This is a genomic window from Alloscardovia theropitheci, assembly GCF_004332295.1.
GTDB lineage: Bacteria > Actinomycetota > Actinomycetes > Actinomycetales > Bifidobacteriaceae > Alloscardovia > Alloscardovia theropitheci.
Map to the genome: position 1 here is coordinate 1 of NZ_RXLP01000019.1, position 57,671 is coordinate 57,671.

The 57,671-nt window shown below is 43.7% G+C and carries 44 protein-coding genes and 3 tRNA genes (1 of these 47 running past the window's edge); 12 read left to right on the forward strand and 35 right to left on the reverse strand.

Annotation, left to right across the window (positions count from 1 at the left end):
* From EJ419_RS03545 to EJ419_RS03575, 7 genes are all read right to left on the reverse strand, one after another.
* Positions 1–236 (reverse strand): hypothetical protein (locus tag EJ419_RS03545; RefSeq protein WP_131283689.1); only part of this gene is annotated, 236 nt, incomplete at its 3' end.
* Positions 237–268: 32 nt separating this feature from the next.
* Positions 269–547 (reverse strand): hypothetical protein, encoded by a 279-nt coding sequence (locus tag EJ419_RS03550; RefSeq protein ID WP_131283691.1) that lies wholly within the window; start codon positions 545–547, stop codon positions 269–271.
* 195 nt (positions 548–742) lie between these two features.
* Positions 743–2,152, reverse strand: coding sequence for a metallophosphoesterase (locus tag EJ419_RS03555; protein WP_131284187.1), 1,410 nt, complete (start codon positions 2,150–2,152; stop codon positions 743–745).
* A gap of 582 nt (positions 2,153–2,734) precedes the next feature.
* Positions 2,735–2,806: transfer RNA gene (locus EJ419_RS03560), tRNA-Gln, on the reverse strand.
* A gap of 52 nt (positions 2,807–2,858) precedes the next feature.
* Positions 2,859–2,931 (reverse strand) — tRNA-Glu (locus tag EJ419_RS03565).
* Between the two features lie 62 nt (positions 2,932–2,993).
* Positions 2,994–4,553: a glutamate--tRNA ligase gene (gene gltX / locus EJ419_RS03570; protein ID WP_131283693.1), complete on the reverse strand. Its 1,560-nt coding sequence runs from the start codon at positions 4,551–4,553 to the stop codon at positions 2,994–2,996.
* Positions 4,554–4,680: 127 nt separating this feature from the next.
* Entirely contained in the window at positions 4,681–4,905 is a 225-nt protein-coding gene (locus EJ419_RS03575) for a hypothetical protein (RefSeq protein WP_131283695.1), read from the reverse strand.
* 52 nt (positions 4,906–4,957) lie between these two features.
* Between EJ419_RS03575 and EJ419_RS03580 the strand changes: the two genes are divergently transcribed.
* The 3 genes from EJ419_RS03580 to EJ419_RS03590 all read left to right on the forward strand — a co-directional run bounded on the left by EJ419_RS03580 (position 4,958) and on the right by EJ419_RS03590 (position 8,052).
* Positions 4,958–5,662, forward strand: a complete 705-nt coding sequence (locus EJ419_RS03580; RefSeq protein WP_240680325.1) for an ABC transporter permease — start codon at positions 4,958–4,960, stop codon at positions 5,660–5,662.
* A 417-nt stretch (positions 5,663–6,079) separates the two neighbouring features.
* Positions 6,080–6,757 carry a DUF805 domain-containing protein gene (locus EJ419_RS03585; protein WP_165496220.1) on the forward strand — a complete coding sequence of 226 codons (678 nt, stop codon included), beginning with the start codon at positions 6,080–6,082 and terminating at the stop codon, positions 6,755–6,757.
* A gap of 530 nt (positions 6,758–7,287) precedes the next feature.
* The gene (locus EJ419_RS03590; RefSeq protein WP_131283701.1) at positions 7,288–8,052 is read left to right on the forward strand and encodes a DUF805 domain-containing protein; all 765 of its coding nucleotides are present in this window, start codon (positions 7,288–7,290) and stop codon (positions 8,050–8,052) included.
* 189 nt (positions 8,053–8,241) lie between these two features.
* Here EJ419_RS03590 and EJ419_RS03595 read toward each other — a convergent pair whose 3' ends face one another.
* The 4 genes from EJ419_RS03595 to EJ419_RS03610 all read right to left on the reverse strand — a co-directional run bounded on the left by EJ419_RS03595 (position 8,242) and on the right by EJ419_RS03610 (position 11,283).
* A complete protein-coding gene (locus tag EJ419_RS03595) occupies positions 8,242–9,111 on the reverse strand; it encodes a hypothetical protein (protein WP_131283703.1) in 870 nt (289 codons plus the stop codon).
* 318 nt (positions 9,112–9,429) lie between these two features.
* Positions 9,430–10,218, reverse strand: a complete 789-nt coding sequence (locus tag EJ419_RS03600; RefSeq protein WP_240680326.1) for a histidine phosphatase family protein — start codon at positions 10,216–10,218, stop codon at positions 9,430–9,432.
* A gap of 104 nt (positions 10,219–10,322) precedes the next feature.
* Positions 10,323–10,673: a tautomerase family protein gene (locus EJ419_RS03605; RefSeq protein ID WP_131283705.1), complete on the reverse strand. Its 351-nt coding sequence runs from the start codon at positions 10,671–10,673 to the stop codon at positions 10,323–10,325.
* 118 nt (positions 10,674–10,791) lie between these two features.
* Complete coding sequence (locus tag EJ419_RS03610) at positions 10,792–11,283, reverse strand: GtrA family protein (protein WP_131283707.1); 492 nt, start codon at positions 11,281–11,283, stop codon at positions 10,792–10,794.
* A gap of 828 nt (positions 11,284–12,111) precedes the next feature.
* Between EJ419_RS03610 and EJ419_RS03615 the strand changes: the two genes are divergently transcribed.
* Positions 12,112–12,786, forward strand: a complete 675-nt coding sequence (locus EJ419_RS03615) for a hypothetical protein (RefSeq protein WP_165496221.1) — start codon at positions 12,112–12,114, stop codon at positions 12,784–12,786.
* 624 nt (positions 12,787–13,410) lie between these two features.
* Here the strand turns inward: EJ419_RS03615 and rplI are convergent.
* From rplI to rfbB, 7 genes are all read right to left on the reverse strand, one after another.
* The gene (gene rplI, locus EJ419_RS03620) at positions 13,411–13,863 is read right to left on the reverse strand and encodes a 50S ribosomal protein L9 (RefSeq protein WP_131283711.1); all 453 of its coding nucleotides are present in this window, start codon (positions 13,861–13,863) and stop codon (positions 13,411–13,413) included.
* An 18-nt stretch (positions 13,864–13,881) separates the two neighbouring features.
* The gene (gene rpsR / locus EJ419_RS03625) at positions 13,882–14,130 is read right to left on the reverse strand and encodes a 30S ribosomal protein S18 (protein WP_018142554.1); all 249 of its coding nucleotides are present in this window, start codon (positions 14,128–14,130) and stop codon (positions 13,882–13,884) included.
* 158 nt (positions 14,131–14,288) lie between these two features.
* On the reverse strand, positions 14,289–14,900 hold the full coding sequence (locus EJ419_RS03630; RefSeq protein WP_131283713.1) for a single-stranded DNA-binding protein: 612 nt from the start codon (positions 14,898–14,900) through the stop codon (positions 14,289–14,291).
* A 136-nt stretch (positions 14,901–15,036) separates the two neighbouring features.
* The gene (gene rpsF / locus EJ419_RS03635; protein ID WP_086106368.1) at positions 15,037–15,333 is read right to left on the reverse strand and encodes a 30S ribosomal protein S6; all 297 of its coding nucleotides are present in this window, start codon (positions 15,331–15,333) and stop codon (positions 15,037–15,039) included.
* A gap of 553 nt (positions 15,334–15,886) precedes the next feature.
* Entirely contained in the window at positions 15,887–16,849 is a 963-nt protein-coding gene (locus tag EJ419_RS03640) for a hemagglutinin (RefSeq protein ID WP_240680327.1), read from the reverse strand.
* Between the two features lie 124 nt (positions 16,850–16,973).
* Entirely contained in the window at positions 16,974–18,065 is a 1,092-nt protein-coding gene (locus EJ419_RS03645) for a glycosyltransferase family 2 protein (protein ID WP_131283715.1), read from the reverse strand.
* A gap of 318 nt (positions 18,066–18,383) precedes the next feature.
* Positions 18,384–19,415, reverse strand: coding sequence for a dTDP-glucose 4,6-dehydratase (rfbB, locus tag EJ419_RS03650; protein WP_131283717.1), 1,032 nt, complete (start codon positions 19,413–19,415; stop codon positions 18,384–18,386).
* A 243-nt stretch (positions 19,416–19,658) separates the two neighbouring features.
* On the opposite strand from rfbB, the gene glf reads away from it, so the two are divergent.
* Positions 19,659–20,870, forward strand: coding sequence for a UDP-galactopyranose mutase (glf, locus tag EJ419_RS03655; protein WP_165496223.1), 1,212 nt, complete (start codon positions 19,659–19,661; stop codon positions 20,868–20,870).
* Between the two features lie 130 nt (positions 20,871–21,000).
* Positions 21,001–22,740 carry a hypothetical protein gene (locus tag EJ419_RS03660; protein ID WP_131283719.1) on the forward strand — a complete coding sequence of 580 codons (1,740 nt, stop codon included), beginning with the start codon at positions 21,001–21,003 and terminating at the stop codon, positions 22,738–22,740.
* A gap of 155 nt (positions 22,741–22,895) precedes the next feature.
* Here the strand turns inward: EJ419_RS03660 and EJ419_RS03665 are convergent, their stop codons facing one another.
* The 6 genes from EJ419_RS03665 to EJ419_RS03690 all read right to left on the reverse strand — a co-directional run bounded on the left by EJ419_RS03665 (position 22,896) and on the right by EJ419_RS03690 (position 33,603).
* Positions 22,896–23,777 (reverse strand): NUDIX hydrolase, encoded by an 882-nt coding sequence (locus tag EJ419_RS03665; RefSeq protein ID WP_131283721.1) that lies wholly within the window; start codon positions 23,775–23,777, stop codon positions 22,896–22,898.
* A 114-nt stretch (positions 23,778–23,891) separates the two neighbouring features.
* The gene (locus EJ419_RS03670; RefSeq protein WP_131283723.1) at positions 23,892–25,955 is read right to left on the reverse strand and encodes a DUF6541 family protein; all 2,064 of its coding nucleotides are present in this window, start codon (positions 25,953–25,955) and stop codon (positions 23,892–23,894) included.
* 126 nt (positions 25,956–26,081) lie between these two features.
* Positions 26,082–27,029, reverse strand: coding sequence for a glycosyltransferase family 2 protein (locus tag EJ419_RS03675; protein WP_131283725.1), 948 nt, complete (start codon positions 27,027–27,029; stop codon positions 26,082–26,084).
* Positions 27,022–28,716, reverse strand: coding sequence for a glycosyltransferase (locus EJ419_RS03680; protein ID WP_131283727.1), 1,695 nt, complete (start codon positions 28,714–28,716; stop codon positions 27,022–27,024). The genes EJ419_RS03675 and EJ419_RS03680 overlap by 8 nt, the downstream gene beginning before the upstream one ends.
* 201 nt (positions 28,717–28,917) lie before the next feature.
* Positions 28,918–29,859, reverse strand: a complete 942-nt coding sequence (locus tag EJ419_RS03685) for a glycosyltransferase family 2 protein (RefSeq protein ID WP_131283729.1) — start codon at positions 29,857–29,859, stop codon at positions 28,918–28,920.
* Positions 29,860–29,874: 15 nt separating this feature from the next.
* The gene (locus EJ419_RS03690; protein ID WP_165496224.1) at positions 29,875–33,603 is read right to left on the reverse strand and encodes an RICIN domain-containing protein; all 3,729 of its coding nucleotides are present in this window, start codon (positions 33,601–33,603) and stop codon (positions 29,875–29,877) included.
* A 232-nt stretch (positions 33,604–33,835) separates the two neighbouring features.
* On the opposite strand from EJ419_RS03690, the gene EJ419_RS03695 reads away from it, so the two are divergent.
* The 3 genes from EJ419_RS03695 (at position 33,836) to EJ419_RS03705 (ending at position 37,527) form a co-directional block, all read left to right on the forward strand.
* Positions 33,836–34,969 carry an acyltransferase family protein gene (locus tag EJ419_RS03695; RefSeq protein WP_131283733.1) on the forward strand — a complete coding sequence of 378 codons (1,134 nt, stop codon included), beginning with the start codon at positions 33,836–33,838 and terminating at the stop codon, positions 34,967–34,969.
* Between the two features lie 100 nt (positions 34,970–35,069).
* Entirely contained in the window at positions 35,070–36,581 is a 1,512-nt protein-coding gene (locus EJ419_RS03700) for a DUF2142 domain-containing protein (RefSeq protein WP_165496225.1), read from the forward strand.
* 85 nt (positions 36,582–36,666) lie between these two features.
* The gene (locus tag EJ419_RS03705) at positions 36,667–37,527 is read left to right on the forward strand and encodes a glycosyltransferase (RefSeq protein WP_131283737.1); all 861 of its coding nucleotides are present in this window, start codon (positions 36,667–36,669) and stop codon (positions 37,525–37,527) included.
* Between the two features lie 58 nt (positions 37,528–37,585).
* Here EJ419_RS03705 and EJ419_RS03710 read toward each other — a convergent pair whose 3' ends face one another.
* From EJ419_RS03710 to EJ419_RS03725, 4 genes are all read right to left on the reverse strand, one after another.
* Positions 37,586–38,602 (reverse strand): glycosyltransferase, encoded by a 1,017-nt coding sequence (locus tag EJ419_RS03710; protein ID WP_131283739.1) that lies wholly within the window; start codon positions 38,600–38,602, stop codon positions 37,586–37,588.
* Positions 38,603–38,607: 5 nt separating this feature from the next.
* The gene (locus tag EJ419_RS03715; RefSeq protein ID WP_131283741.1) at positions 38,608–39,702 is read right to left on the reverse strand and encodes an NAD-dependent epimerase/dehydratase family protein; all 1,095 of its coding nucleotides are present in this window, start codon (positions 39,700–39,702) and stop codon (positions 38,608–38,610) included.
* Between the two features lie 108 nt (positions 39,703–39,810).
* Complete coding sequence (locus tag EJ419_RS03720; protein WP_131283743.1) at positions 39,811–40,530, reverse strand: IspD/TarI family cytidylyltransferase; 720 nt, start codon at positions 40,528–40,530, stop codon at positions 39,811–39,813.
* 39 nt (positions 40,531–40,569) lie between these two features.
* On the reverse strand, positions 40,570–41,739 hold the full coding sequence (locus tag EJ419_RS03725) for a LicD family protein (protein WP_131283745.1): 1,170 nt from the start codon (positions 41,737–41,739) through the stop codon (positions 40,570–40,572).
* A 227-nt stretch (positions 41,740–41,966) separates the two neighbouring features.
* Here EJ419_RS03725 and EJ419_RS03730 point away from each other — a divergent pair, with 227 nt between their 5' ends.
* The 3 genes from EJ419_RS03730 to EJ419_RS03740 all read left to right on the forward strand — a co-directional run bounded on the left by EJ419_RS03730 (position 41,967) and on the right by EJ419_RS03740 (position 45,495).
* Positions 41,967–43,391, forward strand: a complete 1,425-nt coding sequence (locus EJ419_RS03730) for a UTP--glucose-1-phosphate uridylyltransferase (protein ID WP_131283747.1) — start codon at positions 41,967–41,969, stop codon at positions 43,389–43,391.
* A 113-nt stretch (positions 43,392–43,504) separates the two neighbouring features.
* Positions 43,505–43,589 (forward strand) — tRNA-Ser (locus EJ419_RS03735).
* Positions 43,590–43,734: 145 nt separating this feature from the next.
* On the forward strand, positions 43,735–45,495 hold the full coding sequence (locus tag EJ419_RS03740; protein WP_240680328.1) for a DUF6020 family protein: 1,761 nt from the start codon (positions 43,735–43,737) through the stop codon (positions 45,493–45,495).
* A gap of 11 nt (positions 45,496–45,506) precedes the next feature.
* Here the strand turns inward: EJ419_RS03740 and EJ419_RS03745 are convergent, their stop codons facing one another.
* From EJ419_RS03745 to EJ419_RS03775, 7 genes are all read right to left on the reverse strand, one after another.
* Positions 45,507–46,685: an HAD family hydrolase gene (locus tag EJ419_RS03745; protein WP_131283751.1), complete on the reverse strand. Its 1,179-nt coding sequence runs from the start codon at positions 46,683–46,685 to the stop codon at positions 45,507–45,509.
* Positions 46,686–46,799: 114 nt separating this feature from the next.
* Positions 46,800–48,422 (reverse strand): amino acid permease, encoded by a 1,623-nt coding sequence (locus EJ419_RS03750; RefSeq protein ID WP_420836910.1) that lies wholly within the window; start codon positions 48,420–48,422, stop codon positions 46,800–46,802.
* A gap of 989 nt (positions 48,423–49,411) precedes the next feature.
* Positions 49,412–51,658: an exo-alpha-(1->6)-L-arabinopyranosidase gene (locus EJ419_RS03755; protein ID WP_131283753.1), complete on the reverse strand. Its 2,247-nt coding sequence runs from the start codon at positions 51,656–51,658 to the stop codon at positions 49,412–49,414.
* Between the two features lie 113 nt (positions 51,659–51,771).
* Complete coding sequence (locus tag EJ419_RS03760; RefSeq protein WP_131283756.1) at positions 51,772–53,883, reverse strand: beta-galactosidase; 2,112 nt, start codon at positions 53,881–53,883, stop codon at positions 51,772–51,774.
* 360 nt (positions 53,884–54,243) lie between these two features.
* Positions 54,244–55,587 carry a glycoside hydrolase family 30 protein gene (locus tag EJ419_RS03765; protein ID WP_131283758.1) on the reverse strand — a complete coding sequence of 448 codons (1,344 nt, stop codon included), beginning with the start codon at positions 55,585–55,587 and terminating at the stop codon, positions 54,244–54,246.
* A gap of 78 nt (positions 55,588–55,665) precedes the next feature.
* On the reverse strand, positions 55,666–56,832 hold the full coding sequence (locus EJ419_RS03770; protein WP_205668818.1) for an MFS transporter: 1,167 nt from the start codon (positions 56,830–56,832) through the stop codon (positions 55,666–55,668).
* Between the two features lie 706 nt (positions 56,833–57,538).
* Positions 57,539–57,671: the 3' end of an ABC transporter family substrate-binding protein gene (locus tag EJ419_RS03775; RefSeq protein WP_131283760.1), read on the reverse strand. The gene runs 1,589 nt beyond the window's last position; 133 of the gene's 1,722 nt are visible here — the last part of the coding sequence; its start codon lies off the right edge, out of view — the gene reads right to left on this strand; it ends in the stop codon at positions 57,539–57,541.

Genomic DNA, 57,671 nt, shown 5'->3' on the forward strand with positions numbered 1-57,671 from the left:
CTCTCAGCAAGACGAGAAACCTCACCCTTCTTAGCACTAAAAGCCTGATAAAACTGACCATTCAACTTCACATACGTACCCGACGTCGAACGCAAAGCCTGAACCGTAGTGAGTAAAGTCGACGACGCGCGCGAAAACTCAGCTGCAAGCTGTGCAATTTCCTCCGGTTTACCAGGAGTAGGGTCATTTGCAACCCCTAAAATTGACCAGTCATCATTCGCGCTATACGAAGCCATAACAAAAACCTAACCTATCTCTAACCTATTTTCTATTTTTCCGAACCAGCAGAACGCCCCAACACATCATCTAAATTCGTCGTCTCCACACCCGCAGCATCAATCAACTTCACACACGCCTCAATACCCAGGGCAAGCTTCTTTTGAGCCTCAACCATACCCGTATCAATACTTTCCATACACGATTTTGTAAGCTTGCCACCCACACAACCAGTCGCCTGATGAGTATACGGCTGCGCACTCCCACTAGCCGTAGTTAAAGAACTCTTCAACTCACCCAACGATTGCTCACAAACAACAAAATCACCCATAACCACGACACTAACCCCGCTGACAGACAACACAAACAAAAAAGCATGCCAAAAATGCGTTATCCCACAATCATCAGAACACTAATATCACTCATCCCCATCACCGAATACATACAGATGCTCCCTCACTATCAGAAAGCAGAAAATAAAACCATGTAGTCTTACTTTCCGCTTTCATCCTGCACGTAGATACGATTATTTCTTTCTTTTCCCGAAAGTAATAATCGACACGATTCCTGCCACCACCGCAGCCACACTAGCAATTACGCGCGGCTTACGCAAAAGATTAATAGCTTCACCCGTATTATTTGGCAAATACGTACTCGCGAGCGCGTATGCCTTGCTTCCCGATGGTTTGCCAACGATTTCTCCAAATTCCAGAAGTTGCGTACGCGGCTCATATGGATGACGTATATCAAACTCGAATAATCGCGCAGCTCTACGTTCTGGGTTTGGACCATACGTACTAAAACCAGCAGTTGGAGCAGTCGATAACAAAATTCCATCCACTACGCCTGCGATTGCATTTCGATGATCGTGTCCTGCCGTCACAGCGAAATAGTTATTCTCTTGTAAAAGACGGAATTCTCCGCTGTCCTTATCTGGGCAGCTAATTCCCTCGCCGAGATAACTACCTGCAAAAGTTTTCGTTTCATCAAGGACATAACTGTACGCTTCAAAAGCACGGTAGCCCTGAATAGCGTTTGCCGTAGCCATAGGAACTGCGGTGAGCAAATCATAGTACTTTTGAAGTGGCATATGCTGGAAGACCATAGAACGAGTATCCATTTCGCGAGCGCTTGCGCGCAGGAATCGCATTGCGGTTGCGCTCGGCTGAGCATAGCCGCCTTCTTGTGCGTAATCGCCCGAATTCATAATTGTCAAGCCAATAACATTCTTCTCGCCGTATTGATCCTTGACGGAAAGTGCAAACGTACCAGGTTCAGACGAATCATAAATTTTTTGCAATGCGAGCAAATTTTGCGTACTTTCATGAGTAGCATTATCTGAACCGTCCTCAAAGCTTGAGACCGAGCCTGAATTTCTCGGATTTACACACCCTGGAAATTCGCGATAAATCTCTGTCAGCTCGTCAAGATCTAGCCCACACTGAAAATCATGATTGCCGAACGTCACAGCAAACGGGATTTGTCTATTGACCAACGGCGCTAAGAACTGCGCCAAAGTCTGACGTACCAACTGCTTCGTTCGCTCTTTTTCTTCGAGCGTAGGCTGCACTCGTCGATCTAACCACGACCTTTTAATAAAAGTTTGCTCATACGCACTGTCATATCCAGCAATTTGATTCCCCGTAAAAATAACAATATCCGGACGCGAGGCATCACATGCAGCTTCAATGAGACGAACTGTATCTTTGGAAACTTTTGGCGCTTCCTGAATATCACTTATTTGCAGTACTCGGAATTTCCCAGAAGCATGGAATTGTAGTCTTCCTAAACGAGCAGAGACAGAAACGGAAGCGCGCTCATGAGTGTTCTCTTCCGCAAGTGGAGTATTACTGCTTTTCAGATTTTCGTTACGCTTGGATTCATAATGCGTTAGCTCTGTATCGTTTTTCACAGCGACTTCTGTAACATCCGTCATCTCACCCACATTATTCTCATTAATCTCGTTCTTCTCGCGACCCGAATTAGTTGAGTGTAAACGAACTTGCATCTCAGTCTTGCCTTGCTTCATGATACGCGCTACATCTTTCTTCGTAGCTTCAAACTTTCCCTGAGCATCCAGCTTAGACTCGTACATCTGCTTATTTTGCTCTGTTATTGAGTCACGATCATTGTTCATAATCTAAGCATACGGCAGTTGTTGTGCGATGGAAATAAGAATCGCTTAGAACTTTACAGGATTTTGTAATTAACCATAGTCAGTGGCAAATAGACGACGAGCTATCAGGTTAGTCAGTCTATCTGTATTTTTTGCAAGTTGGTTCATACACGTCGTAAATTCTTCAACGAATAAGCCCTAAAATAGTCAGAGTTGCAAAAAATAGTTTCTAAATTAAAAATAAAGCTGTAAACAACGGTCTAACTTTTGACGTATTGGCAGGAACGTGTCGTAAGTCGACGTGGAAGATACGCCAAACGGTCGTAAATGAGCCATGGCATGTTAACTCTGGTACTATCACAAAACAAAAAACCTCCTGAGTTTCCTCAAGAGGTAAAATCGCTGGGATACCTGGACTCGAACCAAGAACGGCTGAACCAGAATCAGCTGTGTTGCCAATTACACCATATCCCAATATGGCGTGGCTCGCGATGCTCGGCAAATTCCAAGCACTGAAGTCACTTCGTACCCCCAATGGGATTTGAACCCATGTTGCCGCCGTGAGAGGGCGATGTCCTAGACCGCTAGACGATGGGGGCATTTAATTATTCATCACATTAAACTCGAATTCGAGCCTAACGCAACGAATAACTAACATACACTAGTCAAGATGCTTTCGCAACTCGGCGAGTCGCGCAATACTCAAATCTTTTCCAAGAATTTCCATGGATTCGAAGAGTGGCGGTGAAACACGTCGACCAGAAACAGCAACTCGCACTGGGCCAAATGCCAGACGTGGCTTGATTCCAGCCTTTTCCACGAGTTCAGCAGTAAGGACCTCATGAACATGCTCAGCCTTAAATTCTTCAGCAGGAATTTCCGCCATCGTTGCAACTGCCATATCCAGCACTTCAGCAGCAGAATCTTTAAGCTGCTTGCGAGCATCAGCTTCAGGCTCAATATACTCTTCTTCAGAGAGCAAGCTTGCGACCATGCCCGAAACTTCACCGAGCAAACGCACACGTGGTTGTACTAATCCTACAGAATCAGTCAAAATCTGACGTTCGCGATCCGTTAATTCATCCCAATTCTCAGCGCTTACTGCACCATCTTTAAACAAGTATGGAATCGAACGGCGTAAGAAATCATCAGGTTCAAGCATACGAATATGCTCAGCATTGATTGCGATTGCCTTATCCAAATCGAAGTGCGCTGGATTAGCCTTAACGTCACGCACGTCAAAGTTTTCAATCATTTCTTCCATTGTGAATACATCGCGGTCAGCCGAAATAGACCAGCCAAGACCTGCGAGATAATTCAACAAACCTTCGCGAATGAAACCGTTCTCACGATGAAGGAAAAGATTTGATTCTGGATCGCGCTTCGAAAGCTTCTTCTTTCCTTCTCCCATAACATATGGCATATGTCCAAAGAGAGGAACCTGCTTCGCAATGCCCAATTCCATCAGATAACGGTACAAAACGATTTGACGTGGAGTAGAGCTGAGCAAATCTTCTCCGCGCAGCACAACGTTAATATCCATCATGGCGTCATCAACTGGATTAGTCAGAGTATAGAGAGGATCGCCATTTGGGCGAACAATAACATAATCTGGGACACTTCCCGCTTTGAATTCAATTTCGCCACGAATTAAATCATTAAAACTGATATTTTCATCTGGCATCTTGATACGAATTGCAGGTTTGCGGCCCTCAGCACGGAACGCTTCCTTTTGTTCCTCGCTCAAGTTGCGATCGAAACCGTCATAACCAAAAGCCTTTGGACGACCTGCTGCCGCGTTTCGCGCTTCAATTTCTTCAGGTGTCGAGAAGGATTCATATGCAAATCCAGCGTCAAGAAGTTTAGCAGCGACATCCTTATAAATCTCTGTACGCTCACTCTGGCGATATGGACCATGAGGACCACCTACATCGATACCCTCATCCCAGGTCAACCCCAGCCAGCGAAGTGCTTCAAGAATCTGATCATACGATTCTTGAGAATCACGCTGAGCATCGGTATCTTCAATTCTAAATACGAACGTTCCCTTAGTATGACGAGCCTCAGCCCAGTTAAAAAGCGCGGTACGTACCATTCCAACGTGAGGCGTACCTGTAGGCGATGGGCAGAAACGAACGCGAACGTTCTCAGGCAATTCTGGCTTTACATCTGCCTTTGATGAAACTTCAGAATCTAATTCTTGTGTGGTGTCTTGTGTCATACGGACTATTGTAGATAGGAGGCTGTATGAACGAGACACAGCGCTAGAGTTAGAACTAGATTCGCACTAAGATAACACTAAGCAAACACTAAGCTTAAGAACATGCCAGAGGAAAATCGTAGGGAATTTATAGAAAATAGGTAAGAGCGATGAGCAATTTTTCACAATCACCAGCACAAGCATCAGCACCATCAGCACCATCGTTAGACGAACCTACGATGTCGAGGTTTTCAGAATCAAAATCTTCAAAATCTATATCACCAAAATTGAAATCTTCAAAATCTATATCACCAAAATTGAGATCTTCAAAATCCGCGCAATCACGAACGGGGCTGCGCGGCTCAATGTCCAAGCTCTTTTTTCACACTCTCCCAACACTCACCGTCATACTGATAGTCGCAGCCGTGTGGGAAATTTCCGCAAATTCAAATCCAGAGACTGCACGCATTTGGGCATCCCCTAGCAGGATTTGGACAGCAACACAACTAAACTGGCCTTCTTTATATTCAAATCTTGTCGTCACAACTTCTGAAGCTTTATGGGGCTTTGCCTTAGCCATCGTCATCGGCATAGCACTAGGCGCAATTCTCTATCTTTCCTCGCTAGCAAATGCGGCGCTCATGCCAATCCTTACAGCGGCTCAAACGCTTCCACTTATTTCTGTAACACCGTTTTTCCTCTGGTGGTTCGGCTTCGATGATTCTGGAAAAATAGCCTTAGTTACTCTATTCTCAATATTTCCAATTGCCATTCAAACCTCACGCGGGTTACGAGCTGTTCCTCGATATTTTGCAGATGTGGCACTCACCTGCGGCGCCTCACGCACATGGACGTTGTGGCATGTGCAAATGCGTGTTGCTGCGCGTCAGATATTTAGCGGAATTCGTATTGCTGGAACGTATATTTTTGCAACTGCGGCTACCGCCGAATACATGGGTAGTCGCCACGGAATTGGACTATTCCTTCAGTCGGCATATAACGCAACTCAAGCTCCGCTCGTTTGGGCAGCGACAATCTCAATCGTCATACTCACAGGTATAGTTATGCTCGCCGTTATTTGCGTTGAACGCTTATTACTGGGTAACCCTGCCGATGACAATATAAATTAATGTGACAGTTATTCTCGCTCGCACTCTCTTACGGTCGACCCTCCACACCCGCGGACGCTTGCACCATCCTGCTCACTCTCACAGCCTCTTAATTATCCTGCTTACGAGCTAATCAAAGATTACCGCAAGAAGCGCAAACGCAACAGATTTAATGCCGTATTAATGAAACGGGTGAATTTATCTATATCAGGCGCAATTCTCCTTCGCATTCCCATCTTACTCAGATACTTCATAGAAGTAAGCTCACCAGCTTCGCACATATAGTGACGCATATTTACGTATAGTTACACATATTCTATGAATATTTTTTGCATATCAGTATGCCGCAGATAAAATATAGATTGTATAGCGAATGAGTTAATAGTCCACACCGCCCGTTCCCGTAACTATACTTGCGATAACGTAAAGGAGCTTATCGTGGATATTGAAACACCTCATCAAGAGGATTCTGTTCCGTCGAACATTCCCCATAAAGCATATTTCCCCGTGCCTCTTCTGCCAAAAATTAGAAACGAATCAAAGAGGAACCTCAATATTCCATTTTCTTTACCTCTCTACAATGCAAATCCAATCCAAGCCATCACACGATTTTTTAAAAAATATTTCGTTTTCTCAGGTAGAGCATCCCGCAGTGAATTCTGGTGGCCAATTTCCTTGCTCTTCCTTGTGCAAAACGTTGTTTCATTTTTTTCGTACATTTTTGAACAGTATGTATCCGAACAGTATGTATCCAAACAGTTTCAGACACTCACCTCGATCATTTCTATTGTCGTTTTAGTCCTTTATATAGCGGTATTTATCCCCGCAATTTCTTGCGCATGCCGGCGCTTTCATGATTGTAATAAATCTGGAAAATGGCTTTGTGTCCTATTACCATGCAGTTTTATTATTCTGCCACTTTCCGCAATCTACGGCTTTATTCTTTTCCTGCGCTTTGTTAAGATGTCGCATAGCCTGCCTATCTATTTCTATTATCATGTCGTTGCCGCTGCCGCTTCTCTGTGCATAGGGGTATCCGCCTTAATCGTTCTTATTGTTTTGCTCGTGCATGAGAGTGATCCCAGAGGGAGTCGTTTTGACGCACAACTTCTTTGATCTTGATTCACGTCCGAAGGTTTCTTAGCTTTTATACCCCTACGAGCTTACTCGAACGAACCATTAGTTAAAGTAGGCTCCGCGTTAGTCTTTCAAAGTTTAGTGAATAATGCGGCGACCGCTAACGCACTTTTCGTTTATTCTTTTCCTTGCTACCCGATATCTACATTGCGCCGATATTTTTTGCAAGTTTGGCTGCGCAAATTTTATCTATTCATACATGGCCTTTCTAGCGCTCTCATTGTCTTGCATCACAATGCATTTTCCCTGAATTTCCAACGGTTTAAAACTACTCTTCTTGCAAAATTCTCCTAGGAATATTCCTAAAAACATTCCTCGTCTACGCAGTGAATAAACTTTAGTTCAACTTGCAAAAAATTCCGAAAAATTAGAGTCCTTATAAGAAAGATTCTCGAATTTATCTAGCAGCTCCCGCATCCGCACACACATGCCCATACTCACACGCATACGCCACAGATATCTTGTCAGAGATATTATTGCGCCCTCGCTGTATAATATCATTCATTCGCATGCCCGCAATTTTTATTAGTACTCTTAAGAATCCACTAAAGATTGCGCTGTACAAGGGAGACATCATGGTAACCATCACGTATACGAAAACTATGGGCACCCCACCGATTGATCAACCATTTTATGGCGCAAATCCGATACAAGCAATTGCTCGTTTCTTCCGTAAATACGCGGTCTTTTCTGGACGCGCATCTCGTAGTGAATTTTGGTGGGCGTATCTGATTACATCGATTGTCAATTTTTTGCTGATTGGTCTAGAGTATCTTGTTCCACATCCAGCTTTGCAAATAGCATCAGGCATTTTCTCGTATGCCGTTCTGGTACCTACTCTTTCCGTAGCCTGTCGCAGATTACATGACGTCAATAAGAGCGGAAAATGGCTTTACATATTATGCGGAGGTTCTTTCTTCTGCGTATTCTTGGCACTCGTACTGTTTATTGCAGCTAACCAAGGAACCCAAACTCAGCAAAACGAAAGCATAGGGAAATTATCCATTTCCGTTTTTATGTTTGGCGTCGCCGTATTAGGAACTATTCTGTTCTCATTAATAGTTACACTAATCGCCTTACTTACACGCGAAAGTGATCCAGCAGGTATCAGATTCGATAAAATCGTTCGGATGACCGGTCCTTCTTATGGAAATCAATTCGTGACAAGCCCCGGCACAGTTACGAATAACACGAGTTATTTCAATCTTCCACCTGAACGCACTAACGCAGCCTCTCCAGTCATTCCTCCGTTAACGACTTCTTACACAAAATAGTGGGTACGGCAATTCTCTCGGATAATTACTAAATAATACAGCGATGCGCCAATCGCTACTAAGAGTAACTGGCGCATAAGATACCCCGTGCATCTGATTACAGTTCTTGTTTACATTTTCTGTTTACATTTTCTGTTTACATTTTCTGGAACGGGTTACAAGTACTGCTCACACAGAGGATAAGGCTATTTATAGTTCAACTTCAGGCTTATTTGGGTCGTCTTGAACGCGCGCAAATTTCGCAGCCAAGGCAGCTTTACTTTTTGCCTCATCTTCTTCTTTTGCCTTGCGTTTAGCTTCGTTCTTATCCCACAAAATTTCATCATGATGATAGTCCCATTGCTTAGCTGAAGATTCAAGGATGCGTTCCACGCTGCTATCAATACCATCACTATAAATCTTTAGCAGTTCAGAAGCGTTCATAAAGGTACGCGGAGAACCGACGAAATCAAGATAGCCATTCGCGACAAGAATCATCAACGCTGCTGCGGCAAATGCTCCCTCAGATTGTTTCTCAATCAATGCGGCAATTTCACGTGCAATTGCAAACGCGCATACGACGTTTTCTACATCGCCACTCCCCGAATCATCCTCCGAGGTAGCCGCCGAATCAATGCCTGCATTATTGCCAAGTCGATTAATAATTTCCTCAATATCCTTTAAATCTGCAGATACGGATTCACCTCCAGCAACGCATGCCGCAACTTGCAAAATCTGCAACGCGTCAAAATCGTCAGCGAGCTCATACGCTTGCTCATATGCATCATTGGCAATTAATAACGCATCCACCAATGCCTGATTTCTTCCAGGGATATCTTCAGCACCTTCAAACACATACTCCGCATCTGCAATTGTTAAGTCATGAGCTTGTTGAGTTTCGGTTCCAAGCAAAATTTTTGCAATTTGGAATGTTTGACGTACTTGAAGGTTGTCACCATAATGGACGTCATTATCGAGCTGCTTTGCATCAGTGAGTGGCCATAATGCCTCTAATCGTTCAGCAGCTTTACGAGCGCGACTTACTACTTCTTGTGGTACATTATGCAAAAAAGTATTCATACTGCTCCCCAATGAGATTGAGAATTCTTATCTTTCCTTATTATCCCACACTTTTTTGCATATTGTTCCTTAAATGCTTTCGGGGTTATGTGGCATCAGTCACATAACCCCGAAAGTCAGAAAATAAGTATAAAAGCATGAAACCCTCAGATGCTTTATGCACTTTATGCACTTTATGTCTTGCACAATTAGACCGCCGGATTGTCCTTAACCTGATAAAGACTTGTGCTGCTTCTCCTGCTCGGAAAGCCCGATGTATATGTCTCGTTATGCAAAAATATTGCGTGTCTGCCCTGCTACCTTCTAAAAAATATTAAATTATTCCACATTCGCCGCAGGATCCGCATATTCGATACTTACCAACTTATGAGTTCCTACTTCAAACGTAAAAGATGTAACCGACGCAAGCGCGGTTTTGCGTAAAAGCATGTTATGCTCAGGATGTCCGGTTTCGAGCATATGCCTAAATGACCAAATTGGTGATTCATGACTTACAACAATTATCGATTTTCCGGCGAATTCATCAACCTTCTCAAATACAAAGTCTTGAACTCTCGCTGCGATTTCTTTATAAGATTCACCCCAGCTTGGACGCCATAAATTCAGAACTAATCTCCAATTACCGTTCTTCCAGAGAGCGCCTTCGCCATGACCAATGCGCTTGCCACGAAATTCATTTCGCGCTTCGATGATACGTTCATCTGTCTTGATTGCTAGATTCGTCGAGTCATGCTCAGTAGAGGTATCCGAGTTAGATTTTCTAGTGATTTCCTCGATAATCGCGGTTGCGGTATCAATCGTGCGATCAAGTGGCGAAGAGAAAACTGCTGCTGGATTCTTCATGGATTTATTTCGAGCCATATAACGTCCAGTTTCGTGTGCCATACGAAAGCCTCGCTCGGACAAATGAAAGCCTGGTAAACGTTCGTAAAGTACGTGATCGGGGTTAAAAACTTCTCCGTGTCGCACGAGATGTACAGTTGTATATTGCGAGTTCTGTGCTTTCTGCGTATTCTGCGTATTTTGTGCAGGTTGTTCCACAAGCCACTGTGTTTCTTCAGAATTTGTTGTGCTGTTTCGAGGCTCAGGAGATTTACTCATTTCCATAAAAGTCCAATCTACAAAAAATATGCTGAAAGCAAGCTATACATAACTTGAACTAGCCTTATTTTCTGTTTTAATAACTCGATTCGCTTGTAAGATACCGAATATTAGAAATTAGCGCCGTTCCAGCCCCAATCTTCAGTCATAGTATAACGAACGTATACGCGATTTTGTGGAATCCCTAACACAGATTCGAGAGCTGGAATAATCTGCGCGCTCAATTCCTCCCACGCTTCACGTGGTGCAGATGAATGCCCGAATGCATTGACCTCAACGTAAGCGGCAGGCTTCGAATCATCACCAGCGAAGTAAATTGGCATGTTATCCTCAAAAGGACACATTAGCCACCCCTCGGATTTTCCTGGCAAAGCTGTTATTGCTTGACCGTAAATACTCTTCAGTTCTTCACGTTGCTGCCGAGTTGTTTCGACACTAACATGGGTATGAATCACTGGCATGATGAGACCTTTCCTATTGAGAATTGACGATTTTAAGAATTTCTTTTAATTTTACGCGATTTTAATACTTTTATTTGCTTCGTATTATTTGAACGGTCATTTTGCAAAAAATACATTGCTACTTACCAAATTTTAACGACCATTCCCCAATTTTATGAGCTATAGAGTTTGGGTCAATCTGTCCATCTTCAGGAGCGTCCAAAAGCCACTTTCGTATAACAAAATTCCACACAGCAACAACCACTGTAGCTACAATCTTCCCACCATTCGTATAAATGGTATATAACGTATCGCCTGGTTGAACTCCTGCTGGCAGAAGGACATCAGTGGAAACCCACAAGATCAATACATTAATGAACAAACCTATATTTGCCGAAACGATGAATATCACAATTTCCATCCATCGTGCCATATCCGGACGATGTACAAAAACGTATTTCATGCTCGCTGCATAGTTAAAGATTAAAGATAAAATAAACGAAATCGTACCTGCAAGTGTAGCGTTCATATGAAAGAGAGCTACGAGAATATTAAGAATGCCGAAATCAAGTACTGCAGCAATAATACCCACTACGCCGAATTTTGCAATTTGAGTTATAAGATTCTTCATTCTTCCTATTTAACTCCCTCTTTTTTTGCAATGTGGTTTTCTACTCACACCTGCACAATTTTTAGACGATTTATACTTCATTGAGATGAGACCTGTTGATAGCAACGACTCAATATATTTTTTGCAGATTGTACGATTTTCACCTCGTTATTGGGAATTCTCGATGTCCTTTCACGTACAACGTGCAAAAAATCTTTCTCACTTGCATCTGTTCCAATATCCACCCGAACTTATCCGTCATATGCCGCAGTTATCCACATTCGTTCACATTGTTTTTTAAATTAGGAGTTTGATTCATATTTGATTCAGACTAATTGTATGAGTGTCTCAATCAATATTCCTCAAATTCTTATGCGGCCATCGTTACGCAATGAACGTCGTGTACTAACTAGGCGATGCCATACTAATTGCGTGTCGCAGCCATTATCCGGTTACTTTATCAATACTCAGTCATGGGAATCAATGTCAAGCGCCCACCAAATTCTGTCAAAAATCTATGCAGTTGCACGAGAGCACCCATTCTGGCCAGTCTCTGTGGTTTCTGCTGCAGCGCTTTTTGGAGTAAACCTACCGAAAAGTTTCCACAGGCATATTCATTTTGCGACAGATATGCACACTTCCACTTCACCGCGTAAGCGTATTCCCATTCGTTTCCATTACGTTAAAGAATCGTGCCCAAAACGCAAGATAACACGCGCATTTAGACGCTTATACCAAACTAAGAGATCTGATGGCATCGTTGCCCATCCATACTTTCCAATAAATGATAGGATTGGCATACTGAATGGCGTGGTGGTCACATCTCCTTTGCAAACAATTTTCGATTGCATGCGTACATTACCATTCGAATATGCTCTTATCGTTGGCGACCAGATAGCTCGAAAATTCAATGTATCGCGTCAGAAGATTTTACGTTTTGCATGCAAACGTCGTCATTGTTGGAAATTATCCGCAACCCTTTTCAAACTGGGGTTTATTGATGCTAAATCCGAAAATGGTGGTGAATCATTTTGCCGAGGACGAATCATTCGCGCGGGATTTGTCACACCTACATTACAGAAGGAGATTGAAAATCCATTATTTGCACTTCATCGGCATAGTTCACCTACGCTACAATCGACGCGCATTATCCGGCCAGATTATGTATGGACGATTAATCATCCTAAAAAATCTAGCTCAACTACTCGCACGCGACAATTTCAGCATATTGCTGCTGAGTTGGATGGAAAAGGAAAGTACTTCGACCGCTCAGTTCTCGCCAGCTCTCACACGGATACAGCTGCCGTCATAATGCGCGAGAAGGATCGGGAAACTGCATTATCTTTAAAGAATTTTAAGCTTGTTCGTTTTCAATTCAGTGAAGCGTACGAATTACAGGGAGACGCACTAATCGAAAAATTACGTCTCGCCGGAGTACCAATAGTTAACCGATGGGAAGCCCGAAGAAGAGAACGGTTGCTCGCAAGATATACTGGGCACAAAACGTTATTGAGATTGGATTGATGGGGGCTCAATCTTTTGATTCCTTTGTTTCTTATATATCAATAGGGATCAGTTGATTCGTCATTGACAAGAATCAAACACATGAGATTATCAAATCTGCCATCACAAAGTGACTAACGTCTAAGATTAAGAGGATATGCTTCCTCTTGTGCAACTGCCTATGCCGAATCATTACTTCGCGCCTTTCGTCGCCCGTCCTGATGCATTTCTTTTGGCTGATTACCATCTTAGATACGCCCCGACAAGGCGAAATAAAAAGAAAGACTAGCGAAGCTAAACAAAACAAGCGTTTTACAATAATGCTATGCTCGTCCCCTTTGAGTGCAGGCTTCTTCCTTGATTTTTTGCAGAACGTACCATGATACAGCTGATAAACAAGTATTTTATTACTATCGCAGCCGCCACATCGGGCAAAGTTGCAAAAAAATCACGGGGGTTGAGAAATGATACGGCAATAAACAGCGAAAATCTCACGCTGGTTTGTGCATATCGTAATTGCGCTTATTGCACCGTCCATCGTGCAAAAACTAGAAGGTGGCATTAGCCACATATAGCCAATGCCACCTTCGTAAAATTTACCGATTACAAGTCACAAATCACTTTGCATCAAGTAATCACAAAAGACTACTCTGCTACTACCTTAACGGTAAATTGTGCAGAGATTTCAGGATGCAACTGTACGGTTGCAGTGAAATCACCAGTAGTCTTAATGTTTTCTACAGTAACTGCCTTTGCGGAAACTGCATTGCCCTTAGCAGTAAGAGCTTCAGCTACTTCAGCTGCTGCAATAGCACCGAAGAGCTTTCCAGATTCGGAAACCTTAGCAGAAATTTCTACTACAGAGCCTTCGATATCATTCTTAGCAGCAACTGCATCTTCACGAGAAGCAAGAGCAAGTGCACGACGTGCACGCTGCATCTGCTCAATCTGAGCTGCAGCACCCTTAGTCCAAGCAAATGCGAGTCCCTGAGGAACAAGGAAGTTACGTGCATAACCAGCAGAAACTTCTACAACATCTCCAGCCTGACCAAGACCGTTTACAGAATCGCGGAGAATAACCTTAGTGTTCTTTGCCATGGTAATTTCCTTCTTCCTTTAGCGACCGTTGGTTGCGTATGGGAGCAAAGCCATTTCACGTGCATTCTTAATAGCACGTGCAATCTTGCGCTGTTCCTGTACGGTTACGCCGGTGATACGACGGGAACGAATCTTGCCGCGGTCCGAAATGAACTTGCGAAGCAGAGCAACGTCCTTGTAATCGATTTCAGTAATCTTTGCAGCCTTCAATGGATTTGGCTTCTTCTTGAAAGGCTTTACTGGTGGCTGAGGCCTTTTGCGTGACATGTCACACTCCTTAAAAATTAAACTCCAGATTTACCGAATTCATGAAATTCACGAATTTCGCATCCGTATTCGTTATCTCTTTTGTTATCTTTCTTTCGGTTCGCTCGACTTAGCATTCAATATGCAAAGTTATTCAGCTTTCTCAACTGTAAGTATAGTTAGAAAGGAATTTCTTCAGAACCGAAGTCAGCAGAGCTTCCAAAATCAGAGCTTCCGCCAAACGCAGAGCTATCATCGGATGCACTCCATGGATCTGTCGATGGCGCAGCTGCAGCATTATAATTAGCGTTTGCAGCATTTGCGCCTGCACCATTTGCATAATTTGGCGCAGCATTAGCACCTTGGAAACCACCACGATTAGAGGAATAGTTTCCATTACTACCGGAATTTCCAGACGAAATACGGTTCACGGATGCTGTTGCTCGGCTCAAAGACGGGCCAATTTCAGTAATTCGCAGCTCAACAACAGTGCGCGATTCGCCCTGTTGTGTTTGATATGAGCGCTGGACCAAGTTACCCTGAGCAATAACACGCATACCCTTTGTAAGTGACTGCGCTATATTGCTTGCCATGGTGGTGTACTGGGAATCCCAGCAAGAGCAACGCATGAAAAGCGCGTCTCCATCTTCAAACTGTCCCGTATTACGATTGTATGTACGAGGAGTTGAGGCGATAGTAAAGTTCACTACCTTGCCACCGTTGCTCGTTGTTCGTAGTTCAGGATCTGCGGTGAGGTTTCCCACAACAGTAATGACAGTTTCTCCAGCCATGACTACTCCGTTTATGAATGTAAATCTATGAGTTTTACGTTTACTATGTAATTTAATTGTGTGCTACAAATCCGTGAGTTTCGATATCCCATTTATGGATACCAAGAAAAATTCAGTGGATTTCTAGCTTTTACGACTATTCAGCGTCAGTACGAAGAATCTTTGTACGAACGATGGATTCGTTAAGGTTAAGCAAACGATCAAGTTCGTCGCTAGTTGCTGGTTCTGCAGTGTAGTTAACTACAGCGTAGTTACCTTCAGTCTTTCCAGCGATTTCATAAGCCAACTTGCGACGACCCCAGATATCGACGTTGTCAATAGTGCCCTTTTCGTTGGTGACGGTTTCCAGATAGGTGTCGACCAACTTCTTCAATGCGCGTTCGTCCATTTCTGGATCAGCGATGAGCATGAGTTCATACTTGTGAGCAGACATCACCCACCTCCTTCGGACTAATCGGCCACAGACCTTCTGTGGCAGGAGAATGTGTATACTCTGTTGCCCGATAACCAGTAACATGCCATTCTGTAAGCCATACTGGTGAAGGAGAGCCGCGAATTGACCGCATTTTTAACCCTACTTCATATCGAGCCAACTTAATAAAGAATACTCGTTCGGCTAGACGATAGCAAGCTGGTGAAGAATGCCCAAAAACGACCTACTTCTTTGTGATGTTTTCTATCAATTCGTGCAAGATTTTAGCAGATTTAACCGTTTTACAAGCAATGACTAATCGATTACATCATTACTTTCTAAATAATTCCCGGTTAGTCTCTTAGAATTCGTCTACTTTGCAACAATTTTTTGCAGTTCTGCCCGCTTTAGACATCATATTGCTTTAATGCCGCGTACATAAGCAGTCCGACTTGCAAAAAATTAGCGACGCCCGTAATAACAAGCCCAACTCATCATCGTTTCTCAGTCTAAGTCTGCTCGAACGTACCCTCCGCGTATCGACCGTCTAGCCCACCGTCCTCACGCATGACTCTTACTCATCGCGGGTTGGCGACCCGAAATACCCATTATAAATTATTGCAAAGTTTCGGTTTCCATATGAGGAGCATTCGTCGCCTTCACCAGTGCCTGCTTCTAAAGCAGCCGCATTGGGTTGATACGGCGTATAAATATATAACAATGCCGTCGCAGTGTTATAGATATACACATCGCTAGCGCCACAACTCACTGTCGGAGAGTATCTCATGGAGTTCAACGTACCCGCATGGAAGTTGTAGTCTGATTCGTGATTGAGATAGTACTTAAACCGGTGCGCAGCGCCATAAACCTGATTAAAGAAACCAGCATAACGCGTATCGCACGGCGCATCATCGGGGCACGATAATCCTACTGCTTTATCGAGTTGTTCTTTCGATACACTTGAGCGACCGACAAGATTTTGCTCTTTCTGCAAAATAGTCAGAAGAACTTTCTGGCTAATTCCACACGCCCTTGCCGAACTATCAATAATTTCCGCGGCTGTCGCATTTCCCGATTCGGGTGCAGTGTACGCGTTGCATTCGTTATCCGCATCTCGTGAATTAACATCTATCCGCAGATTTTTGAGGCAGAATTCTCCAGAACAAGCCTGGCCTTGTTGTTCAAGAAATACTTGGATTTCCGCAGCCGTCATCGAATTCGAATCAAAGAAATTATGATCAGAAATGATATATCCAGGGTCGAAATCATACGAACGAACCAATTGATTTTGAGATGACTGAGCTTCCTGAACGGCTCGCTGCCATTGCACCAACCGTGTAACCGCAGCAGTAAGAGCTACCGTAAGCACAGCAGCGAGAATCCATAACGCAATTGTTCTCACATGTTGCATGCCTGTTGCATGCTGCGACTTCGACCCCACACCTGACTTAGGAGGCTGCATCAGCGTCGGACGGCGTGAAGAGCGTAAAGGATGAGACGTCCGAGGAGGGCGTGGTGGCAGAGAGCTTTTGGACATAATAATCCATGCTAGCAGTTTTAACCGTTCTTAACCACCACAAGCACGAAGCCTCAGCCGTTAGCAAATTCGAAGCCTTCATGTGACATGTCCAACGGCCCTATACCTCTACCAAACCGGCCAGCTACATTCCAAGTCGTTCCTCGATAATGTAACGAGGTCGATGCTTCACCTCAAGATAAATTTTCCCCACGTATTCGCCAACGATCCCTAATGCCATTAAGATTGCTCCGCCTAGAAGCCACATGGATGCCATAATCGATCCCCAGCCTGAAACCGCATGTCCTCGCAAGACCGAAACGAAGATATACACAAGCATTAACATCGAGATGACAAACGCTGCCGCTCCAACAAGCATGATGAATCTGATTGGTTTCACGGAAAACGAGGTGATGCCTTCTAAAGCAAATTTAATCATCTTGCCAAGTGGATACTTTGATTCACCAGCCTGCCGTTCAGCACGTTTATAGTAAACTCGCTCAGTTTTGAAGCCTAAATCAGGCACAATTCCGCGAAGGAATAAATTTGATTCGTGATACTGGCTCAGCGCTTCTAATGCGCCACGTCCCATAAGCCGGAAATCGGCATGATTCGCAATAGTATTTGTCCCGAGCCATGTCATCGTCGCATAAAATGCACGGGCAGTTTCACGTTTAAAGACTGTGTCGGTATCGCGATTATTACGCACACCGTATACGATTTGTGCGCCTTCACAATATTTTTCTATCATTTCGTCAATTGCCTGAGGATCATCTTGTAAATCCGCATCCATCGAGACGATGCAATCGCACCCATTTTCGTACGCTTCCATCATTCCCGCATAGACAGCATTTTGATGTCCCCGATTATGCGCAAATTTTACCCCATTGATGACGTCACCGTATATGCCTCTTAAAGCGCCAACCTTTTCCCAGGTATCGTCCCTCGATCCATCATCAACATAAAGAATCGCACTGTGTTCGCTAACCTTTCGGGAAGAAATGAGCTCATGAATTTTATGAACCAGAACGTGAGTCGTACCTTCTATAACTGCGGATTCGTTATAACAAGGAACAACAATAACGAGGTACGGTACTTGCAGATGCCCGCTTGCACTAGAGAGTTGCTGCACTTCATGCGATGATTCATGTGTTGATTCATGCGATGCTTTCGACGATTCGAGCGACAATCCGAGCGACGATTCTCCTAATGCTTCCTGTAACGATTCAACAGACATACGGTTCCCTCGATTTTCTTTCAATACTGTTCAGCGCTGTTCTGCCCGATTTGTCGGGTTCTACTCTTAGCGGTTCGGTCGATTGCGCAAAATCTAATCGCAATCTAGTCGTAATGCGGATGTGATTCAGGCTCTCTCAAACTGCAGGTAAGTCACGCGCTATAAGTCACGAGCTAGAGGTACGGCGTAGGCTAGATACTCCCCCATAAGAGAGCAAGTATGTGCCCGTCGAACTAGTTCGGTCGCATTACGTTCACTCGAGCCATGCTAAGCTTCGCCATACTGAGCTTCACCATGCTAAATCCTCCAAACTAAATCTCACTGACCTAGAATTTGGTATTGCTCCTCGACTCTGCTTTTTTCTGACTTCCACCAGTCTTCATTACTCGAATACCATCGTACAACGCTTTCCAACTCACGTGAAAATTGCGTATGTTCTGGTTTCCATCCTAACTCTTGACGAATTTTTTGCGGATTGAGCGCATACCGTCTATCAGCTCCCGCTCTATCGCGAACGTATTGGATGCAAGGATCACAATCAAATTGAGTACGCATAATATCGCACAGGATATCAATTACCGTTTTATTGTTCACTACACATTGTGCGCTAACGAGATAAGTTTGCCCGATACGCCCATTGTGCAAAATTTCCCAGATAGCTCGACACTGATCCTCGACGTGAATCCAATCTCGCATTGCTAAACCGTCACCGTATAATTTAATAGGAATACCGCATAAAGCGTTGGTGATGGCACGAGGAATAAACTTTTCAATATGCTGGTATGCACCGAAATTATTGGAACAATTCGAAATTGTCGCCTTTAAACCATATGTTCGAGTCCATGCGCGAACCATATGATCCGAAGCGGCTTTCGATGCGGCATAAGGCGATGATGGTTTGTACGGTGAATCCTCGGTAAAGAGTTCTTGGGAATTGATATCGGTATCCCCATATACCTCATCAGTAGAAATATGATGAAACCGTACATCATACCGTTGGGCAGCTTTGAGCAGAGTCAAAGTCCCCATAACGTTGGTTTCGAAGAAGATATCTGGAGATACTATAGCTTTGTCGTTATGCGATTCAGCAGCAAAATGTACGACAGCATCAACTTTTTGTACGATAGAGTCAACAAGTTCTACATCATTAATTGAACCGTGAATAAATTCAACACGCTTGTCAGATGAACTATACGCAGGGCGTAACAAACTAGCTATATTAGAAAGATTTCCTGCATAAGTGAGCGCATCTAAAACCACTAACTTTGTGTCAGGATGATGATTACGAACAAAATGCACAAAATTCGAACCGATAAAACCAGCTCCGCCCGTGACAAGCAATGTTTCCATGTAAGCAAGTGTAGCGACCAGGCTAGAGTGCATTATGCGATTTAAACGTCACATTTTAACGCCATAATAGGGGGCTCATACATCGTTCGCTATACCGGATTATCTTCCAATCCCAGTCCTATTTGATTAGGAGCATACACCCTGCACGATAAAATGAGCTTCAGCATAAAATTTTTGACATATTTTGCACGAATCTGCAATTATCTGCAAGAATTTGAAAATGTTTGGGAAAGGAACGTGTCTATGGCAATTATTCGTACTGCGCAACAATTAGCTCAAAACCCAGAAACTGAGCCAGTATCCGCTGACGTCGTCATCGTCGGTGCTGGTCTATTTGGCCTGGTCACAGCGCAGCAAATTATTGAGCATACTGATAAGACTGTTCATATTATCGACATTCGAAATCATATCGGCGGAAATGCATACTCGTATTTTGACGAGGAAACAGGCGCAGAAATCCACAAGTATGGCGCTCATCTTTTCCATACATCTAACGAACGCGTATGGGAATATGTAAATCGTTTCACAGAGTTTACGAATTACGTACACCGTGTTTACACCACGCATAAGGGCGAAGTTTTCCCTATGCCTGTCAATTTGGGAACGATTAATCAATTCTTCCATGCTTCTTACACCCCGGTCGAGGCTCAGAAGTTGATTGAAGAACAAGCCGGCGAATTTGCCCACGTTGATCCTCAAAACCTTGACGAACAAGGCAAGAAGCTCATCGGCGAACCTCTTTATAATGCATTTATCCGCAATTACACTGGTAAGCAGTGGCAAACTGATCCTAGCGAATTGCCAGCAAGCATCATTCGCCGTCTTCCTGTGCGTTTCAATTATGATAATCGCTACTTCAAGGACACCTGGGAAGGTCTTCCAAAAGACGGTTATACTGCATGGTTTGAACGTATGATTGACGATTCTCGCATTACCGTAACTTTAGGTGTTGATTTCTTCGATGAGTCTCAGCCTTACAATAAGAAGGCACTCGTAGGCAAGGTTCCGGTCATCTACACTGGACCTGTTGACAAGTATTTTGGTTACGAACTTGGCGAGCTCAAGTGGCGAACCGTTGATTTCACGGAAAAGCGTTACGATGAGGCAGATCATTTCGGTGTTCCTGTGATGAACTATGCTGATTCTGACGTTCCATACACTCGTGCAATTGAATTCAAGAATTTCAATCCTGAACGTCGCGATCAGCAAAATCCTCACAAGACAGTTGTGTGGGAAGAATACTCCCGTTTTGCAAACCGTGATGACGAGCCTTATTACCCAATTAACACGGAAGAAGACAAAGCATTGTACGCACAGTACAAAGCTAAGGCTGAGGCTGAACCATCAGTAGTATTTGGCGGACGCTTGGGAACTTACGCATACTACGATATGCATCAGATTATTAATACCGCGCTCATTGCTTTTGAAAAGGAAGTTGAGCCGTTGCTGAAATAGCAATCATATTATTATGTTGCTGTCTTATATTGGAGTAGTCATGTACTACTAAATATAAGACAGCAATTTTTATTACAGTTTTATTCTCGCGCACACCTTCTCGTTGCAAGATTCTCGATATACTAAGTTTATGCTCACAAACTCAACTTCTCATGACACATGTGCAACAACTTCGTTGGGACCACAATCAACTATTAGTTCAGGAATTCGAATCAGCAATCTTGATTCAACCGAGCAACAACTTATGTGGGCTAGTATTGCTTCTGAGTACGATATAGATTTAGCAAAGTTCTGGGACAGCTCCTCCCATTCGGCTTCACAAATCTTGCACGCGTATCCTCGATTTTATCAATATCTTGCTGGAGTTCTACGCACAGCTTATCTTAAAGATACCGTTATCGTGTGCACATGGCCCGAAATAATTGACGGATTCTTCATGCTCGCCATAGGTCCAACAGATATTCTTAAAATTCTTGGAATCTCATATAAAGATCCATCCCCTCTTGTCATTCGCGGTAATGCCCCTACGTTTGTGCAAACTATTCTCAACTTTTTTGTCGCTCCCGCAAAAAATGATAAACCGCGTTATTTTAAAACTCCAAATGAACTCCAGAGAGCAGCGATTCAACCGATATTGCCTTTCCTTCTATCAAGCTCCGATAGCAAACAAACGATGAAAGATGAGATGAATCCCTCAACATATATGGAAAGCAATAGCGATGCCTCCAATTTTTCTTTACCAACCGAGGTTGATCTTCCATCCACAATCTTTCGGAAAATCCGTATACTTCATGAACAAGCATATCGTCTTCCGCAAAACTCATTAAGCCTTATTGAACAACGATGGAATGAATGGAATCAAGCTATCGAAGATGGTCTTATTCGTTATGAATTTTTCCCTCTTGACAAGCATCCGTTATCGCTTAAACAAACCTTATCTGAATACCAGCCTATATGCGAGCATCATATTGATGAATTGCTTGATTTCTTTAAGGGATCACACAGTGGCGATAACTCGAATAACCCGCTTTTTTCTGGGGATAAAGATTACCTTCGTTCGTATACTGAGAATATTTTTACCCTCAACAGAAGTGAGACCTTTACAAAAATTACGGAAAAATTTCCACCCACGCATTCGCTTATTGGTCGAGCGCTCAATGACGCGTACACTGATTTTTATCAGTTTGTCTATCAATTATCTATTGCGCAGCAGCATGGAACAGAATGGATCAGTGTCAAGCTCGAGAATAATGACGATAACACAAATTCTGGCACAGCTTCCCCAGAACATCCTCATGAATCGACTAATTCAGCAATTACAACCGATACTCAGAACTCATTCATTGAGTACATGAGTAGTCATCCGGAGCTCTCACAAAAATACCTGCGTACCGGCATGAAGAGTAACACAGCTCACGCAGACAAAAACAACATCGAAAAAGATACTACACGTATAACAACACTTCAATTCCTTGCAGGGTCTTCAAGTAAAATCCTCAGCGAAATGCCCGCAGCAAGTTTTACAGAATTTTGTTATACATCACGTGAATCCATCAAGCAATGGCGTCAGGGGACTCTTAAGCACGTTGAAGATATTGATTATGCTATTTCGCGTGCAAGCAGCACGCATACACGTTCTGACGATTTCGCCGATCTAAAGCGTGGAGGTATCTTGGCTTTTATACTAGCTGTAATAAGCTGGATAGTTGACCAAAGTAAGGACATCGTTGATGCTGGTCTGGGCATATGGATGGCTCCGTTAATTGCTCTGGTTGTCACTGTACTACCGGAAGCTATCAATTTGATTCATGAATGGCGAACTCTAAAATCTGATACCCATACTCTGGTCATTACTCCTGATGGACGTTAACATCTCAGGTTATCATCGTGCAATTTTTCCAGTTAGTTAGATAACGAATTTGACTTTCAGTTCAGCTTAGCTGGTACTGAGAACGGCTACATATAATCCAATGCGCTGCGCAAGGCGCAGTACATTTATACGTCACACGAAATATCGAACCATTACTATTTCTGATTATTGGCTTTCCAAACCGCATAAGCAGCTAAAGTCATACCATCGGCTAATTGCCCTGAACGAATCATGGAATCAAGTTCATCGCAACCGACCCAGCGTTTACCTCCACTTAATTCCCAATCACCAGAATATTGTGCAAAATGTTCGGTGGGGTAGCTACTGGAACGATTGCTAGAGTTGTCTCCTAATCCCCTTTCATTTTTTAATCCCTGCGCTTCATCAGGAATGCTGCCGATAAGTCTGCCTTGAGAACTTTGAGTAAGCTCTTGCGTTGTTTTGTTGAGAACGATTTCGACGATGGCGACTTTAATACTTTGTAGACCTGTATCTGGATAGAAGTATTGCAATACTCGAATGTCTTGTGAAACGTCCTTATCAGATTTGCTTAATACATCACTTGAATCAGACATCACAGTTTTATTCGCTATATCTGCCCGGGTAAACCCAGTTTCTTCTTCGAGCTCTCGGATAGCGGTCTGCTCAATAGTTTCACCTTCTTCTCCCATCCCGCGCGGAAATTCCCATTCAAATTGGGAAACAGATACGCGCCAATGATTTCCAAGAAGGAATTTGCCGTCCTGAGACCTAACTACACAGATAGTTCCTATCGCACCGTTTTTCACATTAACAACATTGAACTGTGCATACTCACCCGTAGCTTTCACACGAGTTCTTATTTCTGTAACAGCAAAGTCAGCTCCCCCAACTTCTCGATACACTTCGCTACGGGAAATTTCCTCAAGAGGGATGCTTCCTCTAGTATTCCTACCAATAGCAGTACTCTCAACAGTTGAGTTCTCATTTGAGTTTCCAACATCACAATTATCGTCACGAGAAATATTATTATGTGAAATATCATATGGTGAGTTCATCGATAGTTCTCGTTTCTCAAGTTGGTTTTACAGCAAATAGGAATCTCTTTGGAATTAGTTCTGTACGAGCCTATTACACATTCCACAATCCATTGTATGTAGATTTTATTGTATTTAACTACATGAATTAATCTTATACAATTTCATACCATCACGCTCAGTTACCAATGTAAATCCAGGCGTCTGATTGGTTATGGAATTAATTCCCACCCATTCTGATGAACTGTATCCCGCATAAATGGATTGCAGCCTATCTGTGTTACCTTCAACTTCCCAGTAATCTTTTTGATCGAGCTGAATTACATATTGAGCTTTAATGTTGTTTACTGCAGCACATACGTGCTCATTCGTTGCGATATCGTTCAAATGGGACATAATTTCACGACTGTCATCGGTTGGCTTGCCCATCCAATTACCTTGCCACGCCTTGTAAAACACATTAAGACCATCTTCGCCCCATGCATATGCGCTTCCATCATATGGATTGTTCAAAACGACAGCATCAGCAGGAATCTCACGTTGAATTGCCTTCACAAAATTAGATTCTGCTGCTGTATAGCTCTTTGGCTGATTGGATGCATTCCAATAATTAATATCTCGAGCCACAGCGCCAAAAGCATTATATGACTCTTTAGCAGTATCGCGCGGAGTATATGGCATAAAGACAGATACGACCAAGACAAGAACTACAACAACCGCAAGAACGCGTTCATTTACTTCATTATGTTTAGTATCAATCAGCTTATATCCCGATACCACGATACTGACCACACAGGCCAAACCTAATGCAGCTAGTGGAAGAGCGACTAAGACGGCAGATGAAGCAAGACGATGATAATCGGTATACCAGAAACCTGTTAAGAGATGCTTAATGCGTCCTTCAGTACCTGCACTAGCCATGTAGAATACGCAGAAAATCGTGTAGCTCAGAGTCATCCATAAATAGCGTCGGCGTATAAATGTGACGATAATTCCCACAGCCACAAGCACAGCAAGAATCGGCTGGCCCTCAGCTGCAGAGAATCCTAGCAGATACACATCGCGAGCCACTTGATACAGATTACCAATCTTGTCCCAATTCCACGTCACAGTCCTCTGCATGAAACTCGCATGGTAAAGGAACAACCACGCTGCAGCGATAAATACTACAAATCCTGCATAGATACTATTAACGACTATACGCCGTGTACGCTTATCCGAAATCGGAACGCAGTACGCACTAATTTGGGAGAACACAAATGGGACAATGAGCACAGCCAAAGTGAAAATCGTATTCGGTTGCGTAACTGCGGCAAATATAAATGCAAAGAGGCTATAAATACCCGCAACAATTCGTTCATACAAGCTTGTACGAGCATCAAAAAGAATAATTAGTACGGCAAAAATAGCTGGAGCGACTGACGTCGCTAAAAGATTGGACCACAACGGACCAAATGTAATGAATAACCATGGGAATGTCTGGAACATGAGTGGAACTACTGCACCGACATACATGAGAAGTGGATTGTTCTTAAAGACGATGGAGAATAGTAGATACACTGATAGCGGCAAGATGACGACTATTTCAACGAACACGACAGCGTTAGATGCCACGGTGATAGAAATATGACTTACCGAAGAAACCAGCGCGACGATTGTGTGGTAGCCGGTTGGGTAGAATGCGGAACCTTGAGTCGCGATGATACTGCCCGAATGCATCGGAGAAAAGTCGCCATGCGCCAGAAAATCACGAATAATTCCTAAATGCCACGCGTTGTCATAGAGCTGCATGTACGATGCGGCGGTATCGAGGTTTTTGAGGAACAACAAGACAGAAACAACAACCGCAAAAGCCAAGTATAGGAGCGCAACCTTGTAATTACCTTTAGCTAATAATGAACCTACTTGATTGCATTCTTTTCCATCGATTCCAGTGCTCTTGGAACGAGCTATGTGTAGTGCCACCGCGAATACAAGGATACTAAGAAGAATAATTGGTAGCGCTATCGTTGCCCAATTTCCACGTATATGAAGAGCGGAAAGAATAATTCCAAGAGCAACATAGGCAGCTACACTCACTGCAGGCGCAAGTACTATAGCGAAGAGCCATGATACCTTCAACGAGCGCATAATAAGTGTACCTGGCAAGTACACTAGAATGAGAGTAATAGCTACGCTCATCAAAAATTGTATCCACATATCCTCTACCTATTCCTTGATTCTCTTCCTATACTTTTCGCACGTGGGCAAAGTATCCTACGATATTCGCCCACGATATATATACTGTCAGTTGCAAATTTTCTTAGGCATACCTATACAGTTGCATTATTCAACTTCTTTTGCCGCTTGCTGGGGATAATCAACTGATGGGTTAAAGCGTAAAGCTTCCCACATCTTTGAATACATCTGTCTGCGAAGTTTACGCGCTACACCGCCACGACGCATTTGAATCGCCACGTTTGCACAGAAGAGAAGGAATTTTGCTTTTCCTTCATGGTGCAAGCGATATGATCCCTGGTTACGTACGCCGTATGCAAATTTCCATGCATTCTTTTCGTCAATCATGGAGAAGTTCACGCCCTTATTGACACCCATATCATGCATGACAACTGAGTCGAGCACTTCTACGCCTGGGCATACTTTAGTAATTCGCAAAGTATATTCTGCATCATCAAACCAAATGAAGTATTCCTTATATGGCAAGCCGTAAGCCTCCATAATCCAACGCGGTATGAGAACAGAAACAAAAGATGCGGATGTAACCATCACAAGATTACTATGTCCAAGTGCTTGCAAACGTCCCCAATCCCATGTAGGAACCGGGTTATTCATTTCACAAATCGTCCCGTCAATGTACTTCACCATTGAGCACGCAAATGGAACATCCGGGCCAAGCTCATCTACTGCAGTATTAAAACCGTCAACGAGTTTAGCCAGCGCATCCGGCTGTGGATAACCATCGTCATCAAAAATCCACACGAAGTCAGCACCGAGCTCATATCCACGACGCATACCCGCAGAGAACCCACCAGCGCCACCAACGTTTTCAGGAAGATGAATAACTTCTAATTGAACACCTTCCAGAGAAAAATTGCTCTTATATTTCTCAAGGAACTGATCAGTGCCATCAGTTGACGCATTATTGACGATAATAAACTGCTCTGGGAGTTTTGTCTGTGCTTCCAAAGATTGTAGAACGGTTTTGAGCTTTTCAAGTCGGTTAAATGTGACGACAACTGCCGCTACCGTTTGTTCTGTATTATTCTTAGTCATTCTTCTTCCAATCTTCGAGTACTCGGGAAACGAATGCAGTTGCCGTTTCTAACTGCGCGAACTGGTTGAGCCTTGCGTTTTCGGCGTTCCATAAATTCTTACGATTTGTTTCATCTGTTAGAAGATGCTCCAGCGAGCGCGATGTATCGCGCACAAACTGACGAGTTGAACGGCCACTCAGCCCTTGTGGTGGAATCAGCGTATATTGCGAACCAACGTTTGCTGACAATACAGGAATACCCGCGTTCAACGCTTCAATTGTCGTCAAGGTTATTCCTTCATTAATAGAGGAAATAACCAGTACGTCAGAGTCCTCGTACGTCTTGGAAACTTTTGTTTCATTCCCACGGAACTCGATAATATCCGCTACGCCAAGTCTCTCAGCTATCTCATCTCGCACGAGCCCCATAGAACCACTACCATGCATAATGAATCTATACGCTCCGGGATGCATCTTTTCCATTTTTGCTGCTAGGAGTATGAACGCTTCCAAACGCTTTTGTCTAGCTAAACGGCCCACAAAGGCAACTGTCAACTTATCATCACTATGACGCTTTTGGTAAGTCCTATCCTCCCCATTCACGGTTAAATCTACGAGAGGTGCATCAACAACTTTATCCTTATTAATTCCATGAATTTCAGTCATCCATGTCTCGAGTTGCGGCGAAATAACGTGATGGATATCAATCCAGTTATCACGCAGTACTGACTCGCGTGGATATCCTCCGCCAAACTTATATTCAACGATGTGGAGAGAATCCATCACAGGTGTGCGTGGGAAATACTTCTTGACCCACCAAATATTGTCATAAACCCACTGACAGTGATGAATAAGTAGGCCACACACATTGAACTGCTCAAATAGTGCTCGTAAAATTGTGGGATCTCCCACCCGTTCTTGCAGTGGCATAGTGAGATTGATAATGAGCGTATCATCAAACTCCGGACGAGTGATCCACGGCTGATGGCTATCACGATCAGTAATAATTACTGGTAAGAAGCCGGCCTTCTTTACAAGATCTACTGTTTCAAGAGCCCAACGTTCCGCGCCACCTCCTTGCAACCAATGCATAGCAATTATGACTGCCTTCGTGGCGTCTGGCGCAGGAGTACCAGGAATAACTTCTACCCAAGGATGTTGCACATCGCCTTGTGCATTGACATGCTCAACTGTTTGAGCTTCCATGTGTTTTTCATGCTTACGACCGTCTGCTTCACCTTGTTTGCGACGCAGCTCGCGCATATCATCCAAAAGAACAGGAGCATGCACTTCTAGCTTGCTATAAATACGACTGAGCTTACGGCGAGGGCTATTCGCTTCAACGTCTATATCTGTGGCTTCATCTGGTGTGAGCAAAATGTATCGGATATTTCTGTCAAGAATTTGTTCATCCCCTGAGAAGTAATGAGGAGAGAATACCGAATGAGGTTGCACAGTTGAAGTTGCATCGAATTCAAGAACGGGAGTTAAATCCGCGGATTCAGTAAGCACACCATTGAGAGTCGAAGTATCGGTTAAACGCGGATACTGCCAACTTTCGCCCATATAAATCTTATAGTGCAAAGTACGTCCCGGCTGAATAAGTGAATGATAATTCACAGCCGATTCAATTAAACGTTGCTGACGAATACTCAAAGAGTTAATCTTCTCTCGATTTTCTAGCGAATCAAGCTCATAAAAATGCATAATTTCATGTTAGCAATGCATATCTATCTCTTGCCTAGATATAACCTATATATCTACAAATTCCATAAAACATTAGGACATGAAGATTTCAAAACGTATCAACCCAAACCAAAATCCAGCTACACACATGAAAAGGGCTCAACCAATCGGTTAAGCCCTTTCATTGCCAAAAGCCTCTAGACTATCAATACATGTAGTAGATTACTTTCGCTTCATATACTCGAGAAGATTCATAGTCGATATAAATTCTTTACGCCCATTCTTAGCAATAACGTCCAAAATAATACCAGTGATTCCCAAAAGTAGTCCAGCCAGAATAATGAAGAAGCATCCGAATAATGTCGGGAACTGCAAAACTTGCCCAGTCTGCCAGAACTTAATGAAAATCGGAATCATTAAACCAATTCCTATAAGAGCAAATAATCCACCTAATGCGCTAAAAAATGGCAATGGCTTATATTCACGAATCATACGGAAAATTGTGGAAAGTACACGAATACCATCGCCCACAGTATTGAGCTTAGATACAGAACCCTCAGGACGATCGCGATACTGAATTGGCATTTCATAAAGCTTCATATTCTTATCTAAGCTATGAATTGTCATTTCTGTCTCAACCTCAAAACCCTTAGACAGAATTGGGTAGCTCTTTACGAAGGCAAATGAGAACGCACGATACCCAGTCATAATGTCTTTAATATCCGATTGGAAAAGAATATTAATAGAATCACGTACAAGCGAATTACCAAAATTGTGGAATGGTCGCTTATTTTCCTGGAAATATGTCGAGCTCAAACGGTCACCGATAATCATATCGTAGCCTTCAAGAACTTTCTCGACCATTGCCGGAGCATCCTCGGCAGGATATGTGTCGTCACCATCAACCATAACATAGGCATCCGCATCAATTTCATTAAACATCGCGCGAATAACGTTCCCTTTGCCTTGACGAGGCTCATGTCTAACAACAGCTCCCAGTGAACCTGCAATCTCAGCAGTGCGATCGGATGAATTATTGTCATACACGTAAATGGTTGCCTCAGGAAGTGACTTTTGGAAATCTTGAACGACCTTTCCAATAGTCACTTCCTCGTTATAGCAAGGAATAAGAACAGCAATCGTTGGCTTCTGTATTTCGCTCATAGTTGCTAGTATAACCTACCTCGTTACTTTCCACTGCTGACCTTGTGAACCATTCTCATTCCACAGCTGCACATTCGTTCCGTTTGCTGTACCATTTCCAGACACATCAAGCACATATGTGAAGTTAAGTGCGGAATGGAATGTATACGTTCCGTTGGAATTAAGAACCGCCACCCACTGCTGGGCTTTACTCCAGTTCAAATCCCACTGTTGCACATTTTGTCCAAGTCGAGGATCAGCTCCACTCACATCAAGAACTTTACCAGTTGCAGCATTGTAAATAACCACGTATCCCTCTGCCCCAGGCACGTGACGAACACGCCACTGCTGTGCAGCTGTACCGTTACTTGCCCACACTCGTACATTTGCGCCACGAGCTTGTGAGGCACCCGCAAGATCCATAACTACACGTGAATTTTGTGGACGCTCAAACTTATAAGTACCATCCTCAATGTCATATTCATGCATACTGACGAAATCAGTATCGTTGATCAACCACTTTTGTCCAGTGGATTGATTCGACTTATACAATCTCACATTTGTAGAGTTTCCAGTTCCGTTACCTGCTACATCAAGCGCGTAAGAATTATCCACCTTTGAATAGAAAGTAACCGTGTTATCACTATTTCGTACTGCTACCCACTTTTGAGCATCCGTTCCATTGGAATCATATTGATCAACGTTCTGACCATTTCTTGCAGCACCGCCACTAAGGTTAAGCACCTTACCCGAAGCTTTATTAGTAAGGGTAACGTAGCCTTTAGCATCATGCGATACCACCCAATGCTGAGCTGCTGAATGGTTTGCATCGTAAATTTGAACGTTAGCACCATTTGAGCGTGAAGCACCTGCTAGATCAAGAACCTTCAGCTTGGCATTAGGACGTAAGAATTCGAACTCGCCGTTTGGTAAATCATTGCGATGTTTGCCCACGAAACTAGTTGGAATGAGTGACCACTTCTGAAGAACAGTAGAGTTTTTCTGCCACACGTGTACGTTTGCATAAGCAACGGATTTATCCCCGCTAACATTAAGACTGAAGTTTGGATTTGCCTTTGAGAATAAGGTATATGTTTTATCAGAGTTAAGTACGGCTATCCACTTTTGCGCATCCGAATCGTTAAACTCATACTGCTGCACATTTTGGCCATTAGCAGCATGCGCCCCGGCAAGGTCTAGAACCTTACCAGATTCGACATTACGAACGATAACGTAACCAGCTCCATCATGGGAAATTGTCCATTGCTGAGCTTTTGTATTGTTGGAATTGTACAGCTGCACATTCGCTGAATTAGCATGTGATGCAGCACCTACTTCCATAGCAATATTGTCCGCATCTGGACGCTCAAACGTATACGTATCGTCTGGCAAATCTCCAATATGCTGACGCACGTATGCAATGTCTCGAAGATCTCCATCGGAAACAGTGCGGACGTTCCAGCGTTGTGCAGGAGAGCCATTACCGGAGTAAATCTTTAGTGGCGTTCCGGAATTAGTATTACCTCCTGGAAGTTCGCCAAACTTTCCCGATCCTCGACCTTGGAATGAATACGTTCCATCAGAATTCTTCAAAGCAATCCATTGTTGGGCTGCTGAATTATTCCAATCGTATTGGTCTACACGAGCACCATTCTCGCTCGCATTTCCAGCGACGTCCAGAACCTTTCCAGAATTATTATTGACGATGGAATACGTTCCATTGCCAACCTCTCGGAATGTGAAGAGCTGTGCAGGTCCACCTAACCAATCCCACACATGCACCTGGGCAGAATTATCTTTAGATGTACGATCAATATCGAGAACTTTAGAAGAATTAATCGTAGAAGAAATCTTAACTCGTGTATTTGCTGCAGGACCATCAACAGAAGCTAGGAAGAACTTTTGTGCATCACTACCGTTTGGTGTATACAGTTGAATAGGATTACCGTTTGCGGTCGATGCGCCATTGAGATCAATAGCCCAGTTTCCCAAAGCAGACTGTAAAGCATAACCATTACCCAAATTGCGAATGTACCAGCGTTGTGCAGCAGAACCGTTTGAATCCCATTGCTGAATGCGGGCATTATTGCGGGCTACCCCTGCACTGATGTCAAGGACTTTACCTGAGTTAACATTGGTTATAGTGTAACTTCCGTCACTGTTGCGTGTAAAACGGAATCTCTGTGCATTTGATTTGTTGTATCCATATACATGCATTTGTACGCCGTTATCTCGTGATGCACCAGACACATCCACAGAAACTTTCTCGCTCAAACGCGGGTTAATATAGTATTCTCCATTTGCGAGATTAACCAATGGATAGTTACGAACGTCGAAGACCTGAGGATCACTCACTGCTTCATAATTACCAAAAGCGTTAATATCTACATTTCCGGAAATACCATTAACCTTTCCAGAGGATGAGTACTGCCAGCCACGGAAATTCGTATTCCAAGCAGTGAAGCCCATAGAAGCGCCATATTGAGCAACCCATGTTGTGCGCTTCCAAATATCACTGTGGCGCAAATTCGAATTCAAATAGCTTGTATATGAATAAACTGCTGTCTTGCTATATCCCTGCGATGCCAGAGTATTGAAATAGGCATGCATAGCTGCAGCATTGACATTTGGGTCTGTGGACGGAGCATGTCCTGCCCATGTCCAATGCTCCAAATCATAGTAAATTGGATAGCTCAAATCATTATTCGTAATACCAAGTTTGCGCAATGCATCAGCCGTACTTCGAGCTTCTTCTGTAGATTGCGATGCATTTTCAGAGTAGGAATACCAATACACTCCAAAAGGAATTCCTAACCGCTTAAGCTCGGAAATATTGCGAGCAGCCTTACGGTCTAATGCGTTACCTGAGCCATAACCGATACGTACAATAGCTGCTTGGACATTACCTGTTGCCTTTACAGCGTTCCAGTCGATATCACCCTGCCATTGCGATACGTCAATAACTCCTTTAGCCTGCTGCACAAAAAGTCGTCCATCATTTTGGAAAAAGGCTGGAGTGCCGTTATACGTGCCCCAATGAGCACCATAATTATTGTTTGGTAAGAAAACATTCTGAATAGCTGCAGTATCCTGCGTTATATCAGTTTTTGCATTCTGTTCAGTTTTCTTTTGTCCTGAGTCTACCTTCTGGTCGTTTTGCCCGGAATTATTACCGATAACTGCTTTATCTGCTACGGCTCTATTCGCTGACATTATACGCAATGCACTATACCCCGATTGCGCAGTTCTTGTAGTAGCTTGCGATTGCTCATCTTGGGCTTGATTCTGTTCTTGTGGAACAGACTGAGCGAGGCTATCCTCATGAGAACTTTCTTCATCAATCTTGTCTTTGACATCAGAAAGATCTACTGGGATAAAGCTCTTACCATTAGTCTTAGCTAGAGGATCTGCTGGGGTATCCTTTGTACCAACGAGTTGAGGATCTGTAACTTTCTCACCAGTTTCCACATCGTAGATACTTCCCTGTCCATCCGATGCAAGCTTTTGTGATACCAAGGTCGAGTCATCTGGGACCTTATCGGAGATAGTGTCAGGAAGTTTTTGATCGGGGTTGCTTGGAATATCATTTTGATTAACGGACTGTCCTGAGCCCAAATCAGTTGACGCATTAAGCGTATCTCCATAAGTCTGATGACTACTAACTGACATATTTTCTGATGCAATAGCCATACTCGGCACATTAAATGCAACAACTAGCGCTGTAATACCAGCAAGAATAGCTGAGCTCTTCACTCTCTTCTTCATTTTGCCTTCCACATATACGAATGACCTTACTCTACATCGCATTTTATTGAGAACTGTGTGAAAGAATTGAAAACTCATATTTACCTGAGCATATTCATTACGATTCTCTTACGGTTTTCAAGAAATCTTCACATCATATGCCTCTGATACTTCTTAAACATACGAAAATCATTTTCTACCCATGATTTGAGGTAGTCATTCGTATATCGTAGTAGCTGTATGAAGGAGGAATATGGCACGCGTCCGTAATTGGCATATTGAGTTACTACGTATCTTTTCTATGTTCTGCATAGTTGCTACACATTATTTTGCAGGAAGTAATTTCCCAATTCATAGCGACCCAAGCCGTTCTCATACCCTTATGGCAAACGCTTACACTGCTTTGACGATGAGCGGACAAGTTGGTGTTACTATTTTTGTGCTTATTTCAGCGTATTTTTTATCGGCAAGTAAAAGCAATTTCGCATTTAGCTCGGTCTGGCGAATTATTAAGCTATGGTCTCAAGTATTTACATACTCCGTACTTATTTTTATTGTTTTTGCCCTGCTCGAATATACACATGTCTATCCAACTGGTTGGATTTCCAAGCATAATGCGCTTATGGCAGTATTGCCAATCACTTTTAATGAATATTGGTTTGCTACTGGTTTCGTTGTCGTTCTTGCACTATCGCCTGTACTTAATCTCATCGTCGATCACACCACTCAACGTCAATTATGTGTTGTTTTGTGCGTACTGATATATATCACTTTTATATGGAAATTTATTAATCCCGCGTTCGGATATTTCAACGATGGTCTGTACTTGGGAACTATTTATCTCATCGGTGCATATATCAGGCGATATCAGGATTCACTTCCCCGTATCAATTTCTGGGTATCAATAATTATTACTATCGCCATGTATGTCCTTATCTCTCTTGGTACATGGGCATTAACTAATAATTTAGCCGGTCTACCTCAGTGGGGTGGATATCCTGGGAATCTCTTTACTGCAGGCCCAGGAGCATCGCCAATTCTTTCTGTTATCGCCGGTGTAGCGATTTTCATCAGCGCTATTCAATGGAGTAACCAACATCCTATTTCCCACATGAGTTGGATAGGAAAAGCTACTTTGGCTCTTACTCCGGGAGTTTTCGGTATATACCTCATCCACGAGAATCCGTTCGTTAAAGAAATCTTGTGGACTCACGTCTTTTCGTTACCTTCTCCACAAGGAGTTCTTCTTGCACCATACATGCTTGTAAGTATCCTCATTATCTTTATCTTATTACTACTTACGAGTAATATTGCGTATAGAATTATTATTCGCCCTGTTGAGCAAGCAATCGCATGGATATCTGACAAATTATCTCCATCTTTGTAATCAACAGAACCTTTTGGAGTAAAAAACTATCTGATTTACATAGTTAATGCGCATTAATGTTCCATGCACTACTGCGTATATTGAGAGGGAATGCAGAATCATGAATGAAATATCGCATCCACGTGTGCGCTCAATTATTTTTAGCGCAACGATGCTTTTTGCTGTAATAGCTATGGTATTTGGCACAATTTTTGTATCCATTGCACCACCATTTTGGGGAAATGACGGCATGAGCCAATTCGCCCGTGCTTATCAGATTTCACGTGGCCACTTTGCTCCTGTTGAAATTAATTGGGGCGATACCGGAAAGTCTTGGGGTGGAAGAATTCCAACTGACGTGTGGAATCTCTATGTGCATACTTCTGATGATTTAGGCAAGAATCCAGCTGAACCTGCTGCCGAAATTAATGATATCGCCAAGTATCATGAACTTGGTTCGAAGAAATTCTCCTCATCAGAGCAAACAATTGTATGGTTTACAAATACCGCATCGTATTCCCCAGCTGCCTATATCCCTATTTCGCTCACGGCTCTAGTCGCGGAATATGTATTCCATGCCACTATTACACAAACTTTATGGTCAATGGCATTCGTGTCTCTGCTATGCTATGTCATACCAGTAGCCCTGGGTATTTTTGCACTACGCAAGAGCCGACTTCAGTGGGTTATCTTTGCTCTTGGACTCGTCCCGCCAATGATGGCACAAATCTCTAGTATTACAGCAGATTCTCTCACTAACGGAATAGCTTTTCTTTTCTTAGCGCTCATCATGAAGAGCTTGATTGCTAAGCAAGATTTAACTAAATTTGAATATGCAGAGCTCGCATTTTCCACCCTCTTCCTCCCAGTTTCAAAACCTACGTATATCGGTCTTATTTTCTTAGCATGTGCAGTACCACTCAAGAAGTTTTCACCACTAATTGCACGTTTAGCTAAAGCTGTAACTCTTAGCGTATCGTGCGCATTATTTGCATGGTGGTCTGTTCTTTCAGCAGATACCGCTACATATAGCGCTTTTTACCGCGCAGACTATAGCACCAGCACATTCGGGCTTAAACCATCCTTCAACTGGATTCTGACCCACCCATTTGGTTTTATTAAGCAGCTTTTCTACGCATACGTCTACCGCGAGAATTTCATTTTTATGAATCTTATCGGCTCATCTGGTATCCGCGTTCCAGACACAGCTATGATTGTTAGCTGGATAGCAGTTATCGTTGCATTAATAGCAGTCCCTTACACATTTGTGACTGTGCGACAACGCTGGGGACTTATTTTATCTACACTTGCCACCTTTGCACTCATCTTCGGTAGCCTTTATATCAGCTTTACTCCTGTCGGATTCTACTTGCTTGATGGTGTTCAAGGACGCTACTTCTTCCCTCTATATCCACTATTTGCTATACTTGTGCTCGCTTTCACATCAACTCGCATCGTTCCTCAATCACTAAAAATGAAGAACGATCTTGTCGGCGATATTACTGACGATAAAAGTTCTATGCTTGCATTGCGAGAACAGGCATTTAATAAGTTTGGGCTGAAAACAATCGTTACACTCAGCACGCTTGCTCTCATCGCTACACTGGCAAAATATATTACGGTAGTGTATTAAAGAACATCGTTCCACGCTCCAGTATGTATTACAATATCGTACATACCTGCCCTTGAGTGATAACTCGAATAAATGAGGAAAGATAATGAACTTCACTGTGCTCATGTGCGTATATGCAGAAGATTCTCTCGAATTCTTCAAGCGAGCGCTGGAATCATGTACAGCAGATCAGACAGTAAAGCCAACTGAAGTTCTCATAATTCGAAACGGTAAAGTATCAGATGAGATTGAGCAGTATCTAGATAATGTTCAATCTCATGATTCCACTATCCACGTTATTCGCCTAGCTCACAATGTCGGTCTCGCAGCCGCCCTGAACCGTGGTCTCAAGCACGTTACTACCGACTGGATAGCACGCATGGATGCTGATGACATATCACTGCCAAATCGTTTCGAACTCCAAACCTCTTTTTTGCGCAACCACCCTGATTCTGCAGACATCACGGTTCTTGGCACCTCATTGCAAGAATTCACCGAGACGTCACCAGACAAGCTTGAGTGGCACGAGAAACGCATGCTTCCTACAAGCCACGATGAACTCGCTAAGTATGCGCGATTCCAGTCTCCAGTACATCACCCCACAGTAATGATTCGTACAAGTGCACTGCGCGAAGTTGGAGGATACCCACAGGATGCAGGGCGCTTCGAAGATTACCTTTTGTGGGAGCGATTGCTCCTTCACGGCGCATTTTTCGCAAATCTGTCCGAGGTGCTCCTAGGATATCGAGTTGATTCTGGCGCGTATACTCGCCGTGGTGGCTGGGCGATGCTACGTGATGAGGTCAAGTTGCAAAAAACTTTCTATAAAGACGGGTTTACGACTCTTCCTCTATTCATTCGCAATATTCTTGTTCGCGGAGTCTACCGACTTATACCTACAGGTATAAAAAAACCGCTGTATCGTTTGCGCACAGCGGTTAAAAATACGTCTTTGGGCAGAAGCTAACTTTTCATACCATTCTTCCGTGTTTCCATGAATACGAGTCTCTACTAGAACCTTATATTCACTCCACAGATTCAGCATTGACTACTCGTTCTGTGCTCGCACCGCCATTAGCACTCTCAAATTGTTCGATAAGCGCTGCCACATCAGGGGTAGCTGACAAAATATAGTCATTTGATGCTGGGGGTTGTGCCCCAGCTTCTTTCCATCCCTGTCGAGCGAATGAAATCAGAGCCTTTTTGTTTGACGAGCGTATTAGTGTTCCTACCCAACGTTTCGCCGTACCCAAAAGATAATAAACTCTCTCAAGAGCTGTAAAATTCGAGCGCGAATACTTAAAAAGCCATCGCTTATTTCGTACTTCAAAGCGGAATCGTGCACCAGGATCTGCATTCGATGACCCGAAAACTTTAGTACGGTGCTCGACGATACTTTCAGGAATATAATATCCAATTCGATTTTTTAACAAACGAGTGCTGTATTCAAAATCGTCATTCCACAAAAAATATGCGCTAATAGGCAAGGCTTTACGTGCACGAATTTCTTCAGCATCGATGCAACATGATACGAAGGAGAATGTTCGAGCCTGATACGATCCTGCAGAGTGCGCAAGAGTCTTCGGTCCTCGCTGAATCCACTGGCGTAAACGAGGTTTATTCATCAGATGCTCACGCCCATCAACCCATATCGCTTTCGAACCGACAATTACCGGACGTTCATCATTAATCTTTACACAATCATCAATAGCATCAACGAGCTTTTCCAATGCAGTAGGCGTAGGAATCGTATCGTCATCCATAATCCACACGTAATCGATATCGCAATCGTGAACCGCCATAGCGATACCAGCAGCAAATCCTCCTGCGCCGCCGACATTCTCATTCAACTGCACAAGCTGTGGCTTTGAAAAATGATTCTTTATTACGTCGACGGAATTATCCGTACTCGCATTATCTACCACAATTGTTCGGGCTAACGGATACGTTTGTGCACTTAACCCATCGAGGCATTCTTTCAAGAGAAGCTCGCGGTTAAAAGACACAACGACAGCAGCTACACGTAATTGAGAGGATTCCATAAGTTTCATCGTATCAGGGAAAGCAGAGTATAAGTGCGTTCAACGGCTTCCCGAGCGTTGAACTGCGGTGACCACCCTAGTGATCGGAGTTTCGTATTATCTAATTGAGCTACACGCCTGAGACTTGGTGAATTATCACTAGCGCCAGAGCGCGCAACGGGAATAGTAACCTGAACGTTTCCAACGTCCCCCACGTATCGTGCAAAATCAGCAAAACTTGTAGGACTATCGGAATTTGTCACATTGTAAGCATTGCCCTTTTCTCCAACAGACAAAATGGACAGTAGCCCTGACACACAATCGCTTATATATGCGAAAGTACGTATCTGTTCTCCGGTTGACATGAGCGTGATTGAATGTCCTGCTAAAGTATCCCGGAAGAATTGAGCACTCGCTCGACTGTCTGATGTCGAGAATTCAGGCCCCAATATATGCGATGGTCGTGCAATTCTTACGTCAAGTCCGTATTGCTCCACATAGCTAGCGCATAATGTTTCTGCAGCACGTTTAGACTGGGGATAGCATGAGCGTGAAGCAAGGATATTCAGGAAGCCCTGTTCCGTTTCTTTGACTGGGTGGTCATGGGTGAAATATCCGTATACTTCACCGCTTGAAATATACAAGACCTGTTCCACAGCATGATCTCTCGCATAATTTAGCACATTATCGACACCAGAAATATTAGTTAGCATCGTTTGAACCGGCTCATTCGCGAATGATGCTGGATCAGCTGGTGAGGCAGCATCAATAATAATGTCTACCCGTTCATAATCGATTAACGCATCGTTGTCCTGTGAGAAATCAAGAGGTTCTTGTAAATTCAACGCTTTAATTACGATTCCCGGTACTCCACCGAATAACAATCTAAGACGATTCGTATTACGTCCACACGCTACAACTCGTGCGCCTAATTCTTGTAAAGCATATGCAGTTACGCTTCCTATAAAACCCGACGCACCGAGAACAGCAACTGTCTTATTATCAAAAAAATGTGGATTAACAACGTGCGACGCTGCTAGCTTAGCATCTGCAGTCCACATGGAATGTGTACCATCAGTTCCAAAAACTTTCGATTGATTCTGATTATGCTGGTTCGCCAATTTATTCAGCCCCTGTTAATCTAGTCATCGTTATCTTGTAGTTTATCCACACTATTCAGTCTTCTTAGACCTTGGAAAGCTCTACTTATCCATGTAGGCATTGCAAGTCTAATTCTTCAGCCATGATGATCGTTTTGCTGTGAGAAGTGCCTTAAAGATATCGATATCGTCGACTGTCGTCAGTTTGATATTCTTCTCTGAACCAGGAGTAAAATGCACACTTCGACCGAGTTCGATAGCTAATGTACATGATGCAACAGAGTCAGTTATACCGCGCTGTGATGCTTCCTCATGCATATCTAACAATGTTTCTAGAGAGAACCCTTGTGGCGTTTGTGTACGCTTCAAGCTGTCACGATTGACGAGGTTATGCGAATTCTCACCTGTCTCATCTATTTCAAGCATTGCTTCCGCACAAGGAATAGAGACGATAGATGAACCATAACGTTTAGTATCAGCAATACAGCGCGAAATAATATCCGCCGATACCATTGGACGAATTGCATCATGCACGAGGACAATGTCATCTTTGTTAAATTGTTCATCAATAGCATGAATACCGTTACGAATAGAGCCTTGTCCATTCTCGCCACCCGGGATAATCGCACGAAGCTTCGTAATATTGAATTGATGAGCATACGCTTCTAAAGCTGTCTGCCACCCATCGATACATACAATCACGATAGCATCAATCTCTGGATGATTCTCGAAAGCTTCACACGTATACATAATGATTGGCTTATCATCAACACTGAGGAATTGTTTTGGCAAATCCTGCCCCATGCGATTACCACGTCCTCCAGCGATGAGCAATGCTATATTCGCCACTATTATTCTCCTTTATCGCTCTGCTAATCCGAGAGATCTTTATTGCTGAATATACGCTGCAATAGCCTGAGCAACAGATTCATTCTGTATATCGTCTCGTGAAACGTGCTCATAATGCTGTCCGATATCGTTAGGTAAGTCATAAGGATTACGATATGACTTCTTATTAAGGAACACATAGTCTCGAGGAACAGGATATTCCTTGCCTTCGAACGGTAGATACACACAAGGAAATATACGATCAATTGGCACATTCCAATGAAAGTCGCGTGGAGCATCAAGATTATCAATAGAGCGAATAATCGCTTGTGCATTATCGCGTTCGCAGATAACTCCCTCCTCACGAAGGAGATTCAATTCATAAGAAAACACCTGAGAAATAACTCGTCCAGCAGCAGAATCATCGGGCGTATAACCGGCTTCTCCTTCCGGCTTCCACTCAGATAAGCGCGAATCGGAAATCTCTAATTCGCGTAGCTTAGCGCGTACACGAGCTCGTGCAGCATTATTCTTCTTGACGATAGCCTCATCAGCTGATGGACACCAATCAAAAATAAAAAGATCAATAAAGCCGGGCACATTATGCGCAGTACTGAAGAGACGAACCTGCCGTGAATCTACATATCGATCCCAGACAACGGTAATATGGAACTTCTCGCTTCCTGGAACATGCTGAACCTCAATAAGTTCATAAAGCTTTTCTAAACTGTCACGCATAATTCCCGCATCTAAGTCGTCATCCCAAGGGATAAATCCAGCGTGCCTGTCTGCGCCAAGAAGAGTACCGCCGATAAGCCACCAATTATCAATATCGTATTTCATGCAGAAATCAGAGAATTCGGAAAGCAACTTGCTTAGAGCCAGCTGCAATAAACGCATACCACCTTGGGCTGGAGGAAGGGATTTAAAGAATTGCTTTCTCTGCTCTTCAGACCCTGAGCCATCGCCATAAAGCCCCCAGAATCGGATATCATCCTTGGCAGCAACAGCACGAGCTTCACTAATCGCATACCGATTCTGTTCCTCAATCGGATTTGCACGATCATCTATATGTTGATGAATTTCAGAGGCGACAACGTCTATATGTTCTGTCAAATAATCAATTTTTTCGCGTAATTGAAGGATTTCTTGTTCTTGTCGAATTCGATGAGAATGGAAAGAGCGCGAGGATACTGGAAATATTGACTTGATGTTACTGAGAATGCCCATTATCTTATTGCCCTTCCGCAGATAGATGACTTCTTTATCTTATCAAACGTCTATACGAGAGACCTTAATATTCCTAGAATTATACGCGATATATACTCAATTGCTTTGCCGCTCCAGCCCCTACACGGGACGAGAATTGCGTTCTCCCCACATTCATCACTATAAATGCGCTAAACTTACACTATGATGCAATATGAACATGCATTGTGTTCACATCGGAGGTATTCATGGCAGACGGTTTAAATGCATGCATCGAACGAATGCAAGAAGAGGGAATGAGCGACATCTCAATCGCACAGTTCCGACGTATGTACGAAGTCTGGCAAGCGGATGAGGTCGGTTGGATGCACGAATCGGATATCACGCCGTTAACCGATATCGTATCTGTAGCTGATTTTCATGATACTATGCCAACTCGCACGGCTCGAGCTGCCCTATCAAAGACAGCTATTTTGAAGCTAAATGGCGGATTGGGTACTTCTATGGGCCTTGATGGTCCAAAGTCACTGTTACCTGTACGTCGGCATAAAGCTCGCCAAATGCGCTTCTTGGACATTATTCTTGGTCAAGTAGTCAGCATGCGCAACCAGCACAAGGTTGATTTGCCATTAATATTGATGAATTCTTTCCGAACATCGAAAGACTCATTAAATGCGGTACGCCATAACCGCAGATTCCACCAGGATGGTATCCCGTTGGAAATTATTCAGCATCACGAACCAAAAATTACCCAGCATAGCGGGAAGCCGGTTCGTTTTGAAGCAGAGCCTGGTCTAGAATGGTGCCCTCCTGGCCACGGTGACGTGTACTCCACATTATGGGAATCTGGCATCTTAGATGACTTACAACATCACGGGATTGAATATATCTTCATCTCTAATTCTGATAATTTAGGTGCGCGTCCTTCGAGTATCATCGCTGGCTACTTTGCACAATCTGGCAGTGACTTTATGGTTGAAGTTTCTCGTAAGACTCCCGCAGATCGCAAGGGAGGGCATTTCGTTATCGATAATGCAACTGGACGATTAACGTTGCGTGAGATGAGCCAAGTTCATCCTGATGACAAAGCAGCAGCAATGAACGAGCGTATTCACCCATATTTTAATACAAATAATATTTGGATTCGTATTAGCGCATTAAAGAAGATTCTTAAGGAACACAATGGTATTTTGCCGCTGCCTGTAATTCGCAATAACAAGACGGTTGATCCAACAGATTCTTCAACAACTCGTGTCGTTCAGCTCGAAACTGCGATGGGAGCGGCAATCTCATTGTTTGATAATGCTTGCTGTATTGAAGTAACACGCTCACGCTTCTTACCGGTGAAGACTACGGAAGATTTGTTTATCCTACGTTCTGACCGATTCCATTTGACAGATTCGTACGAAATGGAAGATGGTAACTATATTTTTCCTAGCATTTCGCTTGATCAGCGTTATTACAAGAACATTCAAGATTTCAACGAACGTTTCCCGTATGGAGTTCCATCTTTGGCCGCTGCAGCGAGCGTAACTATCGAAGGCGACTGGACTTTTGGTCGTGATACTCATTGCTTTGGCGATGCGCATCTTGAAGATAACGATCAGCCATCATACGTGCCAAACGGTGAATACATCGGCTCTCAAGGTATCGAGCCTGATACATGGCAGTAAATGGTAAGGATGTTGTTTTGACAAACGCATAGCATTGTCAAAACAACACGTAGGTGGTTTACAAGCTCTCATCATTGTGTTACACTATGAAAGTTGTCTTTGACAACGAAAATGGAGAATTCGCCTAGTGGTCTATGGCGCACGCTTGGAAAGCGTGTTGGGTGCAAGCCCTCACGAGTTCGAATCTCGTATTCTCCGCCGGTAAGAGGTCTCGAAAGAGACCTCTTCTCATATGTGCATGGGTATGTGCGGGTTTATCTCTTGCCCTTATGAGACTCGAAAAATACCTGAAAATCACACAAAATAAACAAAGAGTATACGTAATGAGCAACGAGGCATTACAATGAACCGATACCACTCACTATTGAGAATAACAGAGTCAACGAGAGCATCAAAGGTAAGCGCCACTCACGGCTCAAAAGCACGTTTACTCCCGAATATTATTATACTCATTGCAGCAATTGTGTCCGCTTGGGCTACATCCGCAGCATATACGACAGCCGTACGCCCATTCTCCGCTTTTGCGCTTGCCTTGTGTGCTATATTCTTTTTCTTTTACATAGGACTTTTTTACGGAGCTGAAGCACTTATTCATCGCTTCAGTTCTATCTCACTGGACGATACGTTCTCTACGCCAGTCGTCAAAAAGTTAAATCAGTTTTATACATTTACATTAAACACACGAAGTATTATCGTAAGTTCTGCAACAATTTCCATTTTCTGGATTCCCTGGTTTATCTTGCTTGCACCAGGTGTCATGTCGTGGGACACAGGAGATCAAGTAGCCCAATGGTTCGGGATTTCCGCTTTTGGAATGCAACCTGGTCAAATCAATGCTCATCATCCTGTTATGAGCACGGTCATCTTTGGAAGCGTTCTTAAAATAAGTAAATCGCTACTAGGAACATATATTCCTGGGCTGTTTGTATATACTCTGGCTAAACTTCTTGTATTTTCAACTATTTTCGGTTTCGCACTTAATTACGCACACAGTCGCTGGAATATCTCACGCCGCTTCTCACTTCTTGGTCTTGCATTTTTTGCATTGCTACCAGTTATCCCCGTGTATCTGTGCATTATGGTTAAGGATGTACTTCACCTGCTCTTCCTCGCCCCATGGATTATCATGTTTTTCGAGGGCCTTCGTACTCACTGGGAATCACTTAAATCTGTGGGCTTCACGATAGCCTTCCTCGGATTATCCGTCATGAGCTGTTTGACACGGCAAACTGGGGCGGTTATCGTCATTGCTTGTCTCTTTTTTGCAATTTTTACCCGATACGCGACAGTCATAGCACGCTTACTCCTTGGAATACTAGCAATACTCACCTGCGCTATCTCTATGTGGATTTTCCCGCATTATGCATACCCAGCACTTCAGGTTGTTCCTACTGATTCACAGCAAATATTTGTTGTCCCTCTTCAAATTACTGCTCGCGCTGCGAAAGACCATCGTGCCGAGATTAGCGATGCGGATAAGAATGTAATTTCGAAACTCAATATTTATTCTTTCGACCAAATGGCAGACCAGTACACGCCTTATAGCGCCGATGCTGTGGCAATGGGTCGATTCAACGATCGTAGCCAATTAAAAAATTACATTCCATTATGGATCCGCCAGGGACTCCGATACCCAGGTTCGTATCTCAACGCGTTTATGAGCGTGAACAGCAGTTGGTTTGCATTTACCCGCGCGAGTGATGTCAAAGCTACCGATGTTCCTCATACTATGGAATCCAATTACATTGCTGATACATATATTCGCACGAACACTAATCCTGATACATTCGGTCAAATTGCGGAGCAAACGAATAGCTCAAGAAATGATTTAGCGGACAAACTCTATAATTCTATCCGTATGATTCCGGGAATTAATATATTCTTTTACGAATCCTTATACACATGGATTATCCCGATGTTCGTTTTGTTTACACTTGCGCGACAACGCAAGACTCGCAAATCATTGCTTTATTTAGCGCCTTATGTGCTGTTCCTACTGTCGTTACTTGCTATGGCGAATTCTGTTTTTGCACGTTTTATGCTCGCGGCCGTATTGCTCACTCCAATTATGCTGATGTTGCCTTATCGCTCAGCAGATGAATGAGTTATAGAAATTTATCCTAAAAGCTCTCCTATAGCATGCGCTTCTTCTGAATCAGTCTTTCCGCACAATGAACGGTAGAACTCGCTAATGTCCGGATCTGAAAGAATAAGATTGACTTGTGAATTCGTAGAGGCGACACGGATTAGAGCAGCAACCTGATCTGTGGTCCACGAATCCGAATTGCTTTGTCGAGAACGCGCATATTCAGTAAGCTGAGCAATGATAGCATGAGTATCCTTGAAGCTATTACTATCCTCAAGTCTGTCGATAAGCTCTTCCACACGCTTGGCCTGTTCGTCTTGAGAATGAACAAAGTCATTCTTTTCTTTAAGGTTGCTGTAATGGGCTTTTTCTAGTTCCTCATTTGCGCGTGTACGCTCGATAATATTCTTAACAAGTCGTTCTAAATCGGAGCCTTCGCGATAATCAGCTGCTTCGAAGTACTTGATGCGGTTCTCATCAAGCATGCGGTAGACCTTGCTTTTATCTTCCGTTTGTGGATCATAGACGCCGATCGCATGGCCACCATTCGTATTGACAAGTTTCATACACGGGATATCCGTATCGCTATCGCCGATATATACCATATTCCTAAATGGAACACGATATTCTTGCGCTGGGAAATAATTATTCACATCCTTATCGTTAACATCAAGGACACCTTTTTCGATGCGGAAAAGGAACTGCGTTTTATTCGTGTAATTTACTGCCTGAGCTGGCCAAATTGCCACGCCTTGCTTATCAAACAAGAATGAACTTGCAAAAATTTTTGTAAACTCTTTCGCTATTGGTGTTCCCTCAATCATTTCCTTTAATCCCGAAGAAATGATGTAATGCTCGACCTGAACTCCATGCTCTTTCCCGAATTCATTAATGCGTTTAAACCACGTTTCTACGCCTTCGAAAAGATGAACCTTCTTGCCAAAATCTTGAAGATTCTTCTTTGTAAGTATCACTTTTCCATGCGAATACTTCTGCATGAGATACATCCATGCGAGGTTTTGTTCCATCTCATTGTCATGAGAAAGTCTGTCAGTTTCGTCCCAGAACTTACGAATACTGTCCGCATCATTGCCATACGTCTTTTGAATATAACCCTGGGCCTGCATATCATCAGGAGATAAAGTCTTATCGAAGTCATAGCAGATGGCGAGGATGGGGAGGGTATTAGCTTCTGTTATATGGACCATCGTTCTATCTCCTCGATGAATTAGATAATACTCATATATTAATCTATGAAAATAAAATGTGAGACTAAATATCAGTTTAGTCTCACATGTATCTATTCTATTCACTCAGTTTTACTACTTCTTCTCGCGCTTGTCCTTCACCCACTTACGCACGTAGTAATATGCATAGCACAGCGCCGTGAATGGAATCATGTACAGCAAGGTTTCGCGTTGAGATGCATCAAACAAAACGAGTACCACGACGACGATAGTCAAAACGATTGCGAGGATTGGTACAAACGGATACCAAGGCACCGTGTAAGCTAGATCCTTTTCGCTCTTCCCTTCACGTGCAAGTGAGCGCCTGAAGAGGATTTGGCAGACGACTACTGATCCCCAGACAACGAGAGTTGCCAGGCCTGAAATCGACACCAACGCCAAGTACACCGTATCTGCAGCAAATACTGACGACAGCAAGCACACCATACTGCCCGCCATGGAGACGAGCACTGCGTAGACCGGTACGCCCTTCTTCGTTGTGCGAGCAAGTACACGAGGGAGCATATCATCTTTGCCAAGTGACCACACCATTCGAGCGCACACATACATACCCGAGTTTGCGGCAGATACTACCGCAGTCAAGACTACGAAGTTCATAATATCTGCAGCATAAGGGATACCGATGGATTGGAATACCATAACGAACGGTGACGTGCTTACACCTGACTTGTGCCATGGGATAAGAGCTGCCATCACTCCAATTGAGCCGATGAAGAAAATGACCAAACGGAAGACAGTTGTACGCACAGCTTTTGGAATCGCAGTGTGTGGGTCCTTCGTTTCACCAGCAGCTACTCCTACGACCTCGGTTCCTGAGAATGCGAAGATAACAGTCAAGAGCGTAGAGAAGATTGGGATGATGCCAGTTGGGAACCATCCGTCAGCGTAGAAGTTTGTAAACCATGGAGCTCCTTGAGCACCTGTTACTTCAGAAGACATAGGAATAATTCCTGAGATAGCCAAAGCACCGATAACGATAAACGCGACGATTGCCACAACCTTAATGCTTGAGAACCAGAATTCTGATTCGCCATACATGCGCACACTCATCAAATTCAGAGCAAGGATAGCCACCATAAAGATTGCAGACCACACCCATTCTGGCGAATTTGGGAACCAGAATTTCATCAGCATTCCCGCCGCAGTAAATTCAGATGCGAGCGCGACAGCCCAATTGAGCCAATACAAAATCGCTACAGCAAAACCTGTACCCGGCCCGATAAATTTACGCGCATACATGTGGAAACTGCCCGCATACGGCATAGCCACCGACAGCTCGCCTAGGCACAGCATGACACAGTATACGAGTAATGAGCCAACCGCGTACGCGATGATTGCACCGAGTGGGCCTGCTGTGTGAACAGTTTCGCCGGAACTGACGAATAGACCCGTTCCAATAACACCGCCAAGGGAAATCATCGTTAAGTGTCGAGCTGACATGCGTCGTTTCAATCCACCATAGCGAGAGTCTAAATCCGGATCAAACTTTGGATTTCCCGCTTGCGCGCTTTGTACTTGGGCTTGCACTTTCGAATCGCCTGACACATCGTTAACGCCAACACCGACACCAACACCGCCAGAGCCCGTGTTTTCGATAGCATTCACGCCGGTGTTCACGCTCACGCTATCGCCAGGACTCGCATTAGCAGCATCGTTTTCAGTTGTAATTGTATTTTTTGCAGAAGAGCCGTTTCCCATTTTTCCTCATTCTTCATCTATTTCATCCGCGCATTCATGAATTACGGAGATTCCTCTATTGTCAATAGTTCTACCGCATAATTATTAACGCTTTCAGATAACGCACTCAGTACGAATGATTGTCTATCGCCCAGTACATATATCCGTATGATGAAATATCTATTTATATTTATTTCTCTTTATAAAGTGCTAAATATTGCGAATTATCCTTCTTAGCACTGCGAATCAGCATTGTTATAAGATCTATATTTTATTTCAAGAAATTAATGCTGATGATGAAGATGATGATGGTTAAAGGCCTCGTGATTCATAGAAACCTGAGTTTCTGCGCGGCGAATGCTGACAAGCATCTGTGTTACTGCCATGAGACCTCCTTCGAAGTAGTAGTGAACTATGTTGTGATTAGTTTACCGAAGCCCTAGATAAATGACACGCATTTTATGCAAAAATGTCCACAATGTAATACTCCGAGACTCATTCTCTTCGACTCGGCGATGTCATATCCGGCGATTTTTCCCTTGTATTTTCAAGCGAGACGAATGATTCCACTTTATTTTTTGCACGTTTGGCAATTACAACTTATAGACGAATCGCCATAGCCCGATATACCGACTTAACCGACAGTCGAAGTTGCAAAAATATCCAGAATTCACGATTCGCACGGCTAATTAATCCGCTTTCCTTCCCTATTCGTTACCCTTCTCTATCCGTCCCACTTCACACCATTGCGCATCCAGTCGCTCACTTATGTAAGCGTTCGCGCAAGTGTTCATGCATTCTCGCATAATTGGATTCTCGCGTAATCGCACACGTGCACACCCGCTCGTTCTTCCACCCCACTCTCACACTCACACTCAGCCCATGCACACATACGCGAAAGCGGCATCTACAAAGGAATCCCCCAGTAGACACCGCTTATCGTCTTTATGATTTCTTATTAAACTTCTTGCACCTTACATGCAAGCTTACACGCAAGCTTACACGCAAGCTTACTTACCCAGACGTTCGCGCTCTGCTGCATAATCATCAAGAAGGAATTGAGTCAATCGCTTTCCATCCTTGCCAAAGAGCACTGGCATAGAGTTGATTGGCATAGTTTCCAAGAAGAGTTGCACACCCAAATTGTCTTCTGGGATAGCAGGTAATTCACCTGTACGTCCCTTCTCAAGCATGTGTTCAACTGCCAATGCGCCGTATGGGTCCTTCTTAAATTCGCCATAATTCGACCACTCGTTGAGCTCTTCATAGAAGCCGTCACCAATCAAGGTCACGGTTTCACGTGAAACAATATCACGAGATGAGGTAGCAACTTCTACGCCATATTCGCCAGGGACTACGCGCCAGCCGCCGTCCTTTTCTGACCAGTATGCGAAGGCACGATCGTCCAAATCAACACGTACATCAACAGATTCGCCAGCAGGAACGAACACCTTGACAAATCCTTTAAGCTCGTGAATAGGGCGTTCTACCGGAGTCTCAGATGCAGGATTGACATACACCTGAACGACTTCAGCTCCATCCACATCCGAGGTATTCGTTACTCGTGCGGTTACGCGAGCAGAGGTATCACCAGTTGCTTCTACACGAACATCAGACACCTTAAACGTGGAATAGCTCAAACCAAATCCAAATGGATAAGCCACATCAACATCGAAAGTATCGTAGTAACGATATCCTACGAAAACTCCCTCACCATAGTCAACGATTCTGTCGCCACCAGGCCAGTTGACCATGGATGGATCGTCCTTAATATCAAGCGGGAAGGATTGCGCAAGCTTGCCCGATGGATTTGCATCGCCAAAGAGAATATCTGCTACTGCAGATCCACCTGCTTGGCCAAGTAGCCACGTCTCAAGGATTGCACGCGTATCATCTTGCCATGGATTCATTTGAACTGCTGAACCGTTGGACAGTACAGCTACAACGTTTGGATTGACCTCAGCTACGCGTGAGAGCAACTCTAACTGCTTTGCTGGCATATCCAAATGAGTACGATCAAAGCCTTCGGATTCTTCCTCTTCAGGAAGACCCATAGTAAACACGACCACGTCAGCATTACGCGCCGCTTCTACCGCAGCATCAGTGAGTTCAGAAGTTTGTTCAGAACGATCCAAAGTAAACCCAGGTGCAAAGACGAAGTCTGTACCGCGTTCTTCTAGCGCGTCAAGCAAGGATGTCATCTTTGTTGGGTGGATATGCGAAGAACCGCCACCCTGATAACGTGGAGTACGCGCGAATTCACCGATTACAGCCACTTTAGTCGTTCCAGCAAAAGGAAGTAATCCATTCTCATTCTTGAGCATTACGATTGATTCCTGAGCAGCACGACGAGCAATCGCATGGTGAGTCTCTTTATCAAAGACAAAGCCTTCGCGTTCCATAGCTTCACGTGCTTTTTCAGCCAAATCAAGCATGCCCTGAGCCATCTTATCCAGCTGCTTTTCGTCCAAGCGACCATCTTTAACAGCGACGACCACCTCATCATCGGTATAGCTTGGAGGCATTTCAAGATTCAATCCGCCATTAAGTGAAGCTACGCGGTCATGAACGGCACCCCAGTCACTCATGACGATACCTTCGAAGCCCCATTCATCGCGCAAAATTTCAGTCAACAAGTGGTGATTTTCAGAACCGAAAGCGCCATTAAGCTGATTGTATGCGCACATAATCGTCCATGGCTGAGCTGTTTTGACGATGTGCTCAAACGCTGGCAAATAAATCTCTCGCAGTGCACGTTCGGAAATTCGCGCATTGATACGCAAGCGGTCAGTTTCCTGGTTATTTGCTGCGTAATGCTTGAGTGATGTACCAATTCCTTGCGACTGCACACCTTCTACGATGCCAATTGCTTCATGTCCAGCAAGATATGGGTCTTCTGACCAGTATTCGAAAGATCGTCCGCCCAGTGGATTGCGCTTAATATTAACGCCAGGACCCAAGATAACAGCTACATCTTCCTGAATGCACTCTTCACCCATAGCAACGCCAACTTCGCGTACAAGCTGTGGATTCCATGAGCTAGACATACCTGCAGCTGGCGGGAAGCACGTCGCTGGTACAGTATTCTTCATATCGAGAGCTGCAACCTCAGAATTTTCCTTACGCAAACCGTGAGGACCATCCGTAAGCATGTATCCCGGTACGCCCAAGCGCTCAATAGGCTGGAAATGCCAAGCATCGCCACCTGATGTTAGGGAAGCCTTTTCTTCAAGTGTTAAATCGTGTACATCGACCATAAGATCTCTCCATTATGTGAAAATGCGTGAGCGTTCGTAAAAAAATACGCCCGCTCACTCTTACTGCTTATTTTATTCGATTATCAGAATAAATACTTCTACTATTTATCCAATTACCCAAGAATTACTGCCACATTCCAGCGACCGATAGTAATCTCATCTCCTTGTACGATAACGCTTCCCTTTGCAAGAGGAGCTTTTTCTCCAGCAAGTTTTCCGTCCTGCCCGATAATTTCTGGCGCAACGAGAACTTCACCGGATACTGGAGAAGTAAAAGTAACCGACTCAGCAGAGTAATTAAACAGATATGTTGCAGTCTTTCCCTCTGGAGTAACAGTTTGACGCACACTCACCTGTCCTGACAAAGGCAAACCTACAGAAGTAATTCCAGCGTGTTCAATTGCTTCTCGAAGAATTTCGCGAGTTGCCTGAGCACTTGGAAGAGTTGCAATGTATTGTGCATCACCCTTGCCAAATGAATGACGTGTCACTGCTGCGTATGAATCCCATGCGTAATGATCATACGATCCGAGAACCTCAACATCGTCATCTGTAGCCTTCAATAATTCAATAAGTGCTTCTGCATTGAAAGTTTCAGCCACAGACCCTGATACTGTCACAACACCATCAGGTCTGGTGAACTGATTATAGGTAACGCCAAACACATCAGTTAAATCATGAGGCGCACGGTCTTGCCATACCTTGGTATTCTCATCCGTAACGAACGAACGCAATGTAGAGACCAAATGACCACCTTGTGCCACATATTCACGCAAGTTATCAATAGTGTTCTGAGGAGCAACGTAAAGCGCTGGAGTAAGAACCATATCGTAGCGAGCAATACGTTCAAGTTCAGCATTAACAGGAATAATATCTGTTTCTACATTCAGCTCGAAGAGCGCATCGTAGAATCGACGAACAACATCGTTATACTGTGTATTTCCGCCAAATGGGAAGCCTGATTCGATATTGAACCAATTAAGCGCACTCAAGGCTTCATTAGAAACCATAATCGCAACACGATTGTTCTTCTTACCATGAAGCAAACGTCCGCCAATCTCATCAGACTGCATTTCGCGGCCGAAAATCCCTGCTTCTTCATATGTAGGGTTCTTCTCGAAATCGTGGGAAAGAACGCCCTTCCAATATGTTTCAAACGAATTATGGATCGAATGCCAATGCCAATACATAACACCATCAGCACCATTTGCTACATGAGAATATGCCTGCAAACGAAGCTGACCAGCGTATGGAAGCCAGCCATGCTGTCCTTGAGCTTCAGTTTCAAGAACGATGAAGTTACGTCCATCCTTCACACTTCGAGCAACGTCGCCACCAAAGCCGATTTCCTTGCCCGTGAGATGTTCCTCAGTTGGGTGATAAATATCCACACCAGAGATATCGAGAGCCTTACCCGCCTCAAAATGATTGACGGCAGGCTGCACGCCATACGAATAGCCACGCCACTCATAATCAAAGTTTTGAGTAATGAACTGATCATCTCGCATGTATTCACGCACGATAGATGCTTGCCATGCGAGGAACTCAGTGACGACACCACGACGGAATTCGTCGAAAGCACCGCGTAGCGATTGATTAATAGAGCCGGATACGTCTGGGAAATTATCCCACGCATCCACTCGGTTTGACCAATAGTCTAAGCCAAATGCACGATTGAGTTCATCAGTCGAATTATGGAAACGCTTGCGCAGCGACTGGACGAACAGCTTTTGCATATCAGGGCTGCATGAATCGTAATATTTCGTTTCGTTATCCACTTGGAAACCAATGACCTGTGGATGCGATGCTGTATGAGAAATAAGCTTTCGAATAATGCGTTCAGCATAGAAACGATATGTGCCGTTAACGATATCCATATTCTGGCGAGCGCCATACTTTGCCTGACCTGAACCATCCTGTACAGCTAAAACGTGTGGGTCGAGCTCTACAAGCCAGCTTGGCACAGCAGCTGTAGGAGTACCGATAATTACCTTAATGTTATACTTCTGAGCCGCTTCAAGAGCACGATCTACATGAGCAAAATTAAAGACACCTGGTTCTGGCTCCTCCGTGCTCCATGTAAATTCAGCGATACGGATAACGTTCATTCCTGCTTCACGCATCATCTCAAAATCTTTGTCGATACGTTCAAGGTTATGAGGAAGAATATATTCATCGTAATATGCTGCACCAAAGAGGAACTTATCTACTTGAGTCTGTGCCATGTCAGTGTCCTTACTTTTTAAATTTCTTGATTTTCCGTATATTTTTTGTAACTCATCCCATTGATACGCAGGGAGAAATCGTTGCACTCGAGTCACATCGCATCGCCCAAAACTCTTGGAGAGGGGTAGCTTGCATGTTTACTTTGAGCTCTCATGCCAGGCTTTCCAAGTGTTTTAGGCGAGCGACATTCTTCTCATGTGTCGCATAAGTTTCAGTTTCACAACGAGAACTTAGTGTTTAATGAGTTCTCCACCCATGGAACGAATTGCAAAAAACTTTGCGAAATCGTAGAACTTATGCGTTTCATTGTTAAATTTTAGACTTTAGACTCCAGCCTTTAAACTTCAATCTTTAAGGAGCTAGTCCAAGATGAAGGTATTGAACGAGCGAGCCTTGAGTACTACGTCTATACCCTGCTGTGGCTTATCCGGATTCGCGAACGTAAACGGCATATCCTTGTTCAACGCATTTTGCGCAACAACGACCACTGTGCCATCTACATTCTCAAAAGCGATTGCCATAGAGTTAAAATGACCACTTGTGCCCAAAACTCGTGCACCTGGCTTGACATACTTTGCAAAATGCTTCATAACATAGTATTCAGGATTTCGCGTAATTTCACCCGTCTTGGAATCGACAGAGAAGAGCGAATTTTGCATCCATCCCCATGTAGAGACAACTTCTGTCAAAACCATATTCCAATACGTATAAGTCGTTGCACCATTTCGCAAGTAATGGTTAATCAAGTGGAAAATGTATTCCGCATAATCCCATGCATTTTCGCCATTACCACATTCGGATTCAGTTTGGAAAATCTCAAGTTCAGGCCACGATTCATGCGTACGCTGTACAGCATCACGCCCCGCCCACTGGTAGCCGATACCCTTGATATACTTACGAGCCTCATCGTCAAAGAGGATGTCATCTACCCAACGGTTGTAGTTATCCATGCGCATGCCATAACCCACACCAGTAAACGCCATTTCCTCTGGACCATTGAGAGTTCCAAGGCAGATTTGGGTATCCAAACCTTCACGCTCGAAAGTTGGTCCAAGATAATCACGGACAAAGACTTTCATATCTTCGCTGCTATACAGGCAACTAGGGAATTTTTGATCAGCAAATACTTCATTTTGTGGGAAGAGATGCGTTACCTTAATTCCATGTTCTGCGTACGCACGTACATACTTCACGAAATAATTCGCGTATGCCTGCAAATTTTCTGGCTCCATCACCAAACGCCCAAAGTTATAGACCTTTGGGAACTTCATCCACGTTGGCGGTGACCACGGGCTTGAGAAGAGCTTCAAATCAGGCTGATATTTCTGAGCTCGCTGAATGTACGGGATCAATGTCTTTTCATCGCGTTCGATGCTGAAGTCCTCGAGTTCAAGATCGCCATCTGTTTCGTCATAGCTATACCAATTAAGCGAAAAATCGTTTGCACCCACTGGAGCACGATTAAACACAAAATTCATCTCAGAAGGATCGAAGAGCTCTTTAAAGACCTGTTCTGCATCTTCTTCACTAGCGATCTCTGTTAATGCTTGGTAACCAAGTTCATTGAAGCAACCGCCAAATCCTCGTAACGCTTGGAATTTTTCACCTGTTAATTGTAAATCTTCAGAATTTGTGCGATTAGTCGCTTCAACTTCTTGCTCAATGAACTTTTCATCTTGAGTTGTTGAAATCCATGTAGTCATTGCATGCACCTTTGCAAATACGTTTATTCATGAGGGTACGACCCGAAAGTTGGGCCGTACCCAATAATTACAATGCTTTTACTTAGTAGAGCGAATCATATAGAAGAATACGACTGCTACTACGGAGAAAGCAATTGCCACTGGGAATACCATGTTGTATCCCACGCGAAGTACGAGAATACCCGTGATGATTGGTCCGACCATCTGACCGAGAGTTGTAGCAATGTTGAGGATACCCAAATCCTTACCTGCTTCCTCTGGGTTTGGAAGAACGTCAATATTAAGAGCTTGGTCAACTGCACCATAAATTGCGTAACCAAATGCAGCGAGAATCGCAAATCCATACATAGACCACTCGGTCTTAAATACCCATGGAAGTACGTAACCGATAGCCATGCAGATGGATGCCGCTGCTACTGGAAGCTTGCGACGGCCAATCTTATCGGAAATGAATCCAGAACCAAGAGAGCCGACAAGACCTGCCACCATCATAAGAGTGGACATGAATGCCATAGTTGTTGCTGCATGATCCTTGTCGAAGCCCATATAATCCTGAAGGATATAAAGCTGATAGTTAAGAATCATGTAGTAGCCGAAGATAAGGAAGGTACGGCCAAGGAATGCAAGCCAGAAATCGCGAGAGTTCTTAATAGGTGGGATGAATGATTTAAGAAGCTCAGAGAAGCCAGCTTCTACCTTAGGAAGATTTTCTGCAGATTCTTCGCGTGGCCATACAAGAACAGCTACCACACCAGAGATACCCATCAAAATACCTGCAATAAGGAATCCTGGGAAGGTATTTCCGATGAAGAACTTTGCGATAATAACACCGAGAGACTGACCAACAGTAGTACCTAATGCCATGAATGCGGACATTGAAGCGCGCATATTATCTGGGACACGATCGGAAAGCGCAGCGATAATTGGCGCAATCATTGCATTCAAGCCGAACATGCAGACGCAGTACCAGAAACCGATAACCCATGGATTATCGAAAGCACCTGTCAGGAAGAGCGATACACCACCAACGATGCTTCCGCCCACAATCCACGGCGTACGACGACCAAAACGGGAGCGTGTACGATCTGAGAAATTACCGAAGAGAAGGTTAGAAATTAAAGATGCGAATGCAGTCACGGAATTCAATGCAGTGAATGCTGCTGTAGCCGCCTTCGGATCGCCAAGAACATCGCGCAAGTGCTGAGGGAGCAGGGATGCAGAATAATAGCCAGACCACCCATCCATAGCAATGCAAAAAGCAAGAATGCGATGTAGTAGCGCCAGCGATCAACAGACTTTAGACTTTCCTGTGGGGTAGTCCCCTGAGAAACTACTGTAGTTTCGTCACTCATGTATATCTCCTTTGACGGGTCTCCATTAACAAACTATGAGTGTGTTGTTAAATGTGAACGTTCACATTCCTCAATATACTGTAACACAGAAATTCAAGATTGAAAACTCTATTTAACAAAAACTAGTGTAGCACAGTTTGTTAAATCGTTTAACTAACGTGTCTAAGATGCGGAAATCACTGGATTTATAGGCGTGTCACGTACACATCATCTTCAATTATTCTCGTTAAAATTTGCTGGACACATTACTCCCCAATTATTTTTTGCATGTTGAACTCTTTATATCGTTTCTACCTCGCTGTTGCCCGCTTATATCAAGTACAAGCTGCAAAAAATTCGGAAAATTCTAATCGCCACTAGCCATATCAATGGGAATTTCATATCAGCCTTTACAGGTCCTCTTCCAACTAACGCCATCCGCACCAATACACTTACTCACTCGCCGCTTTATCAACTCGTCATCAACTAGCATTTCCCACTCAAGCAATAAAAAAGATCGCGTATCCTACATAATGCAGTTACGCGATCTTTAATAGTTTACAGTTCGTCAGTCTAGCGACGAGTCATACTATGAGTATTCGTGTATTCGTCAACTAAACTTACTTCTGCCAACCAACGTTCTGAGGAGGCTGAGTCTTGAAACCTGCAGGACCCCAGTTTGCCAAACCTGTCTTTACAGCTACGAAGTTTGGTGGAAGATCCAGAGGAATAGTGCCGAAGAGAGCAAGTGCT

Coding starts and splice junctions, on each gene's coding strand:
- EJ419_RS03615 (WP_165496221.1), top strand. CDS start 12,112: ATGCGTACATTACCATTCGAATATGCTCTTATCGTTGGCGACCAGATA.
- EJ419_RS03630 (WP_131283713.1), bottom strand. CDS start 14,900: ATGGCTGGAGAAACTGTCATTACTGTTGTGGGAAACCTCACCGCAGAT.
- glf (WP_165496223.1), top strand. CDS start 19,659: ATGGCAATTATTCGTACTGCGCAACAATTAGCTCAAAACCCAGAAACT.
- EJ419_RS03590 (WP_131283701.1), top strand. CDS start 7,288: ATGCCCGCAATTTTTATTAGTACTCTTAAGAATCCACTAAAGATTGCG.
- EJ419_RS03755 (WP_131283753.1), bottom strand. CDS start 51,658: ATGGTCGATGTACACGATTTAACACTTGAAGAAAAGGCTTCCCTAACA.
- EJ419_RS03680 (WP_131283727.1), bottom strand. CDS start 28,716: ATGCATTTTTATGAGCTTGATTCGCTAGAAAATCGAGAGAAGATTAAC.
- EJ419_RS03595 (WP_131283703.1), bottom strand. CDS start 9,111: ATGAATACTTTTTTGCATAATGTACCACAAGAAGTAGTAAGTCGCGCT.
- EJ419_RS03760 (WP_131283756.1), bottom strand. CDS start 53,883: ATGGCACAGACTCAAGTAGATAAGTTCCTCTTTGGTGCAGCATATTAC.
- EJ419_RS03750 (WP_420836910.1), bottom strand. CDS start 48,422: ATGGGAAACGGCTCTTCTGCAAAAAATACAATTACAACTGAAAACGAT.
- EJ419_RS03770 (WP_205668818.1), bottom strand. CDS start 56,832: ATGGATGGGTGGTCTGGCTATTATTCTGCATCCCTGCTCCCTCAGCAC.
- gltX (WP_131283693.1), bottom strand. CDS start 4,553: ATGACACAAGACACCACACAAGAATTAGATTCTGAAGTTTCATCAAAG.
- EJ419_RS03555 (WP_131284187.1), bottom strand. CDS start 2,152: ATGACGGATGTTACAGAAGTCGCTGTGAAAAACGATACAGAGCTAACG.
- EJ419_RS03610 (WP_131283707.1), bottom strand. CDS start 11,283: ATGAAGAATCTTATAACTCAAATTGCAAAATTCGGCGTAGTGGGTATT.
- EJ419_RS03675 (WP_131283725.1), bottom strand. CDS start 27,029: ATGACTAAGAATAATACAGAACAAACGGTAGCGGCAGTTGTCGTCACA.
- EJ419_RS03740 (WP_240680328.1), top strand. CDS start 43,735: ATGAACCGATACCACTCACTATTGAGAATAACAGAGTCAACGAGAGCA.
- EJ419_RS03685 (WP_131283729.1), bottom strand. CDS start 29,859: ATGAGCGAAATACAGAAGCCAACGATTGCTGTTCTTATTCCTTGCTAT.
- EJ419_RS03700 (WP_165496225.1), top strand. CDS start 35,070: ATGAATGAAATATCGCATCCACGTGTGCGCTCAATTATTTTTAGCGCA.
- EJ419_RS03765 (WP_131283758.1), bottom strand. CDS start 55,587: ATGACTACATGGATTTCAACAACTCAAGATGAAAAGTTCATTGAGCAA.
- EJ419_RS03725 (WP_131283745.1), bottom strand. CDS start 41,739: ATGGGCATTCTCAGTAACATCAAGTCAATATTTCCAGTATCCTCGCGC.
- EJ419_RS03645 (WP_131283715.1), bottom strand. CDS start 18,065: ATGTCTGTTGAATCGTTACAGGAAGCATTAGGAGAATCGTCGCTCGGA.
- EJ419_RS03600 (WP_240680326.1), bottom strand. CDS start 10,218: ATGGAAATGAGTAAATCTCCTGAGCCTCGAAACAGCACAACAAATTCT.
- rpsR (WP_018142554.1), bottom strand. CDS start 14,130: ATGTCACGCAAAAGGCCTCAGCCACCAGTAAAGCCTTTCAAGAAGAAG.
- EJ419_RS03550 (WP_131283691.1), bottom strand. CDS start 547: ATGGGTGATTTTGTTGTTTGTGAGCAATCGTTGGGTGAGTTGAAGAGT.
- rfbB (WP_131283717.1), bottom strand. CDS start 19,415: ATGGAAACATTGCTTGTCACGGGCGGAGCTGGTTTTATCGGTTCGAAT.
- rpsF (WP_086106368.1), bottom strand. CDS start 15,333: ATGTCTGCTCACAAGTATGAACTCATGCTCATCGCTGATCCAGAAATG.
- EJ419_RS03730 (WP_131283747.1), top strand. CDS start 41,967: ATGGCAGACGGTTTAAATGCATGCATCGAACGAATGCAAGAAGAGGGA.
- EJ419_RS03670 (WP_131283723.1), bottom strand. CDS start 25,955: ATGTGGATACAATTTTTGATGAGCGTAGCTATTACTCTCATTCTAGTG.
- EJ419_RS03705 (WP_131283737.1), top strand. CDS start 36,667: ATGAACTTCACTGTGCTCATGTGCGTATATGCAGAAGATTCTCTCGAA.
- rplI (WP_131283711.1), bottom strand. CDS start 13,863: ATGGCAAAGAACACTAAGGTTATTCTCCGCGATTCTGTAAACGGTCTT.
- EJ419_RS03665 (WP_131283721.1), bottom strand. CDS start 23,777: ATGAACTCACCATATGATATTTCACATAATAATATTTCTCGTGACGAT.
- EJ419_RS03660 (WP_131283719.1), top strand. CDS start 21,001: ATGCTCACAAACTCAACTTCTCATGACACATGTGCAACAACTTCGTTG.
- EJ419_RS03745 (WP_131283751.1), bottom strand. CDS start 46,685: ATGGTCCATATAACAGAAGCTAATACCCTCCCCATCCTCGCCATCTGC.
- EJ419_RS03695 (WP_131283733.1), top strand. CDS start 33,836: ATGGCACGCGTCCGTAATTGGCATATTGAGTTACTACGTATCTTTTCT.
- EJ419_RS03710 (WP_131283739.1), bottom strand. CDS start 38,602: ATGGAATCCTCTCAATTACGTGTAGCTGCTGTCGTTGTGTCTTTTAAC.
- EJ419_RS03690 (WP_165496224.1), bottom strand. CDS start 33,603: ATGAAGAAGAGAGTGAAGAGCTCAGCTATTCTTGCTGGTATTACAGCG.
- EJ419_RS03640 (WP_240680327.1), bottom strand. CDS start 16,849: ATGTCCAAAAGCTCTCTGCCACCACGCCCTCCTCGGACGTCTCATCCT.
- EJ419_RS03605 (WP_131283705.1), bottom strand. CDS start 10,673: ATGCCAGTGATTCATACCCATGTTAGTGTCGAAACAACTCGGCAGCAA.